The sequence below is a fragment of the Stenotrophomonas sp. RIT-551 genome (genome assembly GCF_026241915.1).
GTDB lineage: Bacteria > Pseudomonadota > Gammaproteobacteria > Xanthomonadales > Xanthomonadaceae > Stenotrophomonas > Stenotrophomonas bentonitica_A.
On the sequence record NZ_JAPJIU010000002.1, the window covers coordinates 339,110 to 396,052 of the forward strand.

The 56,943-nt window shown below is 66.3% G+C and carries 51 protein-coding genes and 1 pseudogene (1 of these 52 running past the window's edge); 26 read left to right on the forward strand and 26 right to left on the reverse strand.

Annotation, left to right across the window (positions count from 1 at the left end):
• Positions 1-334, forward strand: the 3' portion of a protein-coding gene (locus ORK51_RS04165; RefSeq protein WP_266084200.1) for a valine--tRNA ligase. Its footprint begins 2,435 nt before the window's first position; 334 of the gene's 2,769 nt are visible here — the last part of the coding sequence; its start codon lies off the left edge, out of view; it ends in the stop codon at positions 332-334.
• 92 nt (positions 335-426) lie between these two features.
• Here the strand turns inward: ORK51_RS04165 and rimI are convergent, their stop codons facing one another.
• From rimI to pssA, 3 genes are read right to left on the reverse strand one after another with little or no spacing between them, the layout of a single operon-like run.
• Entirely contained in the window at positions 427-924 is a 498-nt protein-coding gene (gene rimI / locus ORK51_RS04170; RefSeq protein WP_070426579.1) for a ribosomal protein S18-alanine N-acetyltransferase, read from the reverse strand.
• A complete protein-coding gene (locus ORK51_RS04175; RefSeq protein ID WP_266084202.1) occupies positions 921-1,403 on the reverse strand; it encodes a hypothetical protein in 483 nt (160 codons plus the stop codon). The genes rimI and ORK51_RS04175 overlap by 4 nt, the downstream gene beginning before the upstream one ends.
• A complete protein-coding gene (pssA, locus tag ORK51_RS04180) occupies positions 1,400-2,179 on the reverse strand; it encodes a CDP-diacylglycerol--serine O-phosphatidyltransferase (RefSeq protein ID WP_019182562.1) in 780 nt (259 codons plus the stop codon). Before pssA ends, ORK51_RS04175 begins: the two co-directional genes overlap by 4 nt.
• Positions 2,180-2,314: 135 nt before the next feature.
• On the opposite strand from pssA, the gene ORK51_RS04185 reads away from it, so the two are divergent.
• From ORK51_RS04185 to ORK51_RS04195, 3 genes and pseudogenes are all read left to right on the forward strand, one after another.
• Entirely contained in the window at positions 2,315-2,689 is a 375-nt protein-coding gene (locus tag ORK51_RS04185) for a DUF4124 domain-containing protein (protein ID WP_266084205.1), read from the forward strand.
• 96 nt (positions 2,690-2,785) lie between these two features.
• Positions 2,786-4,477 (forward strand): proline--tRNA ligase, encoded by a 1,692-nt coding sequence (locus ORK51_RS04190; protein WP_266084207.1) that lies wholly within the window; start codon positions 2,786-2,788, stop codon positions 4,475-4,477.
• A gap of 152 nt (positions 4,478-4,629) precedes the next feature.
• Positions 4,630-5,004, forward strand: a pseudogene (locus ORK51_RS04195) (H-NS histone family protein); the annotation flags it as partial.
• A 90-nt stretch (positions 5,005-5,094) separates the two neighbouring features.
• Here the strand turns inward: ORK51_RS04195 and ORK51_RS04200 are convergent.
• Positions 5,095-6,354: a threonine/serine exporter family protein gene (locus tag ORK51_RS04200; RefSeq protein WP_019182566.1), complete on the reverse strand. Its 1,260-nt coding sequence runs from the start codon at positions 6,352-6,354 to the stop codon at positions 5,095-5,097.
• 159 nt (positions 6,355-6,513) lie between these two features.
• On the opposite strand from ORK51_RS04200, the gene ORK51_RS04205 reads away from it, so the two are divergent.
• From ORK51_RS04205 to ORK51_RS04220, 4 genes are read left to right on the forward strand one after another with little or no spacing between them, the layout of a single operon-like run.
• The gene (locus tag ORK51_RS04205; protein WP_070426576.1) at positions 6,514-7,626 is read left to right on the forward strand and encodes an ABC transporter permease; all 1,113 of its coding nucleotides are present in this window, start codon (positions 6,514-6,516) and stop codon (positions 7,624-7,626) included.
• 3 nt (positions 7,627-7,629) lie between these two features.
• Positions 7,630-8,460 (forward strand): ABC transporter ATP-binding protein, encoded by an 831-nt coding sequence (locus ORK51_RS04210; protein WP_102788990.1) that lies wholly within the window; start codon positions 7,630-7,632, stop codon positions 8,458-8,460.
• A gap of 3 nt (positions 8,461-8,463) precedes the next feature.
• Positions 8,464-9,390, forward strand: coding sequence for an MlaD family protein (locus ORK51_RS04215; RefSeq protein WP_019182569.1), 927 nt, complete (start codon positions 8,464-8,466; stop codon positions 9,388-9,390).
• Positions 9,387-10,046 (forward strand): ABC-type transport auxiliary lipoprotein family protein, encoded by a 660-nt coding sequence (locus ORK51_RS04220; protein WP_266084214.1) that lies wholly within the window; start codon positions 9,387-9,389, stop codon positions 10,044-10,046. Before ORK51_RS04215 ends, ORK51_RS04220 begins: the two co-directional genes overlap by 4 nt.
• Here ORK51_RS04220 and ORK51_RS04225 read toward each other — a convergent pair.
• Genes ORK51_RS04225 through ORK51_RS04235 form a run of 3 tightly spaced genes read right to left on the reverse strand, consistent with a single transcriptional unit; the run spans position 10,024 to position 12,041 of the window.
• Positions 10,024-10,614: an alpha-ketoglutarate-dependent dioxygenase AlkB family protein gene (locus tag ORK51_RS04225; protein WP_266084216.1), complete on the reverse strand. Its 591-nt coding sequence runs from the start codon at positions 10,612-10,614 to the stop codon at positions 10,024-10,026. The genes ORK51_RS04220 and ORK51_RS04225 overlap by 23 nt on opposite strands.
• A gap of 58 nt (positions 10,615-10,672) precedes the next feature.
• Positions 10,673-11,305 carry a CoA transferase subunit B gene (locus ORK51_RS04230; protein ID WP_266084217.1) on the reverse strand — a complete coding sequence of 211 codons (633 nt, stop codon included), beginning with the start codon at positions 11,303-11,305 and terminating at the stop codon, positions 10,673-10,675.
• Between the two features lies 1 nt (position 11,306).
• Complete coding sequence (locus ORK51_RS04235) at positions 11,307-12,041, reverse strand: CoA transferase subunit A (protein ID WP_266084219.1); 735 nt, start codon at positions 12,039-12,041, stop codon at positions 11,307-11,309.
• 160 nt (positions 12,042-12,201) lie between these two features.
• Between ORK51_RS04235 and ORK51_RS04240 the strand changes: the two genes are divergently transcribed.
• Together ORK51_RS04240 and ORK51_RS04245 are read left to right on the forward strand one after the other, a co-directional pair.
• Positions 12,202-13,551 carry a phosphohexomutase domain-containing protein gene (locus ORK51_RS04240; protein ID WP_019182574.1) on the forward strand — a complete coding sequence of 450 codons (1,350 nt, stop codon included), beginning with the start codon at positions 12,202-12,204 and terminating at the stop codon, positions 13,549-13,551.
• A 15-nt stretch (positions 13,552-13,566) separates the two neighbouring features.
• The gene (locus ORK51_RS04245) at positions 13,567-14,970 is read left to right on the forward strand and encodes a mannose-1-phosphate guanylyltransferase/mannose-6-phosphate isomerase (protein WP_266084222.1); all 1,404 of its coding nucleotides are present in this window, start codon (positions 13,567-13,569) and stop codon (positions 14,968-14,970) included.
• Positions 14,971-15,106: 136 nt separating this feature from the next.
• Here ORK51_RS04245 and rfbD read toward each other — a convergent pair whose 3' ends face one another.
• The 4 genes from rfbD to rfbB are packed head-to-tail and all read right to left on the reverse strand — an operon-like array spanning position 15,107 to position 18,522.
• Positions 15,107-15,997 (reverse strand): dTDP-4-dehydrorhamnose reductase, encoded by an 891-nt coding sequence (gene rfbD, locus ORK51_RS04250; RefSeq protein WP_266084224.1) that lies wholly within the window; start codon positions 15,995-15,997, stop codon positions 15,107-15,109.
• Entirely contained in the window at positions 15,994-16,551 is a 558-nt protein-coding gene (gene rfbC, locus ORK51_RS04255) for a dTDP-4-dehydrorhamnose 3,5-epimerase (RefSeq protein WP_266084226.1), read from the reverse strand. Before rfbC ends, rfbD begins: the two co-directional genes overlap by 4 nt.
• Positions 16,548-17,435, reverse strand: coding sequence for a glucose-1-phosphate thymidylyltransferase RfbA (rfbA, locus tag ORK51_RS04260; RefSeq protein ID WP_046273795.1), 888 nt, complete (start codon positions 17,433-17,435; stop codon positions 16,548-16,550). Before rfbA ends, rfbC begins: the two co-directional genes overlap by 4 nt.
• 31 nt (positions 17,436-17,466) lie before the next feature.
• Positions 17,467-18,522 (reverse strand): dTDP-glucose 4,6-dehydratase, encoded by a 1,056-nt coding sequence (gene rfbB, locus ORK51_RS04265; RefSeq protein WP_046273794.1) that lies wholly within the window; start codon positions 18,520-18,522, stop codon positions 17,467-17,469.
• A gap of 260 nt (positions 18,523-18,782) precedes the next feature.
• Between rfbB and ORK51_RS04270 the strand changes: the two genes are divergently transcribed.
• The 13 genes from ORK51_RS04270 to ORK51_RS04330 all read left to right on the forward strand — a co-directional run bounded on the left by ORK51_RS04270 (position 18,783) and on the right by ORK51_RS04330 (position 30,821).
• Complete coding sequence (locus tag ORK51_RS04270; protein ID WP_070426566.1) at positions 18,783-19,529, forward strand: electron transfer flavoprotein subunit beta/FixA family protein; 747 nt, start codon at positions 18,783-18,785, stop codon at positions 19,527-19,529.
• Positions 19,529-20,467: an electron transfer flavoprotein subunit alpha/FixB family protein gene (locus ORK51_RS04275; protein WP_266084232.1), complete on the forward strand. Its 939-nt coding sequence runs from the start codon at positions 19,529-19,531 to the stop codon at positions 20,465-20,467. The genes ORK51_RS04270 and ORK51_RS04275 overlap by 1 nt, the downstream gene beginning before the upstream one ends.
• A 227-nt stretch (positions 20,468-20,694) precedes the next feature.
• Complete coding sequence (locus tag ORK51_RS04280) at positions 20,695-21,681, forward strand: glycosyltransferase family 2 protein (protein ID WP_266084234.1); 987 nt, start codon at positions 20,695-20,697, stop codon at positions 21,679-21,681.
• Complete coding sequence (locus ORK51_RS04285) at positions 21,678-22,436, forward strand: GNAT family N-acetyltransferase (RefSeq protein WP_266084236.1); 759 nt, start codon at positions 21,678-21,680, stop codon at positions 22,434-22,436. Before ORK51_RS04280 ends, ORK51_RS04285 begins: the two co-directional genes overlap by 4 nt.
• Positions 22,433-22,681, forward strand: coding sequence for an acyl carrier protein (locus ORK51_RS04290; protein ID WP_266084238.1), 249 nt, complete (start codon positions 22,433-22,435; stop codon positions 22,679-22,681). Before ORK51_RS04285 ends, ORK51_RS04290 begins: the two co-directional genes overlap by 4 nt.
• Before the next feature lie 2 nt (positions 22,682-22,683).
• Positions 22,684-23,427: an SDR family NAD(P)-dependent oxidoreductase gene (locus tag ORK51_RS04295; protein ID WP_266084240.1), complete on the forward strand. Its 744-nt coding sequence runs from the start codon at positions 22,684-22,686 to the stop codon at positions 23,425-23,427.
• Entirely contained in the window at positions 23,428-24,825 is a 1,398-nt protein-coding gene (locus tag ORK51_RS04300; RefSeq protein ID WP_266084242.1) for an AMP-binding protein, read from the forward strand. It begins immediately after the preceding gene.
• Positions 24,822-25,928: a LuxE/PaaK family acyltransferase gene (locus tag ORK51_RS04305; protein ID WP_266084244.1), complete on the forward strand. Its 1,107-nt coding sequence runs from the start codon at positions 24,822-24,824 to the stop codon at positions 25,926-25,928. Before ORK51_RS04300 ends, ORK51_RS04305 begins: the two co-directional genes overlap by 4 nt.
• Complete coding sequence (locus ORK51_RS04310) at positions 25,925-27,148, forward strand: acyl-CoA reductase (protein WP_266084246.1); 1,224 nt, start codon at positions 25,925-25,927, stop codon at positions 27,146-27,148. The genes ORK51_RS04305 and ORK51_RS04310 overlap by 4 nt, the downstream gene beginning before the upstream one ends.
• A 5-nt stretch (positions 27,149-27,153) precedes the next feature.
• On the forward strand, positions 27,154-27,519 hold the full coding sequence (locus ORK51_RS04315; protein WP_266084248.1) for an EamA family transporter: 366 nt from the start codon (positions 27,154-27,156) through the stop codon (positions 27,517-27,519).
• Between the two features lie 3 nt (positions 27,520-27,522).
• The gene (locus tag ORK51_RS04320; RefSeq protein ID WP_266084250.1) at positions 27,523-28,149 is read left to right on the forward strand and encodes a class I SAM-dependent methyltransferase; all 627 of its coding nucleotides are present in this window, start codon (positions 27,523-27,525) and stop codon (positions 28,147-28,149) included.
• Positions 28,150-28,178: 29 nt separating this feature from the next.
• A complete protein-coding gene (gene rffA / locus ORK51_RS04325; RefSeq protein WP_266084261.1) occupies positions 28,179-29,306 on the forward strand; it encodes a dTDP-4-amino-4,6-dideoxygalactose transaminase in 1,128 nt (375 codons plus the stop codon).
• A gap of 3 nt (positions 29,307-29,309) precedes the next feature.
• Positions 29,310-30,821 (forward strand): hypothetical protein, encoded by a 1,512-nt coding sequence (locus ORK51_RS04330; protein WP_266084263.1) that lies wholly within the window; start codon positions 29,310-29,312, stop codon positions 30,819-30,821.
• Positions 30,822-30,829: 8 nt separating this feature from the next.
• On the opposite strand, the gene ORK51_RS04335 is transcribed toward ORK51_RS04330, so the two are convergent.
• A complete protein-coding gene (locus ORK51_RS04335; RefSeq protein WP_266084265.1) occupies positions 30,830-31,219 on the reverse strand; it encodes a hypothetical protein in 390 nt (129 codons plus the stop codon).
• A 211-nt stretch (positions 31,220-31,430) separates the two neighbouring features.
• Here ORK51_RS04335 and wecB point away from each other — a divergent pair, with 211 nt between their 5' ends.
• Positions 31,431-32,561, forward strand: a complete 1,131-nt coding sequence (gene wecB, locus ORK51_RS04340) for a non-hydrolyzing UDP-N-acetylglucosamine 2-epimerase (RefSeq protein ID WP_266084267.1) — start codon at positions 31,431-31,433, stop codon at positions 32,559-32,561.
• Positions 32,562-32,623: 62 nt separating this feature from the next.
• Here the strand turns inward: wecB and ORK51_RS04345 are convergent, their stop codons facing one another.
• From ORK51_RS04345 to ORK51_RS04380, 8 genes are all read right to left on the reverse strand, one after another.
• A complete protein-coding gene (locus tag ORK51_RS04345) occupies positions 32,624-36,022 on the reverse strand; it encodes a glycosyltransferase (RefSeq protein ID WP_266084269.1) in 3,399 nt (1,132 codons plus the stop codon).
• A 94-nt stretch (positions 36,023-36,116) separates the two neighbouring features.
• On the reverse strand, positions 36,117-37,490 hold the full coding sequence (locus ORK51_RS04350) for an ABC transporter ATP-binding protein (RefSeq protein WP_266084271.1): 1,374 nt from the start codon (positions 37,488-37,490) through the stop codon (positions 36,117-36,119).
• Positions 37,480-38,298, reverse strand: coding sequence for an ABC transporter permease (locus tag ORK51_RS04355; RefSeq protein WP_266084273.1), 819 nt, complete (start codon positions 38,296-38,298; stop codon positions 37,480-37,482). Before ORK51_RS04355 ends, ORK51_RS04350 begins: the two co-directional genes overlap by 11 nt.
• Complete coding sequence (locus ORK51_RS04360) at positions 38,295-39,476, reverse strand: cystathionine gamma-synthase (RefSeq protein WP_266084275.1); 1,182 nt, start codon at positions 39,474-39,476, stop codon at positions 38,295-38,297. Before ORK51_RS04360 ends, ORK51_RS04355 begins: the two co-directional genes overlap by 4 nt.
• A gap of 119 nt (positions 39,477-39,595) precedes the next feature.
• The gene (locus ORK51_RS04365; protein ID WP_019182592.1) at positions 39,596-40,966 is read right to left on the reverse strand and encodes a pyridoxal-phosphate dependent enzyme; all 1,371 of its coding nucleotides are present in this window, start codon (positions 40,964-40,966) and stop codon (positions 39,596-39,598) included.
• Positions 40,967-41,158: 192 nt separating this feature from the next.
• Positions 41,159-41,377 carry an HP1242/YdcH family protein gene (locus ORK51_RS04370; protein ID WP_019182593.1) on the reverse strand — a complete coding sequence of 73 codons (219 nt, stop codon included), beginning with the start codon at positions 41,375-41,377 and terminating at the stop codon, positions 41,159-41,161.
• 361 nt (positions 41,378-41,738) lie between these two features.
• A complete protein-coding gene (locus ORK51_RS04375) occupies positions 41,739-42,620 on the reverse strand; it encodes an OmpA family protein (protein ID WP_070427525.1) in 882 nt (293 codons plus the stop codon).
• A 14-nt stretch (positions 42,621-42,634) separates the two neighbouring features.
• Complete coding sequence (locus ORK51_RS04380) at positions 42,635-43,018, reverse strand: DUF4398 domain-containing protein (RefSeq protein ID WP_070426558.1); 384 nt, start codon at positions 43,016-43,018, stop codon at positions 42,635-42,637.
• Between the two features lie 97 nt (positions 43,019-43,115).
• Here ORK51_RS04380 and ORK51_RS04385 point away from each other — a divergent pair, with 97 nt between their 5' ends.
• Positions 43,116-44,243, forward strand: coding sequence for a PilT/PilU family type 4a pilus ATPase (locus tag ORK51_RS04385; protein WP_046273783.1), 1,128 nt, complete (start codon positions 43,116-43,118; stop codon positions 44,241-44,243).
• A 95-nt stretch (positions 44,244-44,338) separates the two neighbouring features.
• Here ORK51_RS04385 and maiA read toward each other — a convergent pair whose 3' ends face one another.
• Positions 44,339-44,992: a maleylacetoacetate isomerase gene (maiA, locus tag ORK51_RS04390; RefSeq protein WP_266084281.1), complete on the reverse strand. Its 654-nt coding sequence runs from the start codon at positions 44,990-44,992 to the stop codon at positions 44,339-44,341.
• A gap of 20 nt (positions 44,993-45,012) precedes the next feature.
• Positions 45,013-46,002 (reverse strand): fumarylacetoacetate hydrolase family protein, encoded by a 990-nt coding sequence (locus ORK51_RS04395; protein ID WP_046273781.1) that lies wholly within the window; start codon positions 46,000-46,002, stop codon positions 45,013-45,015.
• Positions 46,003-46,445: 443 nt separating this feature from the next.
• On the opposite strand from ORK51_RS04395, the gene ORK51_RS04400 reads away from it, so the two are divergent.
• The gene (locus ORK51_RS04400; RefSeq protein WP_070426556.1) at positions 46,446-47,834 is read left to right on the forward strand and encodes a DEAD/DEAH box helicase; all 1,389 of its coding nucleotides are present in this window, start codon (positions 46,446-46,448) and stop codon (positions 47,832-47,834) included.
• A 138-nt stretch (positions 47,835-47,972) separates the two neighbouring features.
• Here the strand turns inward: ORK51_RS04400 and ORK51_RS04405 are convergent, their stop codons facing one another.
• From ORK51_RS04405 to ORK51_RS04420, 4 genes are all read right to left on the reverse strand, one after another.
• On the reverse strand, positions 47,973-50,276 hold the full coding sequence (locus ORK51_RS04405; protein ID WP_266084285.1) for a TonB-dependent hemoglobin/transferrin/lactoferrin family receptor: 2,304 nt from the start codon (positions 50,274-50,276) through the stop codon (positions 47,973-47,975).
• Between the two features lie 174 nt (positions 50,277-50,450).
• The gene (locus ORK51_RS04410; RefSeq protein WP_266084287.1) at positions 50,451-51,302 is read right to left on the reverse strand and encodes an EF-hand domain-containing protein; all 852 of its coding nucleotides are present in this window, start codon (positions 51,300-51,302) and stop codon (positions 50,451-50,453) included.
• A 288-nt stretch (positions 51,303-51,590) separates the two neighbouring features.
• The gene (locus tag ORK51_RS04415; RefSeq protein WP_429000609.1) at positions 51,591-54,173 is read right to left on the reverse strand and encodes a M14 family zinc carboxypeptidase; all 2,583 of its coding nucleotides are present in this window, start codon (positions 54,171-54,173) and stop codon (positions 51,591-51,593) included.
• Positions 54,174-54,279: 106 nt separating this feature from the next.
• Positions 54,280-56,925 (reverse strand): TonB-dependent receptor, encoded by a 2,646-nt coding sequence (locus ORK51_RS04420; RefSeq protein WP_266084320.1) that lies wholly within the window; start codon positions 56,923-56,925, stop codon positions 54,280-54,282.
• Between the last annotated feature and the right edge of the window lie 18 nt (positions 56,926-56,943).

Consider the following 56,943-nt stretch of genomic DNA (forward strand, 5'->3'; position numbering starts at 1 on the left):
CATGACCCGCTTCACCGCCTCGCTGTCGTTCCTGCTCAAGCTGGAGCGCATCGAGTGGCTGGCCAACGGCAGCAACACGCCGCCAGCCGCCACCGCGATCGTGGGCGACCTGACCCTGCTGGTGCCGCTGGAGGGCCTGGTCGATCTGGGCGCCGAACGCGCGCGCCTGGACAAGGAAATCGCCCGGGTGGAATCGGAAAAGGAAAAGAGCGGGACCAAGCTGGCCAAGTTCACCGACAAGGTGCCGGCGGCCGTGGTCGAGCAGGAGCGCGTGCGCCTGGTCGAATGGACCGCGCAGCTGGATGGCCTGCGTTCGCAGCGCGCGAAGCTGTAAGCGCTGGGGGGAGGTAGTGCCACGCCATGCGTGGCTGCCTTCCGGGGCGGGATGACGCGCAGCCACCCATGGGGTGGCTCTACACCACGCGGTCAGAGCGGCGGCATCACCTGGATGTCGTCGTCGACCAGCTCGATGGCCATGACCAGCGCATCCTCGCGCCCCTCGCGGGCGGGGTAATAGCGGGGCCGGCGGCCGATCTCGTTGAAGCCCTCGCTGTGGTACAGCGCCACCGCCGGGGTATTGGACGGGCGCACTTCCAGGAACACGCGGTGCGCGCCGTGGTCGCGGGCCAGCTTCACCAGCGCGCGCAGCAGATGCCGGCCGTGGCCGCGCGACTGGCACAGCGGGTCCACGCAGATATTGAGGATATGGGCTTCATCGGCGGCGATGCTGAGCAGGCCGTAGCCCATCAGCAGGCCGTCCTCTTCCATCGCCAGGCCGGGATAACCGGCGCGCAGGCAGTCCTGGAAGATGCCGCGGGTCCACGGGTACGGATACCCGCGCACTTCGATCGCCATCACCGCATTGAGGTCGCTTTCGCGCAGCGCGCGCAGCGACAACGGCCGTGGCGAGCTCACCGCGCTCACGGGCGGTTCTTCCTGCGCAGGGCACGCAACTGCGGCCACAACGCACGCTTGGCGGCCGCACTGCCGCGCAGTTCATCCAGGTTCCAGCTGGCCATCAAGGCCTGGGTATCCGGTTCGGCGGGGTTGCAGCCGGAGGCACGCAGCAGCGCGATCTGCAGGCGATCAGGCATCCGCACCGCGGCGCGGCGGCCACCGCTCGCGCGCACGGGTGTCGCGGCCGGCGGGCTGCTGGGCGCGCCTTCTTCCACCGTGCGCGGGGCACTGCGCCGTACCGGTGCGGGCGCGTCCGCCGATGGCGCCGGCCGTGCGGGGCGTACGGGCACCGGCGGCTCGGCCACCGGGGCCGCGCGCAGCTCGATCTCCGGCAACACCACCGCCTCGGGCGCGACACTGCCGTCGACGAACACCGTGTAGCCCATGGCCTGCAGCCAGGACTGCTGCGCCGGCGACCACAATGGCGGCAGCGCCTGCCCGCTCACGCGTTCGGCTCGACCGGCCTGCGGGTGCGTTGCCACACCCAGTAGCACGGGCCGGACAGGGCATACACCAGGCCCACCGCGAACAGCACGCGCGGCAGATCGATGACCATGATCGCGATGGCGATCGGCACCAGGGCCAGCGCCAGGAACGGCACGCGGTCCGCGCGCGGCCCCTTCTCGCCACTGCCCTTGAAGCTCCAGAAGCGGATCCGGCTGACCATCAGCAGGGCCGAGACCAGGGTCACGCCGAGGGCGACGTAGCGCAGCTGGTTGCCGTCCCAGCCCAGGTTGCCATCGGCGAAGGCCCAGACGAAGGACATCATCAGGCCGGCGGCGGCCGGGCTGGCCAGCCCGATGAACCAGCGCTTGTCGACCACCGTGACCTGGGTATTGAAGCGGGCCAGGCGCAACGCGGCGCAGGCGGCATACAGGAAGGCGACCGCCCAGCCGACGCGGCCGAGCACCGGGTCGTCGAACTTCAGCCAGGACAGCGACCAGTGGTACATCACCAGGGCCGGGGCCATGCCGAAGCTGACCAGGTCGGCCAGCGAGTCGTACTGCACGCCGAATTCGCTGCTGGTCCCGGTCAGCCGGGCCACGCGGCCGTCCAGGCCGTCCATGACCGCCGCGACGAACACGGCGATGGCGGCATTGACGAAGTCGCCGTTGGCCGCGGCGATGATCGCGTAGAAGCCGGCGAACAGGCCTGCGGTGGTGAACAGGTTGGGCAGCAGGTAGATGCTGCGCGAGCGCGGCGGGGGTTTCAGTTGATCCATGCGGCCAGTTTAGTGGCTGCGGTGCCCTTTGGGGCAGTGCCAGCGCGCCGCCCCCTGCCATTGCTGCCGTGATCGGCTTGCCAGCGCCGGCCCGGGGTGCTGCAATCGCGCTTCTGCCCTGTCTCCGGAGTCGCCATGCGTGCCCTGTCCCGTCTGAGCGCCCTGCTGCTGCTCGCCAGTGCGACGGCCAGTGCCGGCAACGTCTATAAGTGGAAAGACGCCCATGGCGTGACCCAGTATTCGGAGAAGCCGCCCACCGGGCAGAACTACGAGGCCCGCCAGGTCCAACACCGCGACCCGGCCCCGCGCGAGGCGGCGGCCGCCCCGGCCGAGAACAGCGACTGCACCACCGCCCGCGGCAATATCGTCCTGCTCGATGGGCCAGGCAAGGTCATGCAGGACACCGATGGCGACGGCAAGGCCGATACCGCCCTGACCGACGCGCAGCGCAGCGCCCAGAGGACCCTGGCCGAGGCCGCCATCCAGGCGTACTGCACGCCCAAGGCCTGAGCCGCCGGTCCCGGCAAGGGCCAAAACCACCGCCAGCACCCATCGCGGCGGCCAGACTGGCAGAATATCGGCTTCTGCCGTTCAGCGAAGCCGACGATGCGCCTCTCCCAGTTCCACCTGCACACCACCAAGGAAACCCCCAGCGACGCGGAGCTGACCAGCCACCGCTTGATGCTGCGCGCGGGCATGATCCGCAAGCTGGCCTCGGGGCTGTACACCTGGTCGCCGCTGGGCCTGCGCGTGCTGCGCAAGGTCGAGCGCATCGTGCGTGAGGAAATGGAGCGTGCCGGCGCGGTGGAATTCCAGATTCCGACCATCCAGCCCAAGGAACTGTGGGAAGCCACCGGCCGCTGGGAAAAGTTCGGCCCGCAGCTGCTGAAGATCAAGGACCGCAAGGAGCAGGTGTTCTGCTACAGCCCGACCGCCGAAGAGGCCGCTGCCGATTTCGCGCGCCAGGAGCTGTCCAGCTACAAGCAGCTGCCGGTCAATTTCTTCCAGATCCAGACCAAGTTCCGCGACGAGATCCGCCCGCGTTTCGGCGTGATGCGCGCGCGCGAGTTCCTGATGAAGGATGCGTACTCCTTCCACCTGCACGATGAGTGCCTGGTGCGCGAGTACGAAAACATGAAGTCGGCCTATGCCCGCATCTTCACCCGCCTCGGCCTGGATTTCCGCATGGTGCAGGCCGACTCCGGCGCGATCGGTGGCGACGCCTCGCAGGAATTCCACGTGATCGCCGAGTCCGGCGAAGACGCGCTGGTGTTTTCCACCGGCTCGGATTACGCCGCGAACATGGAAGCGGCCATCGCCGCGGCCCCGGGCGAGCGCCCGGCCGCCAGCGAAGCACTGCGCAAGGTCGACACGCCCACGCAGAAAACCTGTGAAGCCGTGGCCGCCCTGCTCGGCCTGGGCCTGGAGCGCACGGTCAAGTCGATCGCGATCATGAGCGAGGGCGGCTTCGTGCTGGCGCTGGTGCGTGGCGATCACGACGTCAATGAAATCAAACTCGGTAAAGTCGAGGGCCTGCAGGGCTACCGCATGGCCAGCGAGGCGGAGATCGCCACGCACCTGGGCAGCCAGCCCGGTTTCCTCGGCCCGCTCAATCCGGCCCAGCCGATCCGCATCGTCGCCGACCGCGACGTCGCCGCGCTGGCCGATTTCGTCGTCGGCGCCAACGAAGCCGGTTTCCACATCGCCGGCGTCAACTGGGGCCGTGACCTGCCCGAACCGGAAGTGGCGGACATCCGCAACGCCAAGGCCGGTGATCGTGCTGCCGATGGCGGTGAACTCAAGATCGCGCGCGGCATCGAGGTCGGCCACGTGTTCCAGCTCGGCCGCCAGTATGCGCAGGCGTTGAATGCGACCGTGCTCGACGAGAACGGCAAGGCCGCGGTACTGGCGATGGGCTGCTACGGCATCGGCATTTCGCGCATCGTGGCTGCGGCGATTGAACAGAATCATGACGACGCCGGCATTATCTGGCCCGACGCTATGGCGCCGTGGCAGGTGGTGGTCTGCATGATCAACCCGAAGCAGGACGAGACCGTGTCGGCCACTGCCGCCGAGCTGCTTGCACAGCTGCAGGCCGCCGGCCTGGACGTGGCCCTGGACGACCGCGGCCTGCGCCCGGGCGCGATGTTTGCCGACATGGAACTGATCGGCGTGCCGCACCGGATCGTGGTGTCCGAACGCGGTGTCGCCGCCGGCACGTTCGAGTACCGCGCGCGCAGCGCCGCCGAAGCCGAAGTCCTGGACAAGGAAGCACTGCTGGCGAAGTTGACGCAGTAATGACAAAGGCCGGGTGAATAACCCGGCCTTTTCAATGGCGGACCCGGTTTCAATATCTCCGGTTTGTTTGTGTATTTCGCAAAAGAGAATGTATGCTGTTTCCGATGCCAAGGACCGGCTCACCCTGTCCTTAATATATTGCGGAGTAGTAGATGAGCATTGACCTGAGCGGCCTGTCCGCCAAAGAGCTGGGCGCGCTGATCAAGAACGCCAAGAAGCAGCAGACCATCGTGGCCAAGCGTCCGGCGATCAGCAAGGTCCGCGCGCAGCTGACCAAGCTGGCCAAGGCCCAGGGCTATTCGGTGGAAGAACTGTTCGGCGGCGCCGCCCCGGCCGCACGCGGTCGTGCCGCGGGCAAGGCGACCAAGGCCCTGGCCAAGGCCGTGCGCAAGCTTGGCAAGGTGGCCCCGAAGTACCGCAACCCGGCCAACCCGAAGGAAACCTGGACCGGCCGTGGCAAGCAGCCGCGCTGGCTGGCCGCGCATACCGCCAAGGGCAAGAAGGTCGAAGAGTTCCTGATCAAGAAGTAAGCCGGTCAGTTACTGACGCACATGGAAACGCCGGCCTCGCGCCGGCGTTTTCGTTCCTGGTGCACACCTGCGCGATGGCCGCGGCGGTCAGAGATTCTTGCGTGCCGGGATCAGCAGATTGCCGAACAGCAGCCCGGCCACCAGTGCCATCACCACGTTGAGCACAGTCATCAGCACGGTCTGGCCGGCGCTCATGTCCTGCTGCTGGACCAGGGTCAGCACGCCACGCAGGCTGGTACTGCCGGGCACCAGCATGATGATGCCGGGCAAGCGGATGATCGCGCCCGGGCGCTGCGCCAGGCGACCAAACAGGTTGCCTGCGGCCGTGAGCAGCATCGCCGACATGAAAATGCCGGCCGGTATGCCCCAGGCCTGGCCCGCGAATTTTGAAATCGCATAGCCGGCCACCGCCGCGGCCATCACCCACGGAAAATCGCGCCGGTTGGCTTTGAACAGCATCGCGAACGCGAAGGCGGCCAGCAGCAACGCACCCCACTCGACCCAATCGGCCTGTGGACGCGACGCGCGCACCAGCGGTTCCAGCCCGACGATGCCGGACAGGGTCACCGCGATCACCGCGCCCACCGTCAATTTCAGAATCGTGGTCACCGCCCCGGCGAAGCGTGCCGTCCCCGAGACCCAGTGCTGGCTGGCCAGTTCGTTGACCGCATTGGTCAGCGACATCCCGGGCAGCAGCACCACCAGCGAGGCGATGATCACCGTATTGAGGTTGAGCGCGCCGATGAACGAGGCCACCAGCGTTGCCACCGAACCGGCCAGCAGCGCCGCCAGGGCTTCGTTGGCCTCGCGCGTGGCCGGGCGGCGGTCGGTGTACATGCCCATGACGCCGATCAGCAGCCCGATCACGCCGGCGGTGGCGATATCCAGCCACGGCAGTTTCCACAGCCCGGCCACGCCGGCCGCGCCGAGGCTGTAGGAGAGAATCGTGCGGACCTTGCCCCAGCGCCCGGGGTCCTTGTCCAGCTGCCGCAGCGCGGTATGCCCCTGCGCGATGCTCATGGTGCCGTTGGCCACCGCATCGGTGATCTGGTCGGCGATGCTGAGTTTATGCAGATCGTTTTCGCCCGGGGCCAGGCGGATCACGCGGGTGATGTCCGACGAACCGATCGCCTTGGTCGGGTCGCTGAAACTCAGGATCAGGCCGGTCGGGTTCGACCACGGCTCGCAATCCAGATCCAGCCGCTGCGCCAGGGCGACCACCGCCGCCTCCAGCCGCTGCGCGGTGGTGCCATAGCTGTGCAGGCGCCCGGCCATTTCCGAAACGAAGGCCACGCGCTGAGCGTAGGTGGCAGGTGGTGCAACGATGGTGGGGGCGTCGGCAGACATGCGCCGTAGTATTACCCGAACACGCCCCGGCCTGAAGAATCCCGGTGTCATGATGCAGCCGCGCGCATGCCCGGCAGTGCCGAGCGGCGTGCATGGACCGGTCCGGCGCATACGCGAGCCATGCACCCGGACAGGGTATGCTGCGCGCAGGACGCCTACATGACCTCAGACCAAGCCCCCCATCTCGAGCAGGATGCCCAGGACCCCGGCCTGATCCGGTTGTCTGGCCATTGGACATTACGCACCGCGCTGGACGCGGCCGAAGTGCTGCGCGGCCTCCCGGAGAAAGTGACCGGCCTGGACGCCAGCGGCATCACCCTGCTCGATTCGGCCGGCGTGCTGCAGCTGCTGCGTGTCGCGCACCGCGCCGACCTGGGCGAGGACGCGGTGACGTTCCGCGAGGAGCATCGCGCGCTGGTCTCCACCATCGAGGAAGTCGCCGACGACCGGCCCAAGGCCAAACGCGACTTCGGCGTGCTGGCCGCGCTGGAACGACTCGGTGTCAGCGTGCACGGCATGGGCCACAACATCGTGGCGTTGGCCAGTTTCCTGGGCGAGAACCTGGTCAAGGGCGCGCGCCTTATAAAGGAACCGCGCCGCTTCCGTCTTACTGCCACCGTCGCGCAGATGGAGCAGGTCGGCCTGGACGCGGTGCCGCTGGTGGCCCTGCTGTCGTATCTGGTCGGCGCGGTGATCGCCTTCCTCGGCTCCACGATCCTGCGCGACTTCGGCGCGGAGATCTATGTAGTCGAACTGGTCAGCATCGCCTTCCTGCGCGAGTTCGCGGTGCTGTTGACCGCCATCGTGCTGGCCGGCCGCACCGCCAGTGCGTTCACCGCGCAGATCGGCGCGATGAAGGCCCGCGAAGAAATCGACGCGATGAAGACGCTCGGCCTGGACCCGGTCGACCTGCTGGTGCTGCCGCGCCTGATCGCCCTGCTGATCACCCTGCCGCTGCTGACCTTCATCGCCATGGTCGCCGGCCTGGCCGGTGGCATCACCGTGGGCGCGTTCGATCTGGATATTCCGCCGCAGATGTACATCGCGCGGATGCACGACACCATGGAAGTGCGCAACATGCTGGTCGGCCTGTCCAAGGCCCCGGTGTTCGCGCTGGTGATCGGCCTGATCGGCTGCCTGGAAGGCCTCAAGGTTGAAGGCACCGCGCAGTCGGTCGGTGAGCGCACCACCTCCAGCGTGGTGCAGGCGATTTCGCTGGTGATCATCCTCGACGCGTTCGCCGCGCTGTGGTTCATGAAGATGGGCTGGTAACCGATGAGCACCGATACCGCCCCGGCCATGGACCGCGACGACGCCGCCACCGGTGATGGTGAACTGCTGATCCGCGTGCGCGGGCTGACCAACCGTTTCGGCGCGCAGGTCGTGCACGACGGGCTGGACCTGGACGTGCGCCGCGGCGAGATTCTCGGCGTGGTCGGCGGCTCGGGTACCGGCAAATCGGTGTTGATGCGCAGCATCCTCGGCCTGCGCACGCCCGATGACGGCCAGATCGAGGTACTCGGCGTCGACGCCCGTTCCAGCGACCCGGCCAACCGCCTGCATATCGAACGCAATACCGGCGTGCTGTTCCAGGATGGCGCCCTGTTCTCCTCGCTCACCGTGGGCGAGAACGTGCAGGTGCCGCTGAAGGAACACCACGGCGAGCTGCCCGAGCGCTGGCATTACGAGCTGGCCCTGCTCAAGGTGAAGCTGGCCGGCCTGCCGGCCGATGCGATCAACAAGCTCCCCTCGCAGCTGTCCGGCGGCATGCGCAAGCGCGCCGGCCTGGCCCGGGCGCTGGCGCTGGACCCGCCGCTGCTGTTCCTGGACGAGCCCACCGCCGGGCTGGATCCGATCGGCGCGGCCGCCTTCGACCGCCTGATCAAGACCCTGCAGGAAGCGCTGGGCCTGACGGTCTTCCTGATCACACATGATCTGGACACGCTGTATGCGATCTGTGACCGGGTGGCGGTGCTGGCCGACAAGAAAGTCATCGCCAATGCCCCGCTGCACGAGATCGAACAACTGGACCACCCGTGGATCCAGGAGTACTTCCACGGACCGCGCGCGCGTGCTGCGCGCGATGCAAAGCACGAGAGCGAGTAAGCCATGGAAACCAAAGCCAATTACGTCCTGATCGGCGCCTTCACCCTGATAGTGGGCCTGGCGCTGCTGGCCTTCGGCCTGTGGGCCGCCAAGTACTCCTCCGATCGCACCTGGACCGAGTACCGCGTGGTGTTCCGCGAGGCCGTCACCGGCCTGTCAGTCGGCAGCCCGGTGCAGTACAACGGCATCGCGGTCGGCTCGATCACCGAACTGAACCTGGTACCGGACGATCCGCGCCAGGTGGTCGCACGGATCCGCCTGAACTCCAATACGCCCGTCAAGACCGACACCCGCGCCAAGCTGGCGATCACCAGCCTGACCGGCCCGTCGATCATCCAGCTCAGTGGCGGCACGCCGCAGTCGCCCGCGCTGACCGCGGTCAACAAGGATCCGGCCCCGATCATCCCGACCACCCCCTCGGCGCTGCAGAACATCACCGACGTGGCCAACCGCATCGTCGAGCGCATGGACCAGGTGCTCAGCGACCGCAACGTGGCCAGCATCAACGCCACCCTGGCCAACCTGGAAACCATCAGCGGCGGCCTGGCCGACCGCGACCAGGGTACCCAGGCGCTGCTGCTGAGCGCGCGTGATGCCGCCCGCAGCCTGGACGTGACCCTCAAGAGCACCAATGGCACCATCCAGCGGCTGGACAAGAATCTGGTGCAGCAGCTGCCGCCGATCCTGGACAAGCTGGAAACCACGCTGAGCAAGCTGGACTCGGCGGCCGGCAATGCCGACTCGATCCTTGGCGAGAACCGGGCCGCGATCAACAGCTTCGCCAATGATGGCCTGGCCCAGCTCGGCCCGACCCTCACCGAGCTGCGCGGCCTGATCCGCGACCTGCGCCGGGTCAGCGACCGCCTGGACAACAACCCGGCACGCTATCTGCTCGGCCGTGACGCACCCAAGGAGTTCGAACCCAAATGAACCACGCGACCTTCTTCCGGCCCCTGCTGCCGATCGCCCTGATCGCCGCGCTTGGCGGCTGCTCGCTGCTGGGCAGCAACGAACGCAGCGCGGTGACGATCTATTCGCCCGTGGTGCGCATCCAGGCCGACCCGAGCTGGCCGACCGTCGATTGGCAGCTGGTGCTGGTCAAGCCCAGCGCCGCCCGCGTGGTCGACAGCCCGCGCATCAACGTACGTCCGACCCCCTCCGAGCTGGAGGTCTACAAGGGCGTGAGCTGGGCCCAGCCGGCCACCGACATGCTCGACGACGCGCTGGTGCGCGGCTTCGAGGATTCCGGCCGCATCAACGGCGTGGCCCGGGTCACCACCGGCATCCGCGCCGACTACAAGCTGGCCATGGACGTGCGCCGTTTCGAAGCCGATTACCGCGGCCAGGCCACCCCGACCGCGCTGATCGAAGTGAATGCCAAACTGATCCACGTGATCGACCAGCGCGTGGTCGCCGACCGCACCTTCCGCCAGGAAAACCCGGTGGGCAGCACCGACGTCGCCCAGGTCACCGCCGCGCTGGAACAGGGGCTGCAGACACTGACCACGAACGTGGTGGGCTGGACGCTGGTGACCGGCGAGCAGGATCACGCCCGCAGCGCGGTTACCCCTGCCCGGGTGCGTTGATCCAGCGGAAGGTGAGATTGAGGCGCTCGGCCAGCGGCCGGGCGCTTTTCGGCAGGCAATGCTGGTAAAGGCGCTGGGTCTGCCCACCCATCACCAGCAGATCGCCATGGTCCAGCAGGACCTCGGCCTTTTTCGCATGGTCGTCCCGTCGCCGCAGCAGGAACCGCCGCCCCGCGCCCAGGCTCAGTGACGCGATCACCGGCGCCGGCCCCAGCTCGGGCTCGTTGTCACTGTGCCAGCCCATCCCGTCATCACCATCGCGGTAACGGTTGAGCAGCACGCTGTTGAACGCGTGGCCACAGAATGCGGCCAGCTGATCCCGAAGCGGCAGCAGCGCCGGATGCCACGGCTGCGGCACGAAGTCGGTACCGGAATAGCGGTAGCGGGCGGCCGGGTCGCCCATCCAGCAGCTCAGCCGCGGGGAATCGACCTGGCGGCCGAACATGCGGATCCTGTGCACCTCCCACGGGACATCCTCGCGCAGCGTGCGCTGGAGGGTGTCGGCGGCGTCGCGGGGTAGCCAATGGCGGTGCCAGTGCACCTCAGCCTCGCGCAGATGCAGATCCATGGAATCCTCAACGACTATCGTGGTGCCCGTCGCACGGGCACCACGGCGGCGACAGCGATCAGGCCTGGCCGAAGGCCACGCCGGTCTTTTCCTTCAGCTCATCGATACCCACGCCCGGCGCGGACTCGATCAGCACCAGGCCCTTGTCGGTGACATCGAACACGGCCAGGTCGGTGATGATGCGATCGACCACGCCAACCCCGGTCAGCGGCAGATTGCATTCGGGCAGAATCTTGTGCTCGCCGTTCTTGGCGGTGTGCTCCATCAGCACCACCACGCGCTGAACGCCGGCGACCAGATCCATCGCCCCGCCCATGCCCTTGACCATCTTGCCGGGCACCATCCAGTTGGCCAGATCGCCCTTGTCGGTGACCTGCATCGCGCCGAGGATGGCCAGGTTGATATGACCGCCACGGATCATCGCGAAGCTGTCGTGGCTGCCAAAGTAGCTGGCGCCCGCGCGTGCGGTCACCGTCTGCTTGCCGGCGTTGATCAGGTCGGCATCCACGTCGGCTTCGGTCGGGAACGGGCCGATGCCGAGCAGACCATTTTCGGACTGCAGCCAGACATCCACGCCGTCGGGAATGTGGTTGGCGACCAGGGTGGGCAGGCCGATGCCCAAGTTCACGTAGGCGCCGTCGGTCAGTTCGCGCGCGGCGCGCTGTGCCATTTCATCGCGGGTCCAGGCCATCTCAGTTCGCCTCCTGGCGCACGGTATGCTGTTCGATACGCTTCTCGGGGTGCGGGTTGTGCACGATGCGGTGCACGTAGATGCCCGGCAGGTGCACCTGGTCCGGGTCGATGCTGCCCACCGGCACCACCTCTTCCACTTCCACGATGCACAGCTTGCCGGCCATCGCGCAGGCCGGGTTGAAGTTGCGCGCGGTCTTGCGGAACACCAGGTTGCCGGCCTCGTCGGCCTTCCAGGCCTTGACCAGCGCTACGTCGGCCCGCAGCGCGGTCTCCATCACGTAGTGCTTGCCGTCGAACTCGCGGGTTTCCTTGCCTTCGGCCACCACCGTGCCGTAGCCGGTCGCGGTGAAGAAGGCCGGAATGCCCGCACCGCCGGCGCGCAGCCGCTCGGCCAGGGTGCCCTGCGGGTTGAACTCCAGCTCCAGCTCGCCGGCCAGATACTGACGTTCGAACTCCTTGTTCTCGCCCACGTAGGAGGAGATCATCTTGCGGATCTGGCGGGTCGCCAGCAGCTGGCCGAGGCCGAAGCCATCCACGCCCGCATTGTTGGAGATCACAGTCAGGTCCTTGGCACCGGTATCGCGCAGCGCGGCGATCAGGGCCTCGGGAATACCGCACAGGCCGAACCCGCCGACCGCCAGGGTCTGGCCATCGGCGATGGCGCCTTGCAGCGCTTCAGCCGCACTGGCGTACTGCTTGCCACGTCGCCCGGCGTTGTCTGGGGACTTGCTCATCTACGCCCTCACCTCGTTGATGTAAGCGGCCATTGTAGCCATTGCCCGGGGCTTTCCCTGCCCCCGGGGTCCGGCGTTGACCCGGCCCGCACCGGTGAAAACGATTCCCATACACGGCAGCGGCTAAACTAGTGCGCTGACTGTCAGAAGGACTGAATAGATGACGCTCCCCGCATTCAAGGCGTACGACATCCGCGGCCGGGTTCCGGATGAACTGAACGAAGATCTGGCCCGCCGCATCGGCGTGGCCCTGGCCGCCCAGCTGTCGCCCGGCACGGTGGTGGTGGGCCACGATGTCCGCCTGACCAGCGGGGCCCTGCAGGATGCCCTGGCAGCCGGCCTGCGCGGCGCCGGCCGCGAGGTGCTCGACATCGGGCTGTGCGGGACTGAAGAAGTCTATTTCCAGGTCGACCACCTGAAGGCGGCCGGCGGGGTAATGGTCACCGCCAGCCATAATCCGATGGATTACAACGGCATGAAGCTGGTCAAGGAGCAGGCCCGTCCGATCAGCTCCGATACCGGCCTGTTCGCGATCTCCGACGCGGTCGAGGCCGACCAGGCCCCCGCGGCCGAGCCGAGCGCCGGCCTGCAGTCGCATCCGGACAAGAGCGCCTACATCGCCCACCTGCTGAGCTACATCGAGCCCAAGGCACTCAAGCCGCTGAAGCTGGTGGTCAATGCCGGCAACGGCGGCGCCGGCACGATCGTGGATCTGCTCGCCCCGCACCTGCCGCTGGAGTTCATCCGCATCTGCCATGAACCCGACGGCAGCTTCCCCAACGGCATCCCCAATCCGCTGCTGCCGGAGAACCGCGAGCTCACCGCGCAGGCCGTGCGCGAGCATGGCGCGGACTTCGGCATCGCCTGGGATGGCGATTTCGACCGCTGCTTCTTCTTCGACCACAACGGCCGCTTCATCGAAGGCTATTACCTGGTCGGCCTGCTCGCCCAGGCGATCCTGGCGCGCCAGCCCGGCGGCAAGATCGTGCACGACCCGCGCCTGACCTGGAACACGGTGGAAATGGTCGAGGAAGCCGGTGGCCAGCCGGTGCTGTGCAAGAGCGGCCATGCCTTCATCAAGGAAAAGATGCGCTCGGAAAATGCCGTCTATGGCGGCGAGATGAGCGCGCATCACTATTTCCGCGAGTTCGCCTACGCCGATTCCGGGATGATCCCGTGGCTGCTGATCGCCGCGCTGGTCTCCGAGTCCGGCCGCTCGCTGGCCGACCTGGTCGAGGCGCGCATGCAGAAGTTCCCGTGCAGCGGCGAGATCAACTTCAAGGTGGCCGACGCCAAGCGTTCCGTTGCCCGCGTGATGGAGCATTACGCCGCGCAGGCACCGTCGCTGGACCACACCGATGGCATCAGCGCCGATTTCGGCGACTGGCGCTTCAACCTGCGCAGCTCCAATACCGAGCCGCTGCTGCGCCTGAATGTTGAAACCCGCGGCGACGCAGCGCTGCTGCGCGCACGCACCGATGAAATTTCCCAGTTGCTCAAGGACGCCTGAGGCGAATACCCCACCATGCAGAACCTTCTTCCCGTCATCCTTTCCGGTGGTTCCGGCACCCGCCTGTGGCCGCTGTCGCGCGAGTCCTACCCCAAGCAGTTCCTGGCCCTGGCTGGCGAACAGACCATGCTGCAGGCGACCTGGCAGCGCGTGGCCCGGATCGCCGGCCGCGCGCCGCTGATCGTCGCCAACGAGGAACACCGCTTCGTGGCCGCCGAGCAGCTGCAGCAGCTGGGCGTGCAGCCGCAGGCGATCCTGCTGGAGCCGGTCGGCCGCAATACCGCACCTGCCATCGCGGTGGCGGCGCTGGAAGCGACCCGTGATGGCGATGATGCGCTGCTGCTGGTGCTTCCTTCAGACCACGTGATTGCCGACGAGAATGCGTTCCGTGCTGCGGTGCTGCGTGCGGTGCCGGCCGCGGAGTCCGGCAAGCTGGTGACCTTCGGCATCGTGCCGACCGGCCCGGAAACCGGCTATGGCTACATCAAGGCGGCCTCCGGCGGCGATGTCCGCGCCGTGGACCGGTTTGTCGAGAAGCCGGATGCACAGACCGCGACCGCTTACGTGCAGTCGGGCGAGTACTTCTGGAACAGCGGCATGTTCCTGTTCAAGGCGTCCCGATTCCTGGCCGAGCTGGAGACGTTCCACCCCGCCATGCTGGCCGGCAGCCGCACCGCCTGGCAGCAGGCGCGTCGTGACAGCGATTTCACCCGCCTGGACAAGGACGCCTTCGCCGCCGTGCCGTCGGATTCCATCGACTATGCAGTGATGGAAAAGACCGCTGATGCGGTGGTCGTGCCGCTGGATGCCGGCTGGAACGACGTGGGCTCGTGGACCGCGCTGCGTGATGTATCCGAACAGGATGGGAATGGCAACGCGCACCACGGCGATGTGATCGCGATCGACTGCCGCAACACCTTCGCCTACGGCGAGCGGCTGATCGCGCTGGTCGGCCTGGACGATGTGATCGTGGTGGAAACCGATGATGCGGTGATGGTCGGCAAGAGCGACCGCATGCAGGAGATCAAGCAGGTGGTCGCGCAGATCAAGGCCGACGGGCGCCCCGAAGCAACCTGGCACCGCAAGGTGTACCGCCCCTGGGGCGCGTACGACTCGATCGATAACGGTTCCCGCTTCCAGGTCAAGCGCATCACCGTCAAGCCGGGTGCAACGCTGAGCCTGCAGATGCACCACCACCGTGCCGAGCACTGGATCGTGGTCAGCGGCACGGCCGAGGTGACCCGCGGCGAGGAAGTGCTGCTGCTCACCGAGAACCAGAGCACGTACATTCCGCTGGGCGTGACCCATCGCCTGAAGAACCCGGGCAAGCTGCCGCTGGAACTGATCGAAGTGCAGTCCGGCAGCTATCTGGGCGAGGACGATATCGTGCGGTTTGAAGATACCTACGGTCGTACCTGATCGACGGTAGGCAGATAAACAGAAAACCCGGCCAAGGCCGGGTTTTTTATTGCGGGTAGAGCCACGCCATGCGTGGCTGCCCTGCCTGGGATCCTGACACCGCGTCAGCCACGCATGGCGTGGCTCCACGTCTGGCTCAACCGTCCGCGATGACCCGCTTCAGGCCGTCCTGCCAGCTCGGCAGCACGACGCCGAAGTCCTGCTCCAGCTTCGCCACATCCAGGTGCGAATAGGCGGGGCGCTTGGCCGGCGTGGGGTACTCGGCCGTAGTGATCGCCTCGACTTTCGGCGCCCGCGGCAGCACGCCTGTTGCCACCGCTTCCGCAAAGATCGCCTCGGCAAAGCCGTGCCAGCTGGTCTCGCCCTTGGCCGTCAGATGCCACGTGCCCGACAGTGCGCCGTCGTGCTGCAGCGCCTGCGCGGTCACATCGGCAATCAACGCTGCCGGCGTCGGCGTACCGACCTGATCAGCCACCACACGCAGGACGTCGCGCTCGGCCCCCACCCGCAGCATCGTGCGCAGGAAGTTGGCGCTGTGCGAGGCGTATACCCAGGCCGTGCGGAAGATCAGGTGGCGTCCACCGGCCGCACGGATGGCTTGCTCACCGGCCAGCTTGCTGGCGCCATATACGCCCAGCGGGGCGGTTGCATCGTCTTCCCGGTACGGGCGCGTGCCCTGCCCGTCGAACACGTAATCGGTGGAGTAATGCACCAATGGGACGCCGGCCTGCGCGCACCACTGCGCCAGCACGCCTGGCGCTTCTGCATTGGCGCGGAACGCGGCATCGCGGTCGCCCTCGGCGCGGTCGACCGCCGTGTAGGCGGCGGCATTGACCACCACCGTCGGCTGGACGCGGTCCAGCAATGCGGCCAGCGAGGCGGGCTGGTCGAAGTCGGCCACTTCGCACGCGCTGCCATCGGGCAGCGCGCCGCTGCGCGTGGTCGCCACGATCGTCCCCAGCGGGGCCAGCGCGCGTTGCAGTTCCTGGCCAAGCTGGCCATTGGCCCCCAGCAGCAGGATCGTCACGGCTGGTAGACCGGCAGGCGGTCCTCGGCGATGTCCTTCAGGAACGGCGCGGACTCGTCCTTGGCCGACAGCGTGGGTGCGCTGATCGGCCAGTCGACGGCGATGTCGGCATCGTTCCAGCGGACGCCGGCGTCGAAGTCCTTCAGGTACACCTCGGTGCACAGATAGCTGAAGATCGCGCGTTCGGAGAGTACAGCGAAACCATGCGCGAAGCCTTCCGGAATCCAGAACTGCTTTTTGTTATCCGCGCTCAGCACCACGGCGGCCCACTGGCCGAAGGTCGGCGAGCCGCGACGGATATCCACGGCCACGTCGTAGACTTCGCCTTCAAGCACGCTGACCAGCTTGCCCTGCGGCCGCGGCCACTGGTAATGCAGGCCGCGCAGCACGCCCTTGGACGAGCTGGAGACGTTGCTCTGTACGAATTTCGTCGGCAGTCCATGCTCACCGAAGCGGGCCGCGTTCCAGGTCTCGAAGAAGAACCCGCGCTCGTCGCCGAACACGGCAGGCTCGATCACCACGCAACCGGGCAGCTTGGTTTCGACAATCTTCACGGCACTACTCCTCGCACAGCCAGCGTGTGCAGGTACTGGCCGTAGCCGTTCTTGATCAACGGCGCTGCCAGCCTCTCCAGCTGCTCGGCATTGATCCAGCCCTGGCCGAAGGCGATTTCTTCCGGGCAGCAGACCTGCAGGCCCTGGCGGGTCTGGATGGTCTCGATGAAGTTGGAGGCTTCCAGCAGCGACTGGTGGGTACCGGTATCCAGCCACGCATAGCCACGACCCAGCGCTTCCAGATGCAGGTTGCCCTCGCGCAGGTAACGCTGGTTGAGATCGGTGATTTCCAGCTCGCCACGCGGCGAGGGCTTCAGTTCGGCGGCGTAATCGCTGGCGTTGCCGTCGTAGAAGTACAGCCCGGTGACGGCATAGTTCGACCGCGGCTTCTCCGGCTTCTCGACCAGGTCGATGACCTTGCCGGCGGCGTCGAATTCGGCCACGCCGTAGCGCTCCGGATCATTGACCCAGTAGCCGAACACCGTGGCACCGGTATCGCGCTGGTCGGCATTGCGCAGCACCTCACGCAGGCCATGGCCGTGGAAGATGTTGTCGCCCAGCACCAGGCAGCTCGGCTTGCCGCCGATGAACTCCTTGCCGATCAGGTAGGCCTGCGCCAGCCCGTCCGGACTCGGCTGCACGGCGTACTCGATGTTCATGCCCCACTGCGAGCCGTCGCCGAGCAGGCTCTGGAACAGCGCCTGCTCGTGCGGCGTGTTGATGATCAGCACGTCGCGGATCCCGGCCAGCATCAGCACGCTGAGCGGGTAGTAGATCATCGGCTTGTCGTACACGGGCAGCAGCTGCTTGCTGACGCCCTTGGTGATCGGATACAGGCGCGTGCCCGAACCACCCGCGAGGATGATGCCCTTGCGTTGAGTCATGCGGTTGTCCTCTGTCTGGTGATCACCGCACTCAGGCGGTGGTGCCGATGCGCTGCAGGCGGTAGCTGCCGTCGAGTACGCCGTTGACCCAGTCCTGGTTGTCCAGGTACCAGTCCACGGTGAAGCCGATGCCCTGCTCGAAGGTGTACTTCGGTTCCCAGCCCAGCTGGTCCTTGAGCTTGGAGGCATCGATCGCGTAGCGGCGGTCATGGCCGGGGCGGTCGGTCACATAGGTGATCTGGCTGGCGCGCGGCTGGCCATCCTCACGCGGGCGGCGTGCATCGAGCAGTGCGCAGATCGCCTGCACCACTTCGATGTTCTGCTTCTCGGAGTTGCCGCCGACGTTGTAGGTCTCGCCGACCTGGCCCTTGGCCAGCACGGTGCGGATCGCTTCGCAGTGGTCGCTCACGAACAGCCAGTCGCGCACCTGCTTGCCATCGCCGTAGACCGGCAGCGGCTCACCGGCCAGCGCCTTGGCGATCACCAGCGGGATCAGCTTCTCGGGGAAGTGGTACGGGCCGTAGTTGTTGGAGCAGTTGGTGGTCAGCACCGGCAGCCCGTAGGTGTGGTGGAACGCACGCACCAGATGGTCCGAGGCCGCCTTGGACGCCGAGTACGGCGAGTTCGGCGCATACGGGGTGGTCTCGCTGAACTTGCCGGTCTCGCCGAGGGTGCCGTAGACCTCATCGGTGGATACGTGCAGGAAGCGGAACGCCTGGCCCTTGTCGGCCGGCAGCGCCTTCCAGTAATCGCGCACGGCTTCCAGCAGCGCCAGGGTGCCGACCACGTTGGTCTGGATGAACGCGCCCGGGCCGTCGATGGAACGGTCCACGTGGCTTTCGGCGGCGAAGTTCAGCACCGCGTCGGGCTGGTGCTCGGCCAGCAGGCGCGATACCAGCGCTTGGTCGCCGATGTCGCCCTCGACGAACACGTGGTCCGGATTGCCCTCAAGCGTGGCCAGGGTCTTGAGGTTGCCCGCGTAGGTCAGCGCATCGAGGTTGATGACGCGCACGCCTTTGGCGACCGCTTCGAGGACAAAGTTACCGCCAATGAATCCGGCTCCGCCGGTGACAAGCCATGTGGGCACTACCCATTCTCCTGTTCGATATGCGCGCAGGGGCCTGATGGCGCCCCGACTCAGCGCCACAGGATACATGGCGGCCGTCTTCACGACTGCCCGCGCAGTGTGAACAACAGACCTCACCCCGCAATTTCATGTCGCAATGCAGCATAACCATACGCATTCGCATGGTCCCCCCGGGCCAGTTAGAATCGCGGTCCCACCCCCGAACCGGTTGCTACTCAAAGAACCGGACGTTCTCCCGTTATTGAAGGATCCAGCACCAGATGAAAATCCTCGTCGCGTACAAGCGCGTGGTGGACTACAACGTCCGCATTCAGGTCAAGCCGGACGGTTCCGGCGTGGTCACCGACGGCGTCAAGCTGTCCCCCAACCCGTTCGATGAAATCGCCCTGGAAGAAGCGCTGCGCCTGCGCGACAAGGGCATCGCCACCGAGGTCGTGGTCGCCACGATCGCACCGGCCGATGCCCAGGCGCACCTGCGCAACGGCCTGGCCATGGGCGCCAACCGCGCCATCCATGTCGTGACCGACCAGGCGATCCAGCCGCTGACGGCCGCCCGCACCCTGCTCAAGCTGGTCGAGAAGGAACAGCCGGACCTGGTGATCCTCGGCAAGCAGGCCATCGACGACGATGCCAACCAGACCGGCCAGATGCTGGCCACGCTGTGGGGGCGCCCGCAGGCGACCTTCGCCAGCAAGCTGGAGATCGCCGACGGCAAGGCCACGGTGACCCGTGAAGTCGACGCCGGCCTGGAAACGCTGGAAGTCGACCTGCCGGCCGTGGTCACCACGGACCTGCGCCTGAACGAGCCGCGCTTCATCAAGCTGCCCGACATCATGAAGGCCAAGGCCAAGCCGCTGGAAACCCTGCAGCTGGCCGACCTCGGCGTTGAAGCCGCCGATACCTTCAAGACCACCCAGTACGCCGCGCCGGTCAAGCGCAGCAAGGGCGTGATGGTCAAGGACGCGGCCGAACTGGTCGCTGCACTCAAGCAGAAGGGGTTGCTGTAATGACCAAGATCCTCGTTGTCGCTGAACACCACGACGGCAAGCTCAACGCCGCCACCGCCAAGACCGTCAGTGCGGCCGCTGCGATCAGCGGCGCCAGCATCGACGTGCTGGTGCTGGCCGCCGACGCGTCCGCAGCCGCCGCTGAAGCAGCGCAGCTGGCCGGCGTCGCCAAGGTGCTGACCGTGACCAACGCCGCCAACGCGCAGGCGCTGGCCCAGGTCCTGGCCCCGCAGATCGCGCAGCTGGCCACCGGCTACACCCACGTGTTCGGCCCCTCCACCACCTTCGGCAAGGACCTGATGCCGTGCGTGGCCGCCCTGCTGGGCGTCAACCAGGTCTCCGACCTGATGACCGTCGAAGGCAGCCACACCTTCAAGCGCCCGATCTATGCGGGCAACGCCATCATCACCGTCGAGGTGCCGGCCGACCAGATCGTGGTCGCCACCGTGCGCGCTGCCTCGTGGCCGGAAGCGGCCAAGGGCGGCACCGCCTCCGTGGAAGCGGCCAACGTGGATGCGGCCCTGCCGAGCCACACCCGCTTCATCGGCCTGGCCGCCGGCGCGACCGACCGACCGGACCTGCAGAGCGCCAAGCGCGTGGTCTCCGGCGGCCGTGGCGTGGGTTCGGAAGAGAACTTCAAGGTGATCTTCCAGCTCGCCGACAAGCTCGGCGCCGCCGTGGGTGCCTCGCGCGCCGCCGTGGACGCCGGCTATGTGCCGAGCGACCTGCAGGTGGGCCAGACCGGCAAGATCATCTCGCCGGAGCTGTACGTGGCCGTGGGCATCAGCGGTGCCATCCAGCACCTGACCGGGATCAAGGACGCCGGCACCATCGTGGCGATCAACAAGGATCCGGACTCGCCGATCTTTGAGATCGCCGATATCGGGCTGGTGGGGGATCTGTTCACGCTGTTGCCGGAGTTGGAAGCTGCACTGTAAGTTCCAGCCCAGCGACCGCACATGCGGTCGCTGGGCGGCGTGAGACGCGGTCTGGACTGGCCTCAGCCCAGACCGCCGGGTAAAGCTATAATCGCCGACCGCTGACACTGAATGTCGCGCGGGCTGCGGAATGCCAGATCAAGCGCGGCACCGTGCCGCCTGCAGCGCCGTTCGACTGTGTCGACCGACCCCTCACCGAGCCTGGGCGCCGAAGGATCCTTGATCAGATGACTGCCACTTCCCTTCCCTCCCACAGTTCCGGCCCGGCTCACGGCGTGGCGCTTTCCGTCGTGGCACCGGTCTACGGGTGCCAGGGGTGCCTGGAAGATCTCGTGGATCAGGTGCAGGCTGCGGCATCGTCCATGGCCGTGTCATTCGAGATGATCCTCGTCGATGACGCCAGCCCCGACGGGGCATGGGCCCGCATCGAAGAGCTGTCGCGCACCCGGCCGTGGTTGCGCGGACTGCGCCTGTCGCGGAATTTCGGCCAGCATTCAGCGATCTCCGCCGGCATCGAGCATGCGACGGGCCGTTGGACGGTGGTGATGGACTGCGACCTGCAGGATGCGCCCAGTGAAATCCCGCCGCTGTACCGCAAGGCCATCGACGAGCAGCTGGACGTGGTCTTCGCACAGCGCATCGAACGCCAGGACAAACCGCTCAAACGGCTCTCCTCCTGGGGTTTCTTCACCCTACTGGGCTGGCTTACCGGCGTTCCGCAGGACCCGACAACCGCCAACTTCGGCATCTTCCACCGCAAGGTGATCGATGCCGTCTGCCAGATGCCCGAACGCGACCGTTCGTTCCCCCTGATGGTCAAGTGGGCCGGCTTCCGTACCGGCAAGCTCCCGGTCCAGCACCAGGCACGCGCCGTCGGTGAAACCTCCTACACCCTCCGCAAACTGCTCAAGCTGTCGATGAACATCGCGCTGGGCTATTCGGAAAAACCGCTGCGCATGGTCGCCGGAACCGGCATCGTATGCTCGCTGGTCGCCTTCGTCCTGGTCGGCATGAGCCTACTGCGCTGGTGGGACGGGGATATCGAAGTCGCCGGCTACACCTCGATCATCGGATCGGTGTGGCTGATCGGTGGCCTGGTGATGTTCTGCCTGGGCGTGGTCGGGCTGTACGTGGGCCAGGTCTTCCGGAACGTGCAGCGCCGCCCCTACTACATCGTTGCCGATGCGGTGAACGATGCGCGGGAAGCGCGATGAGCGTCGTCTTCGATCACGGCCATGGCCGCATTGCCGCGCGCCTTACACCGTGGGATGAACGGGCGCTGGGTTTCATCACCGCCGAAGTCACTGCGCTGGATATCGCGACGGTCGATCAGGCCGGTCCGTTGCTGGAGGAGCTCGAGCACTGGTGCGCGGGCCAATCGGTGTATTACCTGTTCGGCCGCATCAATGCGGCGTCTCCGGTGGCCAAGGCCGCGCTGCTGCTGCACGGCTACCAGTTCGTTGAAACCTCGCTGACTGTCTCGCGCAGCGGTTTCGCCCACCTGCCCACCGTCCCGCGCGGCATGTTGCCGACGCTGCGCCCGGCCACCGCAGAGGATATCCCGGAGCTTCGCCGTATCGCGGCCACGGATTTCGCCCATGGCAGGTTCCTTGAAGATCCGACCATCGACCCGGCGCGCGCGGCCAACCGCACCGCCAACTGGGTCGAGGACCTCGTCACCGGCGGGCTTGCCCAGGTCGCCGAATCGCGCGGCAGGACGATTGGCTTCCATGCCGAGCGCGTCAATCCCGAACAACGCAGTGCCGAACTGCTGCTGACCGGCGCCACCGCGCCCTACGCGATGCTGGCGCTGCCGCTGTGGGTCACCGCACTGGAATCCCTCGCCGCCCGGGATATTCAGCAGTGCACCACGCTCGTCTCTGCCGCCAATACGGGCATCCTCAATCTGTATGCCCGTCTCGGATTCCATTTCAACAGCACCCTGTTTGGGTTCAGGAAATTTCTATGAACGATGCCGTTACCGAAGATAAAGTTGTCGCCGTTTTCGCCCGTGTGCTGGGCATCGCCCCGGACGCCATCAACGATGATCTGCGCTACGCGACCATCCCGCAGTGGGATTCCATCGCGCACATGTCCGTGGTTGCAGCGCTCGAAGAAGCCTTCGGCGTGATGATCGACATGGACGAAGTGATCGACATGAGCTCGGTCGGCAAGGCGCGCGAGATCCTGCGCAAGCACGGCGCGGCTGTCTGAGCATGTCCACCGCCGTGCCTGTCATCCTGGTTACCGGTGCCTCGCGCGGGATCGGACGGGCGATCGCGCTGCATCTGGCCGCACAGCCGGCCCAGCTTGTTCTGGTGGCGCGCGACGAGAAGGCGTTGGCCAGCCTCGCCACGGAGGTCGAATCGCTTGGCGCCCCCGCTCCGTGGTGTGCGGCACTGGACCTGACCGATGCGGACGCGATTGCCGCGTTGTTCAAGCAGGTGTTTTCCCGTTTCGGTCGCCTTGACGGACTGGTCAACAATGCAGGGGTGCTGCATGAGGGCCTGCTTGGCATGATCCGCGCCGAAGACATCGACCAGGTGCTGGCCATCAACGTCAAGGCGCCGCTGATGGCGATGCAGTATGCGTCGCGCCTGATGGCACGCCTCGGCAAGGGAAGCATCGTCAATCTGGTCTCGATCATGGGCGTCAACGGCGCTGCCGGGCTGAGCCTGTACGCCGCCAGCAAGGCCGCCTTGGTCGGCGCGACGCGCTCGGCATCCAAAGAGCTGGCGCCGCGCGGAATCCGCGTCAATGCCGTCTCGCCCGGCTTCATCGACACCGACATGACCCGCGGCATGCCCGAGGCCGCGCACGCCAAGCGCGTGGCCTCGATCGGAATGGGGCGTGCCGGTACACCCCAGGAGGTTGCCGAGCTGGTGTCCTTCCTGCTGGGCGACGCGTCGAGCTATGTCACCGGCCAAGTGATCGGCATCGACGGGCAGATGGTGATCTGAATGCCGTTCTGGAATCTGGAACAACACGGGCCCCGCATCGCCCTCGTCGACGGCGAACAGCAGCTCGATTTCACGACGCTGGCCCGGTTGGCCGACCAGCAGGCGGCCGTCCTGCCTGCGGGGCGCGGCATGGGTCTGCTGTGCATGCCCACCAGCGTCGAAGCGATTGCGCTCTACCTCGGCGCGCTGCGCGCCGGCCAGGTGCCGTTGCTGCTGCAGCCGGACATCGATCCGGAGCTGCTCGCCGATCTCGTCGAGCACTACCAGCCGGACTGGGTCGCCAGTACCGATGAAGCCGTCGACGGCTACCAGACCGTGCAGCGCGGCACCGTGCTCGCACTGCACGTGCGCCAGGCCGCTGCGCCCGCGATCGCGCCGCATCCCGATCTCGCGTTATTGTTGAGCACCTCCGGGAGCACCGGCTCTTCCAAGCTCGTACGGCTGTCGGGCAGTGGCCTGAACGCCAATGCCGAGGCGATCGTCGCCTACCTCGGGCTGCAGCCGTCGGATCGTGCGATCACCACGCTGCCGTTGGCGTATTCGTTCGGCATGTCGATCCTCAACAGCCACCTTGCCTGTGGCGGATCGGTGGTGCTGAGCAACGACAGCCTGATGACCCGCGAATTCTGGGATGCCGCGCGGACCCATGCAATCACCTCGCTGTCCGGCGTGCCTGCCACTTTCGAAATCCTCCGGCGCATGGGGCTAGCCCGCATGCAGCTGCCGAGCCTGCGGATGCTGACCCAGGCCGGTGGGCGCCTGCGCGACGAGCTGGTCCAGTATTTCGCCACCGCCAGCCAAGAGCACGGTCTGGCGTTCTATGTGATGTACGGCCAGACCGAAGCATCGCCCCGCATCAGCTACGTACCGGCCGACCGCCTGCTGGACAAGATCGGCAGCATCGGCATTCCCGTCCCCGGTGGGCGCATGCAGGTCGATGCGGCCAGCGGCGAACTGGTCTATTCCGGGCCGAACGTCATGATGGGCTATGCGGTCGAACGCGCGGACCTGGGCAACGGCGATGACCTGCACGGTGTGCTGCGGACCGGTGACCTGGTACGGGTAGACGACGAAGGGTTCCACTACATCATCGGGCGCGCCAAGCGCTTCCTGAAGATTTCGGGCAACCGCGTGAACCTGGACGAGGTGGAGGCGATGCTGTCGGCTGCGCTCGGGCAGCAGATCGTCTGTTCCGGCGGTGACGATGACCTGGTCGCCTTCAGCCATGGCGATGCCATCGCGGAGCAGGCCCAGGTCCGCCAGCTGGTGCAGGCCCGCTACAAGCTTTTCGGCGGCCATGTCCGCGCGATCCACCTGGATGCTTTGCCGTTGATGGCCAGCGGCAAGGTGGACTATCAGAGCCTCCGGCAGATGACCGGACAAGGAGCAGCAACGTGACCCTGCCTGCCACCCCCGTGGCCAGCCCCTCCAGCGCGCTGGACGTGGATGTATTCGGCCTGGACCGCGACCGCAAGCGGGCCTGGCTGCTGGAGGGACTAAACCGCCTGACCGCGCACCACCAGTCGCATTGCGCGCCCTACGCGCGCATCCTGGACGGGCTGTGGCCGGCTTCACCGGCGCAGACACTGGAAACCGTGCCATGGTTACCGGTACGCATGTTCAAGCTGCTCGACCTGAAGAGCATCGATGACGTCCAGGTGTCGCGCACCCTGGTCTCCAGCGGTACGACCGGGGCGGCGGTCTCGCGCATCTTCCTGGATGCCGAGACCGCGCGTGCACAGGCCCGGGCATTGACCCGGATCTTCTCGCATTTCGCCGGTGCCAAGCGCATGCGAATGCTGGTGGTGGACGACGACAGCTTCCTGCGCGACCGCAGCCGTTTCAATGCGCGCGCGGCCGGCATCCTGGGCTTTTCCAACTTCGGCCGGGACCACTTGTATCTGCTCGATGAATCGCTGCAGCCGGACTGGGCCGCGCTTGAGGGCTGGCTGCAGGCACACCCGGACGAGCCGGTGCTGCTGTTCGGTTTTACTTTCATCGTCTGGCAGTCGTTTGTGCAGGCTGCGCAGCGCGATGGTAAACAGATCCGCTTCCCCGCCGGCAGCATGCTCGTGCATGGCGGCGGCTGGAAGAAGATGGACGAGCAGAAGGTCGACAACGCCGCGTACAAGGCAGCGCTGTCGAGCACGTTCGCGATCGAACGGGTCCACAACTACTATGGCATGGTCGAGCAGGTGGGATCGATCTTCTTCGAATGCGAACATGGCCACCTGCATGCGCCGGCCTACGCAGACGTGATTGTGCGTGACCTGCAGGATCTTGCGCCCGTGCCGCATGGCACCGTCGGCGCGATCCAGGTGTTGAGCCTGCTGCCAGAAAGCTATCCCGGCCATAGCCTGCTGACCGAAGATCTGGGCGTGATCCACGGCGAGGACAACTGCGCCTGCGGAAGGCCCGGCAAGTACTTCGGTGTACTGGGACGTATCAAGAACGTGGAAATCCGCGGCTGCAGCGACACTCGGACGGTATCCGGCGCATGACGACTCTGCTCTTTTCGATCCACCCGCACGCCACGCTGGACAGCGAGTTGGCGCGGCTGTCCGCACTTCCGCCCGTGGTGCCGTTCTCGGCACCGCTGCGCGAGTTCGTCGCCGAATTCTCCAAGCGCATTTTCGCCCTCCCGCAGCTGCGCGAGCATCCCGAGCTGGCCACCCTCGGCCACTGGTTCCGCGGTGCCGCGGTCAACCAGCTGTCACAGCGCCTGGCGGGCGGACCGTCGGAGCTGAACCTGGCACGCGGGCTCGTCTTCCACCTCGCGCCGGCCAACGTCGATGTGCTGTTCGCCTACGCCTGGCTGATGTCGGTACTGGCGGGCAACACCAACCTGGCGCGCCTGTCGCAGAAGCCCAGCACCCAGCGTGACGCCCTGGTGTCGATCCTGCATGCGATGCACCGCGAAGGCCTGCATGCCCAGGTGCTGGAACGTGCGGTGCTGCTGACGTACCCGCATGACGACGCGATCACCAGCCAGATTTCCCGCCACTGCCATTCCCGCATCATCTGGGGCGGCGATGCCACCGTCGCCAAGATCCGTTCGCTGCCGATCGCGCCCCTCGCGGTGGAACTGGCATTCCCGGACCGCTTCGGCGTTGCTGTGGTCCGCGCGGCCGCACTGACCGCCAGCACCGACATCGAGATCGAGGAACTGGCCCGCCGCTTCTGCAATGACGTGCTGTGGTTCGGCCAGCAGGCCTGCTCGTCGCCCCGGTGCGTCTACTGGATCGGCGCTCCCGCGGATGTCGCGGCGGCCAAGGCACGCTTCTGGCCTGCCGTTCGCGCCCAGGCCGGACAGGTCGAAGACGAGCCCGCCGCACTGATGGCGCGCGTGACCGACGCCAATCTGCTGGCCGCGCTGGGCCATCGCGTCCATAGTCCGGACTCGATGGGCCTGTATCCGCTCCGCCTGGAGACCGGTCACGCCGACGGCCACATCCGGGAGATCCAGTCGGGCCACGGCCTGGTCGTCGAAGTTGAGCTGCAGGCGCTACACGAGCTTGCCGCGCAGTTGGATGACCGGGACCAGACCCTGGTGCAGCATGGATTCACTGCGCAGGACCTGGGCACCTTCCTGTCCGGTCTCGGCAACCGAGCCGTGGACCGGGTCGTGCCATTCGGACGGGCATTGGATTTCCACCCCGTCTGGGACGGCAACGACCTGCTTGACGTTCTCACCCGCAAAATCACCCTGCCGGCGACCTGAACCCGATGAGCTACGTCTTTATCGCAATGACCATCTTGCTGACCGTCTACGGTCAGATCACTCTGAAATGGCAGGTCGGGCTCAACCCCGGGGCGACCATCGACGGCCTGAACCCGCGTGCCATCATCACCCTGCTGCTCAATCCGTGGGTGATCAGTGCCTTCGCGGCCGCGTTCGGAGCCTCGTTGTGCTGGATGGCCGCGATCAGCAGGATGCCGTTGAGCAAGGCCTATCCCTTCACGGCATTGAGCTTCCCGCTAGTCGCAGTACTGACGGTCCTGCTCTTCCGGGAGTCCTTCGACTCACATAAGATCGCGGGCACTACCCTGATCATCCTCGGGGTCATCGTGCTATCACGGTCAGGGGCCTGAATCATGTCGCAGAAGACCGATGGTTTGCATGCTGTACTGTCGCATCCGAAAGTCTACGATCTGCTGCAAAACCTACTCGGCGCCAAGCGATCCCGCGCAAGATTGATCCGGGATCACATCCGCCCACGCGCCGGCGACCGCATCCTCGACATCGGCTGCGGCACCGGCGAGTTGTTCAGCCAGATGCCGGCGGGACTGCGTTACGTCGGATTCGATCTGTCCGAGGACTACATCGCCGCGGCCCGGCAACGGCACGGCGCCCACGCGCGATTTGAGTGCATGGACGTCGCGGAGTACCACGTTGCAGGCACCGAGGAACAGGGCGCCGATCTGGTGCTGGCGATCGGCATCCTGCACCACCTCGATGACGATCGCGCGCGCGCCCTGATGCGCACCGCGCACGCTGCCTTGAAGCCGGGCGGCCGCTTCATCTCGCTGGACGGTACCTACATCGATGGCCAGTCGCCCATCGCACGAGCCCTGATCGCCCGTGACCGGGGCCAGAGCATCCGCACCCCGGCGGCCTACCAGGCCTTGGCCGAGGCTGAATTCGGCCCGGTGAAGGGCCAGGTCAGAGACGATATGCTTTACGTACCGTATACACACTACATCATGGAATGCGTGCGCTAGGCCCCGCCCAGCCGCGATCAGGAGCACCAGTGATTCCGTTCAACAAGCCCTACATGACCGGCCAAGAGCTGGTGAATATCACCCACGCCCATGCCAATGGTCACCTCAGCGGAGATGGTCCGTTCACCAAGCAATGCAACGCCTGGCTGACCGGGCGGACCGGTGCCAGCAGTTCCTTGCTGACCCACTCCTGCACCGCGGCCCTGGAGATGGCGGCGCTGCTGCTGGACCTGGTGCCGGGTGATGAAGTGATCATGCCGTCCTACACCTTCGTGTCGACCTCCAACGCCTTCGTGCTGCGCGGCGCGGTGCCGGTCTTCGTGGATATCCGCGCCGACACCCTGAACATCGACGAGGCGCTGATCGAAGCCGCCATCACGCCCCGTACGAAAGCCATCTGCGTGGTGCATTACGCAGGCGTCTCGTGCGAGATGGATGCGATCCTGGCGATCGCGGCGCGACATGACCTGGCCGTGGTGGAAGATGCCGCACAGGGCATCATGTCCAGCTACAAGGGACGCCCGCTGGGTACGCTCGGCGACCTGGGCGCCCTGAGCTTCCACGAGACCAAGAACATCATTTCCGGCGAAGGCGGGGCGCTGCTCTGCCGCGACACCACGCATGCCGAGCGCGCGGAGATCATCCGTGAGAAGGGCACCAACCGCAGCCGCTTCTTCCGCGGCCAGGTCGACAAGTACACGTGGGTGGACGTGGGCTCCTCGTTCCTTCCGGGCGAGATCACGGCCGCGTTCCTCTCCGCGCAGATGGATGCGGCAGAGGACATCACCGAGCGCCGCCTGGCCATCTGGAACCGCTACCACGCCTGGGCCGAAGCCCATGAGACCGCAGGGCTACTCACCCGCCCCACGATTCCCGCGCATTGCACCCACAATGCGCACATGTATTACATGGTCCTGCCGTCTCTGGAGATCCGTACCCGATTCATCCAGGACCTGAGGGAGCGCGGCGTGCAGGCGGTGTTCCATTACATCCCGCTGCATTCCTCGCCGGCGGGCCTGGCGCACGGCCGGACCGGTTCGGACATGTCGGTCACTGATGACATCAGCCAGCGCCTGGTGAGAATGCCGTTGTGGATCGGCGTGGAAGACTATCTCCCTGAAATCCTCGCCGCGGCCGACCGAGCACTGGTCGCCTGAGAGATGCACATTCAGGCGTTTTCCCGGAAGCCGGCGTTCGACTGGCCCACCATGGTCGTCATCGTCATGGCCAGCGCGGCCTTCATCAACGCCGCGATGTACATCTCCTACGCGAGCATTCCGTTTGTCACGTCCGATGGCTGGTATTTCATCGATGCCTTCCTGCAGAAGCACTATCACGGCGGTGTGACGCTTCAGGATCTGTATATCAAGCGCAGTGCGGATGACCACGCCCAGCCGATCCAGAAGCTGTTGCTGCTATGGAATGCGGAGTCGTTCGATCTGGACTTCGTGATCGAGTCCTACATGGGGCTCGCTATTGCCGCAGCCGCCTGGGTACTGATGCTGCATGCCGCCCGCTGCGACAACCGCGATCGGGACCGGGGTGCGTGGTGGATCCTGCCGATGACCGCCTCGGCCGCGAGCTTCGTCTCGCTCAGTGGCGGCATGGTCTTCAACTGGTCGCTGGTGACTCTGGGCTACCTGGGGCCCTTGGCCTTGATCGGGCTGGCCATGGCCAGCTGGCACGCGGTCCGACACGAACGCTGGCTGCCGCTGTGGCTTGTGGCGGCATTGGTGGCATTCACGCTCGACAGCGCCGCATTGATCTGCGCGATCAGCATCGCCCTCGCGCTGCTGATCCTTGAAGCCAAACAGCGCGGCGCCGGTTGGCGGCGCACTGCGGCCGTGATCGCCGTCGTGGCGGTGTCCGTGGCCGCGTACGGGTTGGCAAGCCGCTTCTATCTGCATCCCCATCTCGCCGACGCCGCGGCAGGGCCGTCGGCGCTCTCGGCGTTGCGTGGCTTCGGTGCCGAGCGGCTACAGCAGATGGTCCTGTCCATTGCCGCGCTGTCCATTTCCGATCGCCCTGCCCTGCAGTTCTACGTGCCCGCCAAGGCCGAGCTGCTGCATCGGGCCGTCGGACTGGCGGTTGTCGCGGCGCACGCCTGGTTCTGGTGGCGCGCATGGCGCGACGCATGGAACCGTACCCAGTTCATCGCGGTGACCTTGATGCTGTTCTGCTACGGGGCCGTCGCCGGCATTGTCATCGGCCGGGTGTCGATGTTCGGACCGGAGTACGTGTTCCAGCAGCGCTACCTGATGCTGTACCAGCTGGGGACCGTCGCGTTCACGTTGATGGCAGCAGGCGCCGACTGGTCGGCGTGGCGCTGGCCCCAGCGGACGCTGATGGGCCTGGGCCTGCTTGCGTTGGTCGCGATCCAGTGGCCATTGTCCAAGGTGACCTGGGCAGACGCGGTGTACGTACAGAACTACGGCAACAACCTGGGCCGCGAGATGATCCTGCTCGGCAAGGATCCCTCCGTGCGGCTGGCCTCCTGCGCTCCCACTTTGGTGATCTGCCAGGCCGACCGGGACGAGCAGGTCCGCTCGATCTCGCTGCTGCGCGACCACCAGCTCAACGCGTTCTCCACGCGGATGCTGGAGCGCTATTCCATGGAGTCACTCGACGCGGACGCGGGCCCGGTAGAACTGGTGGATGCGCCCGCACCCTGAGGGTCCGCTCAGTGAGCCGCAGGCGGCAGCGCGCAGCCTGTCGGCTCGGCAACACGGGTGAAGGCAAGCTCCGCGCCCGTGCCTGCACTGACGACGCTGATCCGATCGGTCGGCAGCAACGGTACGGGAAGCGCTGCCTGCCCCGCGGACGGCCCGGTGGTCACTTCCAGGATGGACTGGTCGGCGCGCCGGACCTCGATCCGCACGGCCTGGGCATCGTCTGTCGCCGGCACGTGCCATTGGATTGCGGCCGCCTGCCCACCGTCGATGCAACCCGGTGCCGCCGTTGGCTGGACGCAGACCACGCAATCGCCGTGGGCCCGGCCCTCATCCACCACCCGGTACCCCACCGCAGAAGCATCCGCCGGCGGGCGCTGGCAGGCGCTCAACAACAGCACCCCGCACAGCAGTACGCGCCTACTGTGAATCATGAGCGTCTCCGGCCAAAGATGGCCATTCTAGCCGGGGGCAAGGCAGGGGCGACAGCGCAGCGCCTGCGCTGAACGAAGGTGCATCCCGGCACGAACATCATCCCGGTGTTCTGGGATAATTCCAGTTCCATGCCCGCGGCTGCGCTGCGCCGCTCTGCTCCATGATCGAGGAACATCGATGAAGCAAACGCCGAAGAAAGTGCTGGTGGTGTTCGGTACCCGCCCTGAAGCCATCAAGATGGCCCCCGTCGTCGAAGCATTGCGCCTGACCCCGGGCGTGGAGCCCATCGTCGTTGTGACCGCCCAGCATCGGCAGATGCTCGACCAGGTCCTGGATCTTTTCGGCATCACGCCCGACGAAGACCTGGATGTGATGGAGCCGGGGCAGTCGTTGCAGGGGCTGTTCAGCAAGATCCTGATGGGCATGTGCGATGTGATTGCCCGCCATGCGCCCGACCTCGTTCTCGTCCATGGCGATACCAGCACCACGCTGGCCTCTGCCCTGGCGGCGTTCTACAACCGGGTGCCCGTTGGGCACGTCGAAGCAGGCCTGCGGACCGGCGACATCTATGCGCCCTGGCCCGAGGAAGGCAACCGCTGCCTCACCGCGCCACTGACGTCGCTGCATTTCGCGCCCACCGAGCGCGCTCGGGAAAACCTTCGGCGCGAGAACATCGACGACGCGCGCATCGAAGTCACCGGCAACACCGTCATCGACGCGCTGCTGCAGGTCACCGCGCGCATCGAAGCCGACGATGCCCTCAGCGCCGAACTGGCCGCGCGGTTCCCGTTCCTGGATGAGAGCAAGAAGCTGGTGCTGGTCACCGGGCATCGTCGCGAGAACTTCGGGGATGGTTTCGAGCAGATCTGCACGGCATTGCGCGAGCTGGCCGAACGCGGTGACACACAGGTCGTCTACCCGGTACACCTCAATCCCAACGTGCAGGAGCCGGTGAATCGACTGCTGGCCAACCATCCGGCCATCAGCCTGATCCCACCTCAGGACTACCTTCCGTTCGTGTACCTGATGTCGCGTGCGCATCTGCTCATCACCGATTCCGGCGGCGTGCAGGAAGAAGCGCCCTCGTTGGGCAAGCCGGTGCTGGTGATGCGGGACGTGACCGAGCGCCCGGAGGCCGTTGAAGCCGGGACGGTGATACTGGTGGGTACCGATGCGGCCCGTATCGTCGGCGAAGCGACCCGGTTGCTGGACGACCCGACCGCCTATGCGCGGTTCTCCCGCATCCACAATCCGTATGGCAATGGCACGGCCGCCATGCAGATCGCAAAACGGGTTGCTGCCGCCTGATCCAGCCCTGCGGATGACGACACCTGCCCTGCGTCTGCAGGGCAGGTGTCGCGGATGCGGTGTTACCGGCGCGCGCGATAGCCGTGGGGCGTCCACGGCCCCCATTTGGCTTCGTACAGCGCCTTGTTCTGTTCAAACAGTTTCTGCTTCACTTCCGCCTTGAGCTTGTTGAAGCTCGCGGATAGCTGATGATGGACGAAGGCATCCTCTACACAGCGTCGCTGCAGACCGTTCTGCTCCAGCCGACGGCAGTAATCGTCGTCCTCGAAGAAGCCCACGCCGAACTGCTCATCCAGTCCGCCCACCAGCTCGTAGGCCTGACGCGAGATCATGACGCAGAAGAAGGCGCTGGTCCGGACCGGGAAGCTCTGGCCTGCATGCGCGCGCGTATACACACCCGCGCGTTCGACCATCTCTTCCATCGTGCCGTAGACGATGTCGATCTTGGCTTCGTTGCCGATGTTGTTGGTGACCGGGCCCACCAGGCCGGCCTGCGGATGCCGACGGATCTGGTTGCGCAGCGTCCGCAGCCAACCCGGGGTGACATACGTATCGTTGTTGAGCATGACCAGGTACTCGCCCTTGGCAACCCGGAGCCCGACATTGTTGCCCGCCGAGAAACCAAGGTTGGCATCGTTGGCGATGAAGCGCCGACGCGGGCCGGCTTCGGCCCATGCCGCAAGGAATGCAGGGCTTTCGTCTGAAGAAGCGTTGTCGACCACGATCACTTCTACGTTGTCGTAGTCCGTGTGGGTCTCCAAGCTGTGCAGGCATTGCCGGGTGTACTCGAGATTGTTGTAGGTCAACACGACAATGCTGATCAGCGGCTCGTCGATGGACGACAACGCCTGGTCCAGCGTTTCCGCACGGTGCTGCCAGGTCTGCCTGCTCGCAAACGCCTGCCGCGACTGCCGCAGGGCCGGGTCATCGCGGTCCTCCGCCAACGCCTGTTTCACCTCGGCAAGGAAACCGTCGTGGTCATCGGCTAGTCGCACCAGTCCTTCGAACTGGGACAGCTCCGGCAGGTCGACCGACACCACCGCTTTGCCCGCGCTGAGATATTCGTAGACTTTCACCGGGTTGGTCGCCAGCGTCAGCGGAATCACCTTGAACGGCAACAGGCACACGTCGAATGCATGCAGCCAGTAAGGTAGCTCGGCATAAGGAACCTCACCGACGAAGCGGATGTTGGCGATATCTCCGACTTGGGACGAAACGTTCGCCGTGTCCCGCCCGATCATCAGCACCAGTGCCTCGGGATTATCCAGCGCAACGCGGCGCAGCAGCTCGACGTCGAACCATTCGGCAATGGCCCCGTAGTAACCGATGATCCGCCGTCCCTTCGCGTCGCTGAACACCTTCTGCGGGCGCGTGCAGAAATGCTCGTACTCGGTGGCGTTGCGCACCATAGCAATGTTCTTCGCCTGCGGGCTGAGCTCGTCGTGCAGCCATTGCGACGTCACGACCAGCAGGTCCGCCTGCCGGATCAACGAACGTTCGCCGCCCAGGATGCCTTCGGCGTTGTCTTCGAAGCCTCCGTGGTGATCCATGCAGTCATACACCAGCTTGGCATTGGGCAGCGACTGCGCCGGTTCGAGCCAGTAAGGGTGCTGTACGAACGACATGCAGCGGATCGAACGCGTCCAACCCAACAGCGAGGCCAGGCTGGCGGTGATGGCCGCCACCTGGTCCTGGTCCGGCATGGCGTGATAGATCTGCGGCGCGCCGGACAGGTTCAGGTTGATCTGGAACAGGCGCTCGCTATCGTCGAGCGCGTCGACCTTGAAACCAGGCTGGCCTGCGTCCACGAAATTGTTGGACACATAGAAGACGCGATGCCCCTTGGCCGCAAGCGCCATGGCGAGGTGTTGCGGTCGCTGGGTGCGGAACTTCCAGTCGATGACGGCCCAGATGAACACATCCGTGCCCTGCTCATCCAACGCGGCCAGTGGCGGCAGATGCGAATAGTCCACCGCCGCAAGGGGGTCGGTGACGTTGACCTGCGGCGATGGCCACATCAACTCGATCAGCCTCGCCTTGTCGGACGGATCCACCCGCCCGGTGCGCAGTGTGCGCAGCCCGAAGCGCGCAGCCCCCTGCACCGGCCGGGGCGCACGCCCGAGCAGGTTGCGAAGCTCCTGCTTCGGGCTGGACAGGAGGCGGCGCACCACGCGGATCGGGGTGGTCACCCGCCACGAAGTGCTCGAATAGACCCTGTTGAGCTCCTGGTCCATCGCCAGCAACCTCATGCGCAGCCTCTGTAGTTGCACGTCCTGGGACGCATCGGCCTTGCCCGAGATGGCGTCGAGATGGGAGCCGACCGACGGGCCCAGCAACGCCACGATCTCTTCACCCAGGCGCAGCGTGGTCCCCAGGCTGTGGTCCGCCTGGGCGCGGGACTCGGCCGCCTGCCGCCGGATCGCATCCGCTTCGGCCAGTGCCTGTTCGGCCTGGCGCCGAACGATGTCGATATCGGCCAGGCTTTTCTGCTGCCGATCCTCATCGCGTTCGCGGCGCTCGCTCTCGCTCAGTTCTGCCTGATGCAGTGCATGCTGCCTGCTGGACAGATCCTCTACCGCGACGTGCAGGCGATCGAGCAGTGTGCTGCCGGTCAACAGCGGGGCCAACGCGGCCAGGGCCTGACCGAGCAGTTCCGCGTCGCGCCGATCGCGCGCTTGCTGGTCTTCGCTCCATGCCGGACCGGTCGAACCGGCGGTGGCATCGCGGATCATCTGCCAACGGTCAAGATCGGTGCGAATCTGGTCGAGCATCGCGACCTGCGAGGGGTCGGCCGGTACGTGGCTGCGCACGGTCGCCAAGCCGTTGCTCAGCGCATGGGCGAGCGCTACGGCCGACGTGGACAGCGACTCCAGCGGGCTGTCCGGCTCTTGGTCGAGCATCAGGTCGCTCAGGTGCAGACCCTCGGCCGCCAGCCAGGCGGGATCCGCCCAGACGAGCATGATCTGCTCGCCCGGCCAGAAGCAGGGATGGTCATGGCGGGTATCGCGCACCTGCGCATGCACCAGCACCTTGCCACCGATCTGCTGCGGGATGTTGTCGGGCATGAAGGAGGCGTGGTGCTCATCGATACGGTGTCGCTCGCGGTACGGCAGCATCAGTACGATGCAGTGCCGCGCCTGCGGCGCGATGGTCGCAAGCACGTCCCAGGGGGTATGGAAGTGTTCCAGCGTATTGGAACTGAACAGGACATCGAAGCGGTTGACCGCCGGGGTTGCGCCGGGAGCCAGCCAGTCTTCGCTGATGAACTGCTGACCCGGGAAGCGCTCCGCGGCGTCGGCGATGGCGACCGCGGAGAAGTCCACTCCGGTGAACGTCGTCCCGGGCATGCCCTGGGCGATTTCATTGGTGCCATCGCCAAGCGCGCAGCCCCAGTCGCACCAGCTCAAGTGCTGTCGGTTGCTGGCCTGGACCAGCCATGCCGGCATCATCTGCAGGGCCACAGCGCCGAAGAAGCGCGATTGTTCGCGCCCACCAAGGTCTTCCCAGTCGTCGCCGAAGCGTTCGTTCCAGTAGCCCTTGGAATTGATGACAGTCTCAGACACGCTCGGACTCCTTGAACTGGTGTTCGATCTTCGGCTGATAGATGCCGAAATGGCGGATGGAACTGGCTACAGAGAAGTAGCGGACGCCTTCGATGTACTCGTAGTACTCCACGACGGGGCCGACGCGTTTCTCCGCCGCCGCTACCAGGAAGTACTTGCCCTCCACCAGACCGTTCTCGAACGAGAATTCGATCTCCACCACTTTGCCCGGGTGCCAATGGGCAGGCAGGGCGACATCGGTATCGGCGGTGCTGGACACCACAATGTCATGCCCGCGCAGGTCTTTGATCGAGAACGCAACGCAGAACGTGTCAGGCGCGTAATCCTGGGGCAGTGCCACCACCAGCCCGATGCGGCACTGCTGGCCCCACTCCATCAGCTCGGTTTCCCGGCCGGCGGCGTTCTTCAGCGTGACCGCGTGGATCAACCCGATCTGCTGACCCCAATGCGCGAGCGGCTTCTCCCGGCTGGCCGCGGCCAGCGCGGGAATGACGGCTGCCTCGACCGGCATGTCGAGCGTGCTTGCGTCGCCATCGACCAAGGGCGCGACACCGCCCTCCCCGTCCGCTGCAGCACCCACGGGCACGTGCAGCGCATCGGGATCGTCGGCAAAGATCGCTTCCATGTACCGTGAGCTGACCTGCAGGACCGGTCCCAGCTCCTTCATCACACCCCGATCCAGCCACAGCGCGCGCTGGCACAAGGTGCGCACGGCGGCAACGTCGTGACTGACGAACAGCACCGACGCACCATCATCCTGGATAGCGCGGATGCGCTTCATGCAGCGCGCCTGGAAACGCGCGTCGCCGACCGCCAGCGCCTCATCCACCACCAGCACGTCTGCATCCACGGACGTGGCCACGGCAAATGCCAGACGGACGAACATGCCGCTTGAGTAGGTCTTGGTAGGCTCGTCCACGTACTGGCCGATATCGGCGAATGCACAGATGTCATCGAAGCGCGCTTCGATCTGTGACTGCTCCAGGCCCAGCAGACGGCCATTGAGGAAGACATTCTCGCGGCCGGTGAATTCCGGATTGAATCCCGCGCCAAGCTCGAGCAGTGCCGCGATGCGGCCGCGCACGTCCACTTCGCCTTCCGTAGGCGTCAGCGTTCCGCAGAGCATCTGCAGCATCGTGCTCTTCCCGGATCCGTTGCGGCCCATCACGCCCAGTGCTTCACCGCGCGGCACCTCGAAGCTGACGTTGCGCAGCGCCCACACTTCCTTGCTGTGCTGCATGGGCGCCATGCGCAGCCCGCGCCGCACCGGGTCCGCGATCAACTGCACCAGTCGATCGACAGGCTTGGCGAACATGTCATAGCGCTTGCCGAGGCCGCGCACCTTGATGAGCGGATCAGATGACATCGGCAAAACCTCGGCGTACGTATTGGAATACCACGAACCCGACCAGCATGATCGCCAGGCCTACAGCGAACTGCCACAGCAGCAGCCGCGGATCTGGCCAATGCCCGAAGATCAGGGTATCGCGCACGCCGTCCATCACGCCTGTGATCGGGTTGAGTTCCACAATGCGCCGGAAGGACGCTGGAACGGCAGTGATCGGATAGAACACCGGCGACAGGAACAGCAGCATCGTGGTCACCAGCGGCATCACCTGCCCGAGATCCCGCAGGTACACGCCCAGTGCGGAGAACAGCCAGGTACAGCCCAGCGTCGCCAGCAGCAGCGGCATTACCACCACCGGGAACGCCACTGCCGTTGCCGGCACGCTTCCCTTCAGCAGGAGCATGGCAATCAGCAGCACCAGGAGGCTGACCAGCATGTGGAACAGCGCCGACAGGGCCGTCGAGACCGGCAGCACTTCCAGGGGGAACACCACCTTCTTGACGAACTGGGCGTTGGCCGTGATCAGCCCCGGGGCCTTGTTCAAGCATTCGGAGAAGAAACCATAGACGACCAGGCCGGAGAACAGGATCAGCGCGAACTCGGACGTCAGCGGAGTCTCACCCGGTGCCGCCGTCCAGCGCGACCGGAAGATCACCCCGAACACGAATGTGTACACACCGAGCATCAGCACCGGGTAAAAGAACGACCAGGCAAGTCCGACCACCGATCCCTTATAGCGGGCGAACACGTCCCGCTTGGCCATCTCCCAGGCCAAGCTCAGCCGCGTCGCCAGCGACCGGGGATCATTCATGTCGCGCCCCTTCACTGGAGTGCCCGCTCCAAATCCACCTGCAGATCCCCCAACTCCTCAACCCCCACGCTCAGCCGCACCAGCGCGTCGCTGATGCCCAGCTTCTCGCGGCGCTCGACCGGAATCGAGGCATGCGTCATCACCGCAGGATGGTTGACCAGGCTTTCCACGCCACCCAGCGACTCGGCCAGGGTGAACAGTTCGGTCTTTTCGCAGAAACGCTTGGCTGCATCGAACCCGCCCTTGAGGACGATCGAGACGATGCCGCCGTAACCGTTCATCTGGCGCGTCGCCAGTTCGTGCTGCGGGTGCGAGGTCAGGCCGGGGTAGATGACCTTCTCGACGGCCGGGTGTTTTTCCAGCCACTGGGCCAGGGCCAGCGCGTTGGCGCAATGCGCCTTCATGCGCAGCGGCAGGGTCTTCAGGCCGCGCAGGGCCAGGAAGCTGTCGAAGGGCCCCTGCACGGCGCCGATGGAGTTCTGCAGGAAGGCCATCTGCTCGGCCAGTTCGGCATTGTCACCGACCACGACCATGCCGCCGACCATGTCCGAGTGCCCGTTGAGGTACTTGGTGGCCGAGTGCAGGACCAGGTCCGCGCCCTGCTCCAGCGGGCGCTGCAGCATCGGCGAGGCGAAGGTGTTGTCGACCACCACCAGCAGGTTGTGGCGCTTGGCGATCGCCGCCACTGCCGCGATGTCCACGATCTTGAGCATCGGGTTGGTCGGGGTCTCGATCCAGACCATCCTGGTCTGCGGGGTGATCGAGGCTTCGAACGCGGCCAGGTCGGTCAGATCGACGAAGCTGAACTGCAGGCCGGCGGTACGCTTACGCACGCGCTCGAACAGGCGGAAGGTGCCGCCGTAGATGTCGTCCATCGCCACCACGTGGCTGCCGGCATCCAGCAGTTCCATCACCGTGGAGCTGGCGGCCATGCCCGAGGCGAACGCGTAGCCGCGGCTGCCGCCTTCCAGGGAGGCCACGCAACGCTCGTAGGCGAAGCGGGTGGGATTGTGGGTACGCGAGTACTCGAAGCCCTGGTGCTCACCGGGGCTGGACTGGGCGTAGGTGGAGGTCGCGTAGATCGGCGGCATCACCGCGCCGGTGCTCGGGTCCGGCGATTGGCCGCCGTGGATGGCCAGGGTAGCCAGGGCGAGCGAGCGGTCGCCGTGCCCGGAAGAAGCGTGATCGGACATGTTGTTTCCCAGCAAGAGGAGCCCCCAAGGGGGCCCCCGCAAAAGGAGCGGAAGTCTATCAGCGCTGGCTTAATCGGCCGTTGACGCGGATAAACATGGGTTCATTGCGACACTACGGCTTACTGTACGCGGCGACGCAGGTAGTTCAGCAGGTCGATCCGGGTGATCAGGCCAAGGAAATTGGCGCCGTCCATCACGATGGCCACCTGGCCACGGTCGAACACCGGCAGCAGGGCCTCGATCGGGGATTTCACGTCCAGGCGGTCCAGCTTGCTGACCATCGCGGTGGCCACCGGGTCGCGGAAACGGGCTTCATCGCCGTAGACATGCAGCAGCACGTCGCTTTCATCCACGATGCCGACCAGCTGGTCGCCGTCCATCACCGGCAGCTGCGACACGTCATACAGCTTCATGCGCTGGTAGGCGGTGGTCAGCAGGTCGTTCGGGCCGATCACGACAGTGTCGCGCTGGCCGTACGGGCGCAGGATCAGGTCGCGCAGGTCGCCCGACTGCGGGCGCTCCAGGAAGCCGTTGTCCAGCATCCAGTAGTCGTTGTACATCTTGGACAGGTACTTGTTGCCGGTGTCGCAGACCAGCACCAGCACCTTCTTCGGGGTGGTCTGCTCCTTGCAGTACTTCAGCGCCGCGGCCAGCAGGGTGCCGGTGGAGGACCCGCCGAGGATGCCTTCCTTGCCCAGCAGTTCACGGGCGGTGTGGAAGCTCTCGGCATCGCTGATCGCGTAGGCCTTGGTGACGCGGCTGAAATCGGCGATCGAGGGCAGGAAGTCTTCGCCGATGCCTTCCACCAGCCAGCTGCCCGACTTGTCGTTGAGCACGCCATCATTGATGTACTCGGCCAGGATCGAGCCGACCGGATCGGCCAGGACCAGCTCGGTCTTCGGCGAGAGGGTGGCGAAGGCGCGCGACAGGCCGGTCATGGTGCCCGAGCTGCCACAGCCGAACACGATCGCGTCCAGGTCGCCGTCCATCTGCGCCAGGATTTCCGGGCCGGTGCCGAATTCGTGCGCGGCCGGGTTGTCCGGGTTGCCGAACTGGTTGATGAAGTACGCGCCGGGGGTTTCCTCGGCCACGCGCTTGGCCATGTCCTGGTAGTACTCCGGGTGGCCCTTGGCCACGTCCGAACGGGTCAGGCGCACTTCGGCACCCATCGCCTTCAGGTTGAAGATCTTCTCGCGGCTCATCTTGTCCGGCACGACCAGGATCAGCTTGTAGCCCTTCTGCTGGGCGACCAGCGCCAGGCCCAGGCCGGTGTTGCCGGCGGTGCCCTCGACCAGGGTCGCGCCCGGCTTGAGGTCGCCACGCTTCTCGGCGGCTTCGATCATCGACAGGCCGATGCGGTCCTTGATCGATCCTCCGGGATTGGCACTCTCGAGCTTCAGGTAAAGCTCGCAGACCCCCGTATCCAGGCGCTGGGCCTTGACGATCGGGGTCTGGCCAATGAGTTCGAGTACGGAGGAGTGGATTGCCATCGGTTCACATCGATTCGCGCCGCAATGCGGCCGGACCGGTGATTATCCGACGGTTGGCGGCGAAAGTCAGGTTGCCGCGTTCATCAGCCTTGCGGCCGGTTTGCCGCTGCGGGAACGGACCCGGAGCGGCGCGGACGGCACCGGTCGACGAGGAGACCGGAACCGCCCGCGACGTAGGGTGGCAAGAGGGGGTCAGTGCACGGGGGAGGCGTACATCCGTTCCAGTTTCTGCTTGGCCAGCAGCTTTTCACGCTTCATCTGTCCCAGGGTGAGGCTGTCTATCGGGAGCACACCCAGCTCGGCATCCATGCACTTCTTGTTCAACTTCTGGTGCCGTTCGTAAAGCGCCTTGAATTCGGGATCCTGCTTGCGCCGTGCGTCGATATCGCTCTGGGGCTGACCTTCAAACATGATGAACCTCCTATCGCTTCTGCAGAAACAAGAACGCCCCGGCCTGACGGCACGGGGCGCTTGGGGCGGAGTGCCGGGCAACCGTGACCTGCGAACCCGCGGCGGCGTCCAGTGCGTACTGGACCTGCGACTGCTGTGGTTCGTGGCGCTGGTGCATTGCCGGCCCTCCAATCGTCCAGGCCGCGGAAGGCGACCCGGACAACTGACCCTACGCTTGCTTCGGGACCGGTTCAACCCTTTCAAACGATATCGTCGACCGCGCCTAGGCGGGGTTCAGGCTGAACGCGCAGAACAACGGAAATTAAACAAAAACAACCAGTTGCGTCATGACCCGCGGTCATGACGCAACACTGGCCCGGCATCAGGGCGCGATGATGACTTCCGCCGAACGGGCCTTGGTCGCCGCGGCCTTCTTGCCGCTGACCTGCAGCCGGCTGGCACTGACACCGGCGGCCACGAGTGCATCGCGCAGCGCCTCGGCACGCTGCTGGCCGACGCCGGCGGCCGCGTCATAGGCTTCGATCCGGACCCGGCCCTTCTTGCCGATGTTCAGGTACTCGGCCAGCGCCTTGGCCTGGCCCTTGGCCCCGCCGGACAGGCTGCCCTTGCCGGCGGCAAAGGCGTCGCCGCTGAAGGTGAACACTTCCCCGCGGGATTCGAACTTCGAGCCGGGCAGCTTGCTGCCCGACACCAGCTCGGCTTCTTCACGGGCCAGCTTGGCGGCATTCTGCTGGGCCGCACTCAGGCGCGCGGTCTGCTTGCCGGCCACGCTGGTCAGCGCGGTTTCGGCGTCCTGGCGGGCCAACGCTTCCTGCTCGGCCGCCTGGCGCAGGCGCTCGCTTTCCTCGGCCTGGATCTGAGCCTGCACGCGCAGGCGCTCGGCTTCCTGGCGCGCCCGCTGGGCATCGCGGCGGCTGGCTTCGATCAACAGCTCGCTGCGGGTGCGCTCGAGCTGGTCGACCTCACGCTGGGCCAACGCGGCACGGACGCTGGTCTCGGCGATCTCGACCCGGCGCTCGGCCAGGTAACGGGCCTGGTCCAGATCCCGGCGCTTGGCCTTGGCCAGATCGGCCACCGCCTGCTGGGCCTGCAGGCGCTCGAAGGCGGCCAGCTGGGCGGCATCCGGGTTGGCCTGGATCGCCATCAGGCGCTGGGTGAGCTGGGCCACCGCCGGGTCATCGGCGGCCTGGGCCATCAGCGGCAGGCTGAGGCTGGCGGCCAGCAGCAGGCAGGGCATGCGCATCTTGGTGGAGAGCATCAGCGGTCTTCCCCGGTGGCGAGCTGGCGCTGCAGCTGGGTGACTTCATTGCGGCGCAGCTGCAGCTGGGCCGTAGCGGTGGCTTCCTCGCTGCGGGCGCGGGCCAGGTCGGCGTCGACCGTGGCGCGAACGGCCAGCATCGGCGCGTTCTTGCGCTCGCGGCGGTCACCGGCGGCGCGCTGGGCCTGCTCCAGGCCCTGCCGGGCCACGGCGATCAGGTCCGGGGCGTACTGGTCGGCATCGGCCTGGGTGGCCTTGTCGACCGCCTGCCGGGCCTGCATCAGTTCCAGCGCGCCATCCTGCGCCTGTACGGCACCAGAGAGCGCGAATGCGCACACCGTCACATACAGGGCCCGTCGTATTTGTGCGAAGCTAGGTTTCATTGGGGGTGCCGTCGCCAGAGTTGTGTGCGCGGCCATTGTCGGAAGCCTGCGGCGCGCTTGCAATGGCAAGCCGCTGATTGTTGGGGAAACATTTCGCATGGATATCGGCTATTTCCTGAAGCTGATGACCGAAAAGAACGCGTCGGACATGTTCTTGACGACCGGAGCACCGGTATACATCAAGATCGAGGGGAAACTCTATCCGCTGGGCAACACCGGGTTGCCGCCCGGGATGGTCAAGAAGATCGCCTACTCGCTGATGGATGAGGGCCAGGCCCCGCAGTTCGAGCGCGAGCTCGAGCTCAACATGGCCATTGCCCTGCCCGACGCCGGGCGCTTCCGCGTCAACGTGTTCAAGCAGCGCGGCGAGGTCGGCATGGTGATCCGCGCGATCCGCAGCAAGATCCCCAGCATCGAAGAACTCAACCTGCCCCAGGTCCTGAAGGACGTCATCATGACCCCGCGCGGGCTGGTGTTGGTGGTCGGCTCGACCGGCTCGGGAAAGTCGACCTCGCTGGCCTCGATGATCGACCACCGCAACAGCACCACGACCGGGCACATCCTCACCATCGAGGACCCGATCGAGTACCTGCACAAACACAAGATGTCGATCGTGAACCAGCGCGAGGTCGGGCTGGACACGCACACCTTCCACGACGCGTTGAAGAACGCGATGCGTGAAGCGCCCGACGTGATCCTGATCGGCGAGATCCTGGATGCGGAAACCATGGAGGCGGCCATCGCATTCGCTGAAACCGGGCACCTGTGCCTGGCCACCCTGCACTCCAACAACGCCGACCAGACCATCGAGCGCATCCTCAACTTCTTCCCCGAGAGCGCACACCGCAACGTGCTGATGAACCTCTCCCTGAACCTGCGCGCGGTCGTCTCCCAGCGCCTGGTCAAGGGCAAGGACGGGCGCCGCCTGCCGGCCACCGAAGTGCTCATCAACACGCCGATGATCCGCGACCTGCTGCGCCGCGGCCAGGTGCACGAGATCAAGGCGGCGATGGAGGCCTCGCTGGAAGAAGGCATGGAGAGCTTCGACCAGTGCCTGTTCCGGATGGCCAAGAACGGCATCATCGAGCAGGAGGAGGCGCTGCGCGCGGCCGACTCGCGCGATGGCCTGGCGTTGAAATTCCGGCTGTCCGAAGGCGGCAGCGAACACGATCCGTACGCGGATTACTCGGCTGCCTCCGCCCCGGCGATCACGCACGGGTTCTAGCAGTTCCCCACCGTTGGTGGGGGCAATCGACACGGCGCATCGACCAACGGTCGATGCCTACCCGTCTCCCCTCGTCGATCTGTCGATGCCCACCGTCATCCTGCGTCGATCTGATGCTCGGGCCTGGCTGCATCGAATGCCGGCAGGGCCAGGCACGCGGCTTCGATCCGCTGCAACGTCGGGTACGGCGCCAGATCCAGCCCGAACCGGTGCGCGTTGTACAGCTGCGGCACCAGGCAGGCATCGGCCAGGCCGGGCTGGTCGCCATGACAGAACGTACCCGTCCTGGCATCGCCGGCCAACAGCGTTTCCATCGCCGCGAACGCCTCCGCCATCCAGTGCAGCGTCCACTGGGTGCGTGCCTCGGCGCCGGCCTGCAGCGTGCGCTCCAGATACTGCATCACCCGCAGGTTGTTGAGCGGGTGGATGTCACAGGCCACCAGCTGCGCCAGCGCACGCACCCGTGCCCTGTCCTCCGCATCGACGGGCAGCAACGGCGGGGCCGGGAACACCTCGTCCAGATACTCCAGGATCGCCATCGACTGCTGCAGCACGCGCTCGCCATGGCGCAGGGTCGGCACCAGTTCCTGCGGGTTGAGCGCGGCATAGGCCGCGCCGTGCTGCTCGCCGCCCTCACGGACCAGGTGCACCGGGGTGATCCGGTGCGGCAGGCCCTTGAGATTCAGCCCGATGCGCACGCGGTAGGCTGCGCTGGAGCGCCAGTAACTGAACAGCTCGATCGGTTCCATGGCGGTCTCCCGGCCAGTGCTCAGGGCTTGGCCGCCTGCTCGATGCGCTGTTCGATCGCACCGAAGATGCTCTCGCCGGCCGCATCGAACATCTCGATCCGCACCACATCGCCGAAGGACATGAACGGCGTGCTCGGCTTGCCATCGCGCAGGGTTTCCACGGTGCGCTGTTCGGCGAAGCAGGACGCACCCTTGCTGGTGTCCTCGTTGGCGATGGTGCCCGAGCCGACGATCGCACCGGCGCCCAGCGGACGGGTCTTGGCGGCGTGCGCGACCAGCTGGGCGAAGTTGAACTGCATGTCCACGCCGGCTTCCGGCGCGCCGAACCATTCCCCATTGATATGGGTGAGCAGCGGCAGGTGGACCTTGCTGTCCTGCCAGGCGTCACCCAGCTCATCGGGGGTGACGAACACCGGCGACAGCGCCGAGCGCGGCTTGGACTGCAGGAACCCGAAGCCCTTGGCCAGCTCACCCGGGATCAGGTTGCGCAGCGAGACATCGTTGACCAGGCCGATCAGCTGGATGTGGCCGGCGGCCTGCTCCGGCGTCACCGCCATGGGCACGTCGTCGGTGATCACCACCAGCTCGGCTTCCAGATCGATGCCGTATTCCTCGCTGACCACCTTGACCGCGTCGCGCGGGCCGTAGAAACCGGCGCTCGTGGCCTGGTACATCAGCGGGTCGGTGTAGAAGCTCTCCGGCACTTCGGCGCCACGGGCGCGGCGCACGCGGGCCACGTGCGGCAGGTAGGCGCTGCCATCGACGAATTCATAGGCACGCGGCAGCGGCGCGGCCAGCGCCTGCAGGTCGATGTCGAACACGCCGTCGGCGTCACCGTCGTTCAGCGATTCGTACAGGGCATTCAGGCGCGGGGCCAGGTGGCTCCAGTCTTCCAGGGCCTGCTGCAGGGTCGCGGCGATGCCGGTGGCGCGCACGCCCTGGCGCAGATCGCGCGAGACCACGATCAGGGTGCCGTCGCGGCCGCCTTCCTTCAAAGAACCAAGCTTCATGGGTGGGTATCCGGGATCGCGAAAATAGGTTTCAAGTGTAATCAAATGCTTGGCGGACCGACCAGCTGCACCGCCGCATCGCCTTACCCTAATGCATTGCCTACGCGCAGGAGCAGCCACGCATGGCGTGGCTCTATCGGTCTGCCCCCTCCTCCCAAGCTGAACAGGGAGGTTTGGTATGGGTCTCAAACATCCGTTAGACTATCCGGGTCTGCAGCGGCCGTCCGTTTCCCTTCGGGATCGCCGGCGATATGGATCAACGATCCGTCGCCCGCCCCCACTCCGACGCCATTCGTCATGCATTCCAGTCTTCGCACCGCGTCGACTGCACCCAATTCTCGCAGCGCGGTTCACGGGAACGCTCCGAGTCAGCCGATCACATTGATCTGCCTCGCGTCCGGCCATTCGGCCTGGCGTTACTTTGTCTTTGGAGCTTCCACCCGATGTCTTTTGAATCCTTGGGCCTTGCCCCGTTCCTGCTGCGCGCGTTGACCGAGCAGGGCTACGATACCCCGACCCCGATCCAGGAGCAGGCCATTCCGCTCGCCCTGGAAGGCCGCGACCTGCTGGCCGGCGCACAGACCGGTACCGGCAAGACGGCCGCGTTCGGCCTGCCGCTGCTGCAGCACCTGGGCACCAACCCGCAGGCCGTCAATGGCCCGCGCAAGCCGCGTGCACTGGTGCTCGCCCCCACCCGCGAGCTGGCCACCCAGGTGCATGACAGCCTGCGCGGCTACAGCAAGTACCTGCGCATCCCGAGCGCCTGCATCTACGGCGGCGTCGGCATGGGCAACCAGTTCGACGTGCTGCGCCGTGGCGTGGACCTGCTGGTCGCCTGCCCGGGCCGCCTGATCGATCACATCGAGCGTCGCAGCGTCGACCTGTCCGGCATCGAAATCCTGGTCTTGGACGAAGCCGACCGCATGCTCGACATGGGCTTCCTGCCGTCGATCAAGAAGATCCTCGCCAAGCTGCCGCGCCAGAACCGCCAGACCCTGCTGTTCTCGGCCACCTTCGAAGAGAGCATCAAGCAGCTGGCCCTGGAGTTCATGCGCGATCCGGCGCAGATCCAGGTGACCCCGAAGAACACCGTCGCCGAGACCATCACCCACCGCGTGCATCCGGTCGATGGCGCGCGCAAGCGCGAACTGCTGCTGCACCTGCTGGCGCAGGACAGCCGTGAGCAGACCCTGGTGTTCGGCCGTACCAAGCATGGCTGCGACAAGCTGGCGATGTTCCTGGACAAGTCCGGCATCAAGACCGCGGCGATCCACGGCAACAAGAGCCAGGGCCAGCGCCTGCGTGCCCTGGGTGACTTCAAGGCCGGCCGCGTGACCGTGCTGGTGGCCACCGACATCGCCGCGCGCGGTATCGACATCAACGAGCTGCCGAAGGTCATCAACTACGACCTGCCGATGGTGGCCGAGGATTACGTGCACCGCATCGGCCGTACCGGCCGTAACGGTTCGACCGGCCAGGCGATTTCGCTGGTGGCCCAGGACGAAGCCAAGCTGCTGCGCCAGATCGTGCGCCTGCTCGACAAGGACATGGACATCCGCGACGTGCCGGGCTTCGAGCCGCAGACCCCGATCCGCTGGGGCAACAGTGCGCCGGGCAAGGCCGAAGTGCCGGGTGGCGATCGTTCGCCGCGCAAGCATGCGCGTCGTCCGCACAGCGAGGCCCCGCGCCACGCCCATGCCGGCCCGAAGAAGGCCGGTGGCGGCCAGCGTGATGGCGCCGGTCGCGGTGCACCGCGCGGTGGCCAGCCGCAGGGCCAGCGCCGTGGCGGTGCCGGTCGCAGCCAGGGTGGCGGCGGCGGTCGCGCCAGCTGATTCCTACGGGCATCGCTGAAACGCAAAAAGGGCGACGCATCTGCGTCGCCCTTTTTTGTGTATATCGGGAGCCGGCCAGCGGCCGGCACTACCGGCCCGGTCGTTGGCGCCTGTCCGGCAGTGGCTCGGCGCCCCGACTCAGAAGCTGAAGGCCACCGTGATCCGCGCATTGCGGCCGGGCTCGCTGTAGCGGCCGATGCCCTCATCGTTGACGTAGCCGTACAGCGTGTTGGTGCCCTTGTTGATGTTGCGCACGCGCTGCCAGAGGTAGTACTCCTCATTGGTCAGGTTGTAGATACCGGCGCTGAGCTTCCACTGCGGGGTGACGTTCCAGGTGCCGTACAGATCCAGCACGGTGTAGCCATCGGCCTTGTCGACGAAGGCCGGCGTGGTGACCTTGCCGGTGGCGTCGGTGGTGTAGGCGTCCTTCGCTTTCTTGGCCACGGCGTGGGTCACGCTGGCGGTGAGGTTCCACACCGGCGACGGCGCGTAGCGCACGCCCAGTACCGCACTGGCCGGCACGATGCTTTCCAGCGGGTCGCCGTTGCGCTTCTCGCCTTCGCTGTAGGAGGCCGCCAGGCGCGAGGACCAGGCGTCGCTGATCTGCCAGCGCCCTTCCAGTTCCACGCCCTTCACCGTCACTTCGCCCGCGTTGGTCGGCATCGTGTAGTTGCGCGAATACAGCACCGGGCCGGTGGCGGCGGTGCGGAAGCCGCCGGGTACCGACTGGACCAGGTTGGTGTACTCGATGAAGTTCTCGTAGCGGTCGCGGAACACCGACAGGCCCAGCTGCGCGCGATCGGTGCTCCAGCGGTAGCCGAACTCCAGATTCAGGCTCTCCTCCGCCTCCAGGTCCGGGTTGGACACGGTGTCGTTGAGCAGCAGCGGCTGGCCGTTCTGCGCGTTGATGACCTGGGTGGCGCTGGTCGGCGAATACATGTCCGCCACGGTCGGGGCGCGGAAGCCACGACCCACCTGGGCCCACAGCGCATGATCGGGCAGGAAGCGGTACTCGGCGCCCAGCTGCCAGCTCGGCGAAGCGAAGCTCACATCGCGCACGGTGCCGGTGCGGTCCACGAAGGTGGCATCCACCTGCGGTGAGTAATCGTAACGGTCGTAGCGCGCACCGGCGCTGAGCGTCAGCCGTTCGTCCAGCAGCTGCACGCTGTCGCGCAGGTACAGGTTCCAGGCAGTCACGTCGGTCTTGGGCACCTGCCGCGGGTCGATCTCCACCGAGGCGACCGCGCCGGCCGCATTCCAGCGCGTATCAACCGCAGTGAAATCGATGTCGCGCTGCTGCCAGGCCAGGCCGTAGACCACGTCATGGCGCGCGCCGGCAGTGGCGAAGACCTTGCTGAAGTCGGCCGCGGCGCGGTCCAGGGTCTGCTTGGTCGAGCGGTTCTCGCTGCGCAGGCATGGCGTGGTGCCGCCGGGGCAACCGCTGCCGGCCACGATGGTGGTGATGCCACGGCTGTCGGTGACCTGGCGGTCCAGCTGTGCATCCAGCGTATCGAACAGCGCGTTGTCAGCGCGCCACTGGTAGTTCACCCCGTAGCGGTCACGGTCGTTGGTGTCATGGCCTTTGCGCGACAGGTAACCCGGCGCGTAGACGCGCGAGAGGTTGTCCACGTCGTTGGTGGCGCGGCCACGCTCGTAGAGGAAGCCCAGCGTGTTGGCCTCGTCGAGCTGCAGGTCGAGCTTGCCCAGCAGGTTGTCGCGGGTGCTGTCCACCGGATCCGGCGTGCGGCGACCGACCCCGATGCGGTCGTTGGTGGTGTCATACCACGACTCGGATTCATGGCCTTCGCGGCGGGTGTAGACCAGCATCGATTCGACGATGCCGGTACGGTTGGCAAAGGTCAGCGTGCCCATGGTTTCGTCATTGGCACCGGAGTACCCCGCCTTGAAGCCCAGGTGGGTGTCGTTGCCGGTGGGCGTGAGGTAGTCGGCCGGGTCCTTGGTGGTGAACACCACCGCCCCCCCCAGCGCACCGCTGCCGGCGCTGATCGAGTCGGCGCCCTTGATCACGGCCAGGCTTTTGAGGGTATCGATGTCCACATCGCCGCGGCCACCTCGGAAGAACTCGTAGGACCGCGCGGTTTCCACCGATTCGCCCAGGCTCAGGCCATCGACGGTGATCGCGACGCGGTCGCTTTCCAGGCCGCGGATATTGAAGCCGTTGTCACCGAAGCGGCCCATGTCCACGATGCTGACACCGGGGATGTAGCGGATCGCTTCTTCCATCGTGTTGGCCATCTCGTTGTCGAGATCGGCCGCGGTAAGGACGGTGACGTTCTGGTTGGTCGAACGGGTTTTCTTGGCGCGCTCGGCCTGCACGCGCACGGTATCGAGCGTGCTGGCATCGGCAGCGGTTTCAGCATGCACGGTGACGGACAGGCTGGCGCCAACCGCCAGCGCCAGCAGGGTGAGGGACGACTTCATGATCAAGCTCCGCAGGAGGGGAAGGTAATGGCGTGAGGCCGCGGTGGCGGCGGGCCGTTCCTGGCTGCGGCGATCGGTGGATCGAGCGGGGCTGGGGGGCAAGGGCGCGCAGGGGGCGCGCGCCGGGTTCATCCGTGGGTGCAGGCGTGCGACATGCAGCGCACGTCCAGGCAGCTAGCGGTTGCCGTTGGCCGAGTGCGCGCCGGCGACCGGCTCGGGATCGCGTGCATCGACGATGCCGTCGCCATTGCTGTCGGCGCGGTCGAACATGCGCTTGCCCGAGAGCTGGTACTCGGCAAAGGTCATGCGGCCATCGGTGTCCTTGTCCAGCGAGGCGAAGCGCACGCGGGCCTGGCGCGCGGCATCGGCACGCACACGCTGGCGCTGCTGCTCCAGGCGGCCGCTGAACTCGGCGGTGTATTCGGCCAGCGACAGCGTACCGTTGCCGTCGGCATCGGTGGCGGCGAAGCCCGCGGCACGCACTGCATCGAACTCGTCGCGATCCACCGCGCCATCCTGGTTGCGGTCGTACAGTTCCAGCATGCCGTTGGCGGTGTGCGAGGTCGGCATCTTCAGCGGATCGCGCGAAGACGCCGCGGCCGTCTCCTGCGTGGCGTTCTGCGAGGCCTCGTAGCCGGCCCAGGTGCGTTCGCCGGCGGCATCGTACTCGGCGCGGCTGATCGCCCCGTTCCCGTCGCGATCCAGTGCCTTGAAACGGATGTCGGTCTGGCGCAGGTGGCCGGTGCGCGCGTCGGCCAGGCGCACATCGAAGCGCTGCAGGTACTCATCGACGTATTCCTGTTCGTCGACGTGGCCGTCCTGGTTGCGGTCGGTGTCGGTGTAACGCTGCTTGCGGAAGGCCTCGAACTGGGCCCAGCTGACGCTGTAGGTCCCTCCGGTGGCGAACTGCGCCAGGAAGGCGGCTGCGGTCGGGGACACAGGGGTGGCCTTGGTGGCCGGCTGTGCATGGGCGGCCGGCGCCAGCACCAGTGCCAGCAGGGCCGCGGTGAGCGGGACGATCTTCATGGAGGTTCCCCTGGAGAAAGGACGGTTACGGTTCGACAACGTGGACGCGCAGCGATCAGGCGGGCGGCTTCTCGCGGAAACAGCCGGGCGATCCCGGCGGGCGCCATCCTATTCTTATTGCGAATGATTCGCAATACGGAATTTTCACAAGGGGTGTGATGGGTGTCCAGCAACCGAAAACAGCCGACGTTGGTCGGCTGTTTCGGACGCATTGCAGAGGAGGCCTGCGTGTCACCCCGGGTGTGGTCGGGAGCCGGCCAGCGGCCGGCACTACCGCTGCCGAAGGCGTCAGCCGCGCGGCTTGGTCGGGTTGAGCTGGTTGCCGAAGAAGATCGCGTTCAACAGCAGGCGCTCGGTGCCATGCCAGTACTTGCGGTGCGCCGGGTCATCGGCGAACAGCACCACGTTGCCCTGCCCCTGCGGCGATACCAGCAGCCAGGCCGCACCGGCGACACGGCTGCGGTTGCGCTCGGACAGATACCCATTGACCTTGGGCGCTTCGTCGATGCGTACCACCGTGGAGAACGGGTTGCGGCTGGGCTGGAAGCTCAGGCCGTTTTCCTTGTTCACCGCCAGCTGCCGGCGCGGCACGCCGAAGCCCAGCGGATGCGTGGTGTCCACGTCGGCGCTGAGGATGTTGCCGCTCACGCGCTCGATCGCGGCGATGTCGCGCTGATCGCCAAAGGCGCGTCGTGCCGCCTCCGGTTCCTTCTCCTCCGGCCCCAGCACTTCGTCGCTGAGCTTCTGCTCGATTGCCCAGCGCGCGGCGGTGCCGTAGGTGATCAACGTGCCGCCAGCATTGATCCAGCGCTTGAGCGCGGCCACGGCGGTGGCATCGACGCCACCGTAGGTGCCCCCGGCCAGGACAATGGTGGTGTAGCGATCCAGAGCGACCTTGCCGAGCTGGGCCGGATCGATCTTGCTGGCCGGCAGTTGCAGGTGCTGATCAAGCAGGAACCAGGCCGAGCCGATCTCGGTGGCACTCACGCCCTCGCCCATCACCAGCGCGACCGCCGGCTTGCGCAGTGCCTTGACACTGTCGCTGCCCAGATCGATACCCCCACGGCTCTGCCCGCTGGACAGCGCCTGGATATGCACGCCACTGCTGCGTGCCGCGGCGTCGACCGCCGCGAGCAGTTCGGCACCGGCCAGCGGCTGGCCCGCCACCGGCACCACCACGCTGCCGTAGCCGAACGACTGCTCGCCCTGCGCGGTGGCTGCCGTGAACGGCTGGAACGCGGCGCGGGTCAGCAGGCCCTTGGCCTGCAGCGCGTACAGCGCGCGGCTGGCGTTGTAATCGCGCCAGTCAAACACGTAGGCATAGCCTGCCTGGCCACCGACCACGCCGCCGTTCGCGTCCGGCACGCTGGCCACGCGCTCGCCACCGGCAATCCGGCTGCGGCTGGCGGCGAATGCGACGCCGTAGGCTGGTGCGATCGCATAGGAGGTGCTGCCGTAGAACACATCGCCCTTGATCGGCGGGGTGTCGGCGAAGATCGAATGGACGAGGCGGAACTGCGGCTGCGCGGCCTGGACCACGTAGGCGCTGCCCGGCTCGAAGCGTTGGCCGTCCACCGTCACCGGGGCGCTCAATGCCTGAACGGTGATCTGGTGCTGCAGCAGCAGATCCAGCAGGCGCCGGGTCAGGCCCGGATCGGCCGCGTCGCCGAACACGAACGACTTCACCGGCTGCTGGTTGGCCTGCTTCAGGGCCGACTGGAAGAAATCCTTCTGCAGCTTCAGCAGCCCGTCGCGCTCGGTGACCGCGCCGCGCACGGTGCCCAGGCCGGTGGCCACCTGGTTGCGGATGGTGAAGCCGAAGGTCAGCAGGCCGTTGACCGATTCCTGCACGCGGCCGCGCGAGCTGGCCTGCTCCACGGTCACCCCCACCGCACCGTGGAAGTCCGGGTAGGTCGAGCCATAGACCGGCGAGAAATTATCGAAGTTCTCCCCGGTGTAGTACAGCGAGCCCAGCGCATCCAGCGACTGTGCGTGGTACTTGGCCAGGGTCTTGTTGAACGCATACGACGAGGCCGGGATGAGCGGGCTGTGCATGCTGGCCGGCGACGGTTCGAAGTAGTAGGTGCTGTCCTTGCCCATCTCGTGGAAATCGATCTGGACGTTGGGATACCACTGGTGGAAGTACGCGATCTTCGGCCGCGTGTCCTGCTGGGTCAGCGCCAGCCAGTCGCGGTTGAGGTCGGTGAAGTAGTGATTGGTGCGGCCCTGCGGGAACGGTTCGACATGTTCCTTGTCGGCCGGGTCGGCCGAGGCCGGCGAGGACGCATACGCATTGTGCCAGCTCGCCGCGCGGTCACGCCCGTCCGGGTTCTGTGCCGGATCGAACAGCACCACCGCCTGCTGCAGCCACTGCGCGGTTTCCACACTGCGGTTGGCGACCAGGTAGTAGGCGGTGAGCATCGCTGCTTCACCGCTGGAGGTTTCATTGCCGTGCACGCTGTAGCCCAGCCACACCACCACCGGGCTGCTGCCGGCGGCCGAGAGCGGCTGCGCCGGATCGGCCAGGGTGACGTGCTGGCGCCGCAGCGCCTCCAGGTTCTGCAGGTTCTGCGCCGAGGTCACCGTGGCGATCAGCAGCGGGCGGCCCTCGTAACTGCGGCCGATCTGTTCGACCTTGATCTTGTCCGAGTGTTTGGCCAATTCGTTGAAGTAGGCCACCAGCTGGTCGTGCCGCGTGTAGCGGCTGCCGATCTCATAGCCGAGGAACTGCTGCGGGGTGGGAATGGACGGATCGAACTCGCCGCCCTGCGGGAAGAAGTACGCGCTCTGCGCGAACGCTGGCGCGGCCAGCAACCACAACGCGCCCACCAGCCAGGTGATGGGACGTGACACGACACGATGCAAAGACACAGCAGTTCCCCATGAAGCGGGCCGGCATCTCCGCCGGCCCCGTTGGATGCGCACGCTCCGGTGCAGCCAGGTGCCGGGCCGGCGCGAAGGCGACCGGCCCGCAGGTTCAGAAGCGGTAGTCGAAGCCGACCGTGAAGTAGCGCCCGCGCAGGTCGTACTGACTGAAGTCGTACGGCGCGCGGATACCCGGGAACGAGGCGTCGTACGGCGGTTCCTCATCGGCCAGGTTCTGGATCTTTGCGTACAGGGTCAGCTTGTCGATGCCGGTGTAGCCCAGGTACAGGTCGAACTGGTTGTAGGCATCCACGCGATCCTGCACGGCGGTGGCCGCGGCGCTGGCCTTCTGGTCGTAGCCGCTGGTGTAGTACCAGGTCAGCGCGGTGCGGAAATCGCCATAGCTCCAATCGAAGGTGGTGGTCGCCTTGTTCTTGGGCAGGGTGGCGCCGAGGTTGCTGCCGGCGTAATCCACCAGCGGACCACCGACCACGGTGGGGCGGCTGTAGTCGCGCACGTGGGTGAAGGCGGTGCTCAGGCCGAAGTCGCCGGCACGCTCGGTCGGGAAGCGCTGGCGCAGTTCGACATCGAAGCCGGAGGTCTTCAGCTCGCTCAGGTTCTGATAGCGGTTGTAGACCGCCAGCAGCTTGCCGCGCTCATCGCGCAGCACCGCACCGGGCACGTCATCGGTGACCAGGGTCTGGGTGTTGTTGGTGCCTACCAGGTTCTCCAGCTCGATGCGGTAGTAGTCCACGCTCAGGCTGGTGTTGGACCACGGCGAGAGCACGATGCCGGCATTGAAGCTCTTGGTGCGCTCGGGCTTGAGATCGTTGTTGCCGACAGTGAAGAAGGTCGGGTTCTGCCGCGAGCCCGGCACGTCCGGATCACGCGGATCGATCACGCTGCCGTAGGCGATGCTGGTGCTGTTGGAATTCTCCGACAGCGACGGCGCACGGAAGCCCTTGGAGGCGGCCGCGCGCACCAGCAGGATGTCCCACGGCTGCCAGCGCAGGCTCAGCTTGGGCGAGAAGGCATCGCCAAAATCGCTGTAGTGATCGGCCCGCGCGGCGGCCTGCAGTTCCAGGCGCTCGGCCAGCGGCACGTTCACTTCGGCATAGGCCGCGGTCACCTTGCGCTCACCGTGCACCTCGGCGATCGCCGGGCGGATCTGCAGGCCCGCATCGATCTGCCAGGGATTGTTGGAATCGAGTTTTTCGCGGCGCCACTCGGCACCGGCGGCAAAGCCGATCTCGCCGGCCCAGGTGTGCCCGATCGCACCGGAGATCTTGGCATCCACGCCCTGCAGCACCGACTCGGCCGGGCGCAGCGTGCTGATGTTGATCGCGTTGAGCACGTCCTGCGGGGTGGCCGCGGGATTGAGCAGGTTGTAGCTGCCGGTGGCCAGCGCATCGGCCAGCGCATAGCGGTTGGCGAAGCCGCCGGAGACGGTCTCGCGCTCACTGCTGCGCGCACCGAATGCACCCACTTCCCAGTCCCAGTTCTGCAGGCTGCCGCGCAGCCCGACCAGGCCGCGGTAGGCCTGCGAGCGGTTGGTCTTGATGGTCGCACCGAGGTTGAAGAAGGTGTACTCGATCGGCACGGCGCGGCCGTAGGGGTTGTAAGGGCTGCTCGCCGGCAGATTGGAGGAGACCGGCTCGGCCAGCCCGGTATCGGCGTTGAGCGCGAAGCGGCCGCTTTCCAGGGTGAAGAACGGGCTGCTGCCGAACCAGGAGACGCCCTTGATGTCGCTGTAGAGCACTTCACCGAAGGCTTCGACGTTGTCGTTCACCCGGAAGGTGCCGTTGACGTAGGCCTGGTAACGCTTGGTCGAGGGGATCAGCGTGGTGTACGGCGCCTGGTTGAAGCCGCAGGTGTTGCCGGCCAGGCCATCGATCGGCGCGCTGGCGACCAGGGTGGTGCCCTCCGGGCAGTTGCCGTTGGCATCGAGCATCGGCACCGAGGTGCCGTTGACCAGATAACGCGCACCCTTGGCCGACCAGCCGTTCCAGCGGCCGCCGGGCTTGTCCGTGTAGATGCCCGACTTGGTCAGGTCGCGCTGGTCCTGGTCCAGGCGCTCGCGGTTGTAGCCTTCCAGGCTGACCAGGATGTTGTAGCCATCCGTGTCCAGATCACCGATGCCGCCGATGAACTTCAGGTTCTGCTCGTCCAGCCCGCCCTGGTCGGCGTTGCCGAGGCTGCCACCGAGTTCGGCGCCCTGGAAATTCTGCCGGGTGATGATGTTGACCACGCCGGCCACCGCGTCCGAGCCGTACACCGCCGAGGCGCCGTCCTTGAGCACTTCGATGCGTTCCACGGCGACCAGCGGCAGCGCGTTGAGGTTGACGAAGGTGTCCGACAGGCCGCCGGCCGGGAAGCCGTAGTTGGCCAGGCGGCGGCCGTTGAGCAGTACCAGCGTGTTCTTCTGCGACAGGCCGCGCAGGCCGATGCCGGCCGAGCCGGAGGCCCAGCCGTTGTTGGTGGTTTCGTTGTTGGCGTTGCCGGTGTTGGCCGAGATCGAGCGCAGCAGGTCGGCGACGGTGGCCTTGCCGGTCTCCTCCAGCTGCTGGCGCTCGATCACCTGCACCGGGTTGGCCGACTCGGTATCGGTGCGCTTGATGTTGGACCCGGTGACCCGTACGGCGGCGAGGGTCTTGCTGTCGCCGGCGGCGGCGGCATCGGGGGCGGCGTCGGCGAACGCGGTCAAAGGCGTTGCCAGAGCGACGGACAACGCCGCTACAAGAAGAGTGGGCTTGGGCATGAACTTCAGTGGGGTGGT

Bases quoted from the DNA above. Each gene is read 5' to 3' on its own strand.
- pssA (WP_019182562.1), bottom strand. From the start codon at position 2,179: ATGGATCAACTGAAACCCCCGCCGCGCTCGCGCAGCATCTACCTGCTG.
- ORK51_RS04185 (WP_266084205.1), top strand. From the start codon at position 2,315: ATGCGTGCCCTGTCCCGTCTGAGCGCCCTGCTGCTGCTCGCCAGTGCG.
- ORK51_RS04190 (WP_266084207.1), top strand. From the start codon at position 2,786: ATGCGCCTCTCCCAGTTCCACCTGCACACCACCAAGGAAACCCCCAGC.
- ORK51_RS04200 (WP_019182566.1), bottom strand. From the start codon at position 6,354: ATGTCTGCCGACGCCCCCACCATCGTTGCACCACCTGCCACCTACGCT.
- ORK51_RS04205 (WP_070426576.1), top strand. From the start codon at position 6,514: ATGACCTCAGACCAAGCCCCCCATCTCGAGCAGGATGCCCAGGACCCC.
- ORK51_RS04210 (WP_102788990.1), top strand. From the start codon at position 7,630: ATGAGCACCGATACCGCCCCGGCCATGGACCGCGACGACGCCGCCACC.
- ORK51_RS04215 (WP_019182569.1), top strand. From the start codon at position 8,464: ATGGAAACCAAAGCCAATTACGTCCTGATCGGCGCCTTCACCCTGATA.
- ORK51_RS04220 (WP_266084214.1), top strand. From the start codon at position 9,387: ATGAACCACGCGACCTTCTTCCGGCCCCTGCTGCCGATCGCCCTGATC.
- ORK51_RS04225 (WP_266084216.1), bottom strand. From the start codon at position 10,614: ATGGATCTGCATCTGCGCGAGGCTGAGGTGCACTGGCACCGCCATTGG.
- ORK51_RS04230 (WP_266084217.1), bottom strand. From the start codon at position 11,305: ATGGCCTGGACCCGCGATGAAATGGCACAGCGCGCCGCGCGCGAACTG.
- ORK51_RS04235 (WP_266084219.1), bottom strand. From the start codon at position 12,041: ATGAGCAAGTCCCCAGACAACGCCGGGCGACGTGGCAAGCAGTACGCC.
- ORK51_RS04240 (WP_019182574.1), top strand. From the start codon at position 12,202: ATGACGCTCCCCGCATTCAAGGCGTACGACATCCGCGGCCGGGTTCCG.
- ORK51_RS04245 (WP_266084222.1), top strand. From the start codon at position 13,567: ATGCAGAACCTTCTTCCCGTCATCCTTTCCGGTGGTTCCGGCACCCGC.
- rfbA (WP_046273795.1), bottom strand. From the start codon at position 17,435: ATGACTCAACGCAAGGGCATCATCCTCGCGGGTGGTTCGGGCACGCGC.
- ORK51_RS04270 (WP_070426566.1), top strand. From the start codon at position 18,783: ATGAAAATCCTCGTCGCGTACAAGCGCGTGGTGGACTACAACGTCCGC.
- ORK51_RS04275 (WP_266084232.1), top strand. From the start codon at position 19,529: ATGACCAAGATCCTCGTTGTCGCTGAACACCACGACGGCAAGCTCAAC.
- ORK51_RS04280 (WP_266084234.1), top strand. From the start codon at position 20,695: ATGACTGCCACTTCCCTTCCCTCCCACAGTTCCGGCCCGGCTCACGGC.
- ORK51_RS04285 (WP_266084236.1), top strand. From the start codon at position 21,678: ATGAGCGTCGTCTTCGATCACGGCCATGGCCGCATTGCCGCGCGCCTT.
- ORK51_RS04290 (WP_266084238.1), top strand. From the start codon at position 22,433: ATGAACGATGCCGTTACCGAAGATAAAGTTGTCGCCGTTTTCGCCCGT.
- ORK51_RS04295 (WP_266084240.1), top strand. From the start codon at position 22,684: ATGTCCACCGCCGTGCCTGTCATCCTGGTTACCGGTGCCTCGCGCGGG.
- ORK51_RS04300 (WP_266084242.1), top strand. From the start codon at position 23,428: ATGCCGTTCTGGAATCTGGAACAACACGGGCCCCGCATCGCCCTCGTC.
- ORK51_RS04310 (WP_266084246.1), top strand. From the start codon at position 25,925: ATGACGACTCTGCTCTTTTCGATCCACCCGCACGCCACGCTGGACAGC.
- ORK51_RS04315 (WP_266084248.1), top strand. From the start codon at position 27,154: ATGAGCTACGTCTTTATCGCAATGACCATCTTGCTGACCGTCTACGGT.
- ORK51_RS04320 (WP_266084250.1), top strand. From the start codon at position 27,523: ATGTCGCAGAAGACCGATGGTTTGCATGCTGTACTGTCGCATCCGAAA.
- ORK51_RS04330 (WP_266084263.1), top strand. From the start codon at position 29,310: ATGCACATTCAGGCGTTTTCCCGGAAGCCGGCGTTCGACTGGCCCACC.
- wecB (WP_266084267.1), top strand. From the start codon at position 31,431: ATGAAGCAAACGCCGAAGAAAGTGCTGGTGGTGTTCGGTACCCGCCCT.
- ORK51_RS04350 (WP_266084271.1), bottom strand. From the start codon at position 37,490: ATGTCATCTGATCCGCTCATCAAGGTGCGCGGCCTCGGCAAGCGCTAT.
- ORK51_RS04360 (WP_266084275.1), bottom strand. From the start codon at position 39,476: ATGTCCGATCACGCTTCTTCCGGGCACGGCGACCGCTCGCTCGCCCTG.
- ORK51_RS04365 (WP_019182592.1), bottom strand. From the start codon at position 40,966: ATGGCAATCCACTCCTCCGTACTCGAACTCATTGGCCAGACCCCGATC.
- ORK51_RS04370 (WP_019182593.1), bottom strand. From the start codon at position 41,377: ATGTTTGAAGGTCAGCCCCAGAGCGATATCGACGCACGGCGCAAGCAG.
- ORK51_RS04375 (WP_070427525.1), bottom strand. From the start codon at position 42,620: ATGCGCATGCCCTGCCTGCTGCTGGCCGCCAGCCTCAGCCTGCCGCTG.
- ORK51_RS04380 (WP_070426558.1), bottom strand. From the start codon at position 43,018: ATGAAACCTAGCTTCGCACAAATACGACGGGCCCTGTATGTGACGGTG.
- ORK51_RS04385 (WP_046273783.1), top strand. From the start codon at position 43,116: ATGGATATCGGCTATTTCCTGAAGCTGATGACCGAAAAGAACGCGTCG.
- maiA (WP_266084281.1), bottom strand. From the start codon at position 44,992: ATGGAACCGATCGAGCTGTTCAGTTACTGGCGCTCCAGCGCAGCCTAC.
- ORK51_RS04395 (WP_046273781.1), bottom strand. From the start codon at position 46,002: ATGAAGCTTGGTTCTTTGAAGGAAGGCGGCCGCGACGGCACCCTGATC.
- ORK51_RS04400 (WP_070426556.1), top strand. From the start codon at position 46,446: ATGTCTTTTGAATCCTTGGGCCTTGCCCCGTTCCTGCTGCGCGCGTTG.
- ORK51_RS04405 (WP_266084285.1), bottom strand. From the start codon at position 50,276: ATGAAGTCGTCCCTCACCCTGCTGGCGCTGGCGGTTGGCGCCAGCCTG.
- ORK51_RS04410 (WP_266084287.1), bottom strand. From the start codon at position 51,302: ATGAAGATCGTCCCGCTCACCGCGGCCCTGCTGGCACTGGTGCTGGCG.
- ORK51_RS04420 (WP_266084320.1), bottom strand. From the start codon at position 56,925: ATGCCCAAGCCCACTCTTCTTGTAGCGGCGTTGTCCGTCGCTCTGGCA.